This window comes from Actinotignum timonense, assembly GCF_900155575.1.
In the GTDB taxonomy this organism is placed as follows: Bacteria; Actinomycetota; Actinomycetes; order Actinomycetales; family Actinomycetaceae; genus Actinotignum; species Actinotignum timonense.
This window is the reverse complement of record NZ_LT706966.1, coordinates 1-55,854: the sequence shown is the minus strand read 5'-3', so window position 1 is coordinate 55,854 and position 55,854 is coordinate 1. Positions and strand designations below refer to the sequence as shown.

The 55,854-nt window shown below is 61.1% G+C and carries 47 protein-coding genes, 2 rRNA genes and 1 pseudogene; 30 read left to right on the top strand and 20 right to left on the bottom strand.

The features are described 5' to 3' along the window. The first annotated feature begins 142 nt into the window (after positions 1–142). From CZ322_RS00245 to CZ322_RS00230, 4 genes are all read left to right on the top strand, one after another. The gene (locus CZ322_RS00245; protein WP_087069732.1) at positions 143–1,804 is read left to right on the top strand and encodes a hypothetical protein; all 1,662 of its coding nucleotides are present in this window, start codon (positions 143–145) and stop codon (positions 1,802–1,804) included. Between the two features lie 54 nt (positions 1,805–1,858). Continuing rightward, complete coding sequence (locus CZ322_RS00240) at positions 1,859–2,371, top strand: hypothetical protein (protein WP_087069731.1); 513 nt, start codon at positions 1,859–1,861, stop codon at positions 2,369–2,371. A gap of 126 nt (positions 2,372–2,497) precedes the next feature. Next, positions 2,498–3,361: an HAD family hydrolase gene (locus CZ322_RS00235; RefSeq protein WP_101595459.1), complete on the top strand. Its 864-nt coding sequence runs from the start codon at positions 2,498–2,500 to the stop codon at positions 3,359–3,361. A 465-nt stretch (positions 3,362–3,826) separates the two neighbouring features. Next, a complete protein-coding gene (locus tag CZ322_RS00230) occupies positions 3,827–4,522 on the top strand; it encodes a GntR family transcriptional regulator (protein WP_234984393.1) in 696 nt (231 codons plus the stop codon). 90 nt (positions 4,523–4,612) lie between these two features. Here CZ322_RS00230 and CZ322_RS00225 read toward each other — a convergent pair whose 3' ends face one another. Continuing rightward, complete coding sequence (locus CZ322_RS00225) at positions 4,613–4,852, bottom strand: hypothetical protein (protein ID WP_087069728.1); 240 nt, start codon at positions 4,850–4,852, stop codon at positions 4,613–4,615. A gap of 211 nt (positions 4,853–5,063) precedes the next feature. Between CZ322_RS00225 and CZ322_RS00220 the strand changes: the two genes are divergently transcribed. The 12 genes from CZ322_RS00220 to CZ322_RS00165 all read left to right on the top strand — a co-directional run bounded on the left by CZ322_RS00220 (position 5,064) and on the right by CZ322_RS00165 (position 18,119). Further along, the gene (locus CZ322_RS00220; RefSeq protein ID WP_087069727.1) at positions 5,064–5,714 is read left to right on the top strand and encodes a tripartite tricarboxylate transporter TctB family protein; all 651 of its coding nucleotides are present in this window, start codon (positions 5,064–5,066) and stop codon (positions 5,712–5,714) included. Between the two features lie 18 nt (positions 5,715–5,732). Next, the gene (locus CZ322_RS00215; protein WP_087069726.1) at positions 5,733–7,427 is read left to right on the top strand and encodes a tripartite tricarboxylate transporter permease; all 1,695 of its coding nucleotides are present in this window, start codon (positions 5,733–5,735) and stop codon (positions 7,425–7,427) included. 2 nt (positions 7,428–7,429) lie between these two features. Further along, entirely contained in the window at positions 7,430–8,413 is a 984-nt protein-coding gene (locus CZ322_RS00210; RefSeq protein WP_087069725.1) for a tripartite tricarboxylate transporter substrate binding protein, read from the top strand. 65 nt (positions 8,414–8,478) lie between these two features. Continuing rightward, positions 8,479–9,495: a sugar phosphate isomerase/epimerase family protein gene (locus CZ322_RS00205; protein ID WP_087069724.1), complete on the top strand. Its 1,017-nt coding sequence runs from the start codon at positions 8,479–8,481 to the stop codon at positions 9,493–9,495. A 75-nt stretch (positions 9,496–9,570) separates the two neighbouring features. Continuing rightward, positions 9,571–10,563, top strand: coding sequence for a 4-hydroxythreonine-4-phosphate dehydrogenase PdxA (locus CZ322_RS00200; protein WP_087069723.1), 993 nt, complete (start codon positions 9,571–9,573; stop codon positions 10,561–10,563). Between the two features lie 14 nt (positions 10,564–10,577). Next, positions 10,578–11,912: an MFS transporter gene (locus CZ322_RS00195; protein WP_087069722.1), complete on the top strand. Its 1,335-nt coding sequence runs from the start codon at positions 10,578–10,580 to the stop codon at positions 11,910–11,912. 95 nt (positions 11,913–12,007) lie between these two features. Then, a complete protein-coding gene (locus CZ322_RS00190) occupies positions 12,008–12,976 on the top strand; it encodes an amidohydrolase family protein (protein WP_087069721.1) in 969 nt (322 codons plus the stop codon). A gap of 10 nt (positions 12,977–12,986) precedes the next feature. Then, positions 12,987–13,694, top strand: coding sequence for a cyclase family protein (locus CZ322_RS00185; protein ID WP_087069720.1), 708 nt, complete (start codon positions 12,987–12,989; stop codon positions 13,692–13,694). After that, positions 13,695–15,014 (top strand): MFS transporter, encoded by a 1,320-nt coding sequence (locus tag CZ322_RS00180; RefSeq protein ID WP_087069719.1) that lies wholly within the window; start codon positions 13,695–13,697, stop codon positions 15,012–15,014. It begins immediately after the preceding gene. A gap of 2 nt (positions 15,015–15,016) precedes the next feature. Next, complete coding sequence (locus tag CZ322_RS00175; protein WP_087069718.1) at positions 15,017–16,729, top strand: dihydroxyacetone kinase family protein; 1,713 nt, start codon at positions 15,017–15,019, stop codon at positions 16,727–16,729. A gap of 182 nt (positions 16,730–16,911) precedes the next feature. Continuing rightward, on the top strand, positions 16,912–17,376 hold the full coding sequence (locus CZ322_RS00170) for a ribose-5-phosphate isomerase (RefSeq protein WP_087069717.1): 465 nt from the start codon (positions 16,912–16,914) through the stop codon (positions 17,374–17,376). Next, positions 17,376–18,119, top strand: coding sequence for a triose-phosphate isomerase (locus CZ322_RS00165; RefSeq protein ID WP_087069716.1), 744 nt, complete (start codon positions 17,376–17,378; stop codon positions 18,117–18,119). Before CZ322_RS00170 ends, CZ322_RS00165 begins: the two co-directional genes overlap by 1 nt. Positions 18,120–18,343: 224 nt before the next feature. Here CZ322_RS00165 and CZ322_RS00160 read toward each other — a convergent pair whose 3' ends face one another. Then, positions 18,344–18,682 (bottom strand): nucleotidyltransferase family protein, encoded by a 339-nt coding sequence (locus CZ322_RS00160; RefSeq protein WP_087069715.1) that lies wholly within the window; start codon positions 18,680–18,682, stop codon positions 18,344–18,346. Positions 18,683–18,884: 202 nt separating this feature from the next. On the opposite strand from CZ322_RS00160, the gene CZ322_RS00155 reads away from it, so the two are divergent. Both CZ322_RS00155 and CZ322_RS00150 read left to right on the top strand, forming a co-directional pair. Then, positions 18,885–19,109, top strand: coding sequence for a hypothetical protein (locus tag CZ322_RS00155; protein WP_087071109.1), 225 nt, complete (start codon positions 18,885–18,887; stop codon positions 19,107–19,109). Further along, the gene (locus CZ322_RS00150; RefSeq protein ID WP_087069714.1) at positions 19,106–19,360 is read left to right on the top strand and encodes a hypothetical protein; all 255 of its coding nucleotides are present in this window, start codon (positions 19,106–19,108) and stop codon (positions 19,358–19,360) included. Before CZ322_RS00155 ends, CZ322_RS00150 begins: the two co-directional genes overlap by 4 nt. Positions 19,361–19,538: 178 nt before the next feature. Here the strand turns inward: CZ322_RS00150 and CZ322_RS00145 are convergent, their stop codons facing one another. After that, positions 19,539–19,877: a nucleotidyltransferase family protein gene (locus CZ322_RS00145; protein ID WP_087069713.1), complete on the bottom strand. Its 339-nt coding sequence runs from the start codon at positions 19,875–19,877 to the stop codon at positions 19,539–19,541. Positions 19,878–20,008: 131 nt separating this feature from the next. Between CZ322_RS00145 and CZ322_RS00140 the strand changes: the two genes are divergently transcribed. Next, on the top strand, positions 20,009–20,191 hold the full coding sequence (locus tag CZ322_RS00140; protein ID WP_087069712.1) for a helix-turn-helix domain-containing transcriptional regulator: 183 nt from the start codon (positions 20,009–20,011) through the stop codon (positions 20,189–20,191). 148 nt (positions 20,192–20,339) lie between these two features. Here the strand turns inward: CZ322_RS00140 and CZ322_RS00135 are convergent, their stop codons facing one another. Beyond that, on the bottom strand, positions 20,340–21,746 hold the full coding sequence (locus CZ322_RS00135; protein ID WP_087069711.1) for a sugar porter family MFS transporter: 1,407 nt from the start codon (positions 21,744–21,746) through the stop codon (positions 20,340–20,342). After that, a complete protein-coding gene (locus CZ322_RS10350) occupies positions 21,739–23,508 on the bottom strand; it encodes an alpha/beta fold hydrolase (RefSeq protein ID WP_087069710.1) in 1,770 nt (589 codons plus the stop codon). Before CZ322_RS10350 ends, CZ322_RS00135 begins: the two co-directional genes overlap by 8 nt. A gap of 159 nt (positions 23,509–23,667) precedes the next feature. On the opposite strand from CZ322_RS10350, the gene CZ322_RS00125 reads away from it, so the two are divergent. Continuing rightward, entirely contained in the window at positions 23,668–24,342 is a 675-nt protein-coding gene (locus CZ322_RS00125) for a GntR family transcriptional regulator (protein ID WP_159454956.1), read from the top strand. 65 nt (positions 24,343–24,407) lie between these two features. On the opposite strand, the gene CZ322_RS00120 is transcribed toward CZ322_RS00125, so the two are convergent. After that, positions 24,408–25,085, bottom strand: coding sequence for an ArsR/SmtB family transcription factor (locus tag CZ322_RS00120; RefSeq protein WP_087069708.1), 678 nt, complete (start codon positions 25,083–25,085; stop codon positions 24,408–24,410). Positions 25,086–25,210: 125 nt separating this feature from the next. Here CZ322_RS00120 and CZ322_RS00115 point away from each other — a divergent pair, with 125 nt between their 5' ends. After that, complete coding sequence (locus CZ322_RS00115) at positions 25,211–26,650, top strand: MFS transporter (protein WP_159454955.1); 1,440 nt, start codon at positions 25,211–25,213, stop codon at positions 26,648–26,650. A gap of 40 nt (positions 26,651–26,690) precedes the next feature. On the opposite strand, the gene CZ322_RS00110 is transcribed toward CZ322_RS00115, so the two are convergent. Then, a complete protein-coding gene (locus tag CZ322_RS00110) occupies positions 26,691–28,268 on the bottom strand; it encodes an alpha/beta hydrolase domain-containing protein (protein ID WP_101657645.1) in 1,578 nt (525 codons plus the stop codon). Between the two features lie 111 nt (positions 28,269–28,379). Continuing rightward, positions 28,380–29,264, bottom strand: a complete 885-nt coding sequence (locus CZ322_RS00105; RefSeq protein WP_087069705.1) for a helix-turn-helix transcriptional regulator — start codon at positions 29,262–29,264, stop codon at positions 28,380–28,382. A 220-nt stretch (positions 29,265–29,484) separates the two neighbouring features. Here CZ322_RS00105 and CZ322_RS00100 point away from each other — a divergent pair, with 220 nt between their 5' ends. Beyond that, the gene (locus tag CZ322_RS00100; protein ID WP_087069704.1) at positions 29,485–30,927 is read left to right on the top strand and encodes an MFS transporter; all 1,443 of its coding nucleotides are present in this window, start codon (positions 29,485–29,487) and stop codon (positions 30,925–30,927) included. A gap of 334 nt (positions 30,928–31,261) precedes the next feature. On the opposite strand, the pseudogene CZ322_RS00095 reads toward CZ322_RS00100, so the two are convergent. From CZ322_RS00095 to CZ322_RS00080, 4 genes and pseudogenes are all read right to left on the bottom strand, one after another. After that, positions 31,262–31,642 (bottom strand): annotated as a pseudogene (locus tag CZ322_RS00095) (transposase); the annotation flags it as partial. Between the two features lie 88 nt (positions 31,643–31,730). Beyond that, positions 31,731–32,102 carry a hypothetical protein gene (locus CZ322_RS00090; RefSeq protein ID WP_143231790.1) on the bottom strand — a complete coding sequence of 124 codons (372 nt, stop codon included), beginning with the start codon at positions 32,100–32,102 and terminating at the stop codon, positions 31,731–31,733. A gap of 118 nt (positions 32,103–32,220) precedes the next feature. After that, positions 32,221–32,706: a flavodoxin gene (locus CZ322_RS00085; protein WP_087069702.1), complete on the bottom strand. Its 486-nt coding sequence runs from the start codon at positions 32,704–32,706 to the stop codon at positions 32,221–32,223. 120 nt (positions 32,707–32,826) lie between these two features. Next, positions 32,827–33,294, bottom strand: coding sequence for an NAD(P)-dependent oxidoreductase (locus CZ322_RS00080; RefSeq protein WP_087069701.1), 468 nt, complete (start codon positions 33,292–33,294; stop codon positions 32,827–32,829). A gap of 252 nt (positions 33,295–33,546) precedes the next feature. On the opposite strand from CZ322_RS00080, the gene CZ322_RS00075 reads away from it, so the two are divergent. The 4 genes from CZ322_RS00075 to CZ322_RS00060 all read left to right on the top strand — a co-directional run bounded on the left by CZ322_RS00075 (position 33,547) and on the right by CZ322_RS00060 (position 40,399). Beyond that, the gene (locus CZ322_RS00075; protein ID WP_101595776.1) at positions 33,547–34,260 is read left to right on the top strand and encodes a sugar O-acetyltransferase; all 714 of its coding nucleotides are present in this window, start codon (positions 33,547–33,549) and stop codon (positions 34,258–34,260) included. Between the two features lie 32 nt (positions 34,261–34,292). Continuing rightward, a complete protein-coding gene (locus CZ322_RS00070) occupies positions 34,293–36,002 on the top strand; it encodes a formate--tetrahydrofolate ligase (protein ID WP_087069699.1) in 1,710 nt (569 codons plus the stop codon). Positions 36,003–36,107: 105 nt separating this feature from the next. Next, positions 36,108–39,047 carry a pyruvate, phosphate dikinase gene (gene ppdK / locus CZ322_RS00065; protein WP_087069698.1) on the top strand — a complete coding sequence of 980 codons (2,940 nt, stop codon included), beginning with the start codon at positions 36,108–36,110 and terminating at the stop codon, positions 39,045–39,047. Positions 39,048–39,358: 311 nt separating this feature from the next. After that, entirely contained in the window at positions 39,359–40,399 is a 1,041-nt protein-coding gene (locus CZ322_RS00060) for a hypothetical protein (protein ID WP_087069697.1), read from the top strand. Here CZ322_RS00060 and CZ322_RS09785 read toward each other — a convergent pair. Continuing rightward, complete coding sequence (locus tag CZ322_RS09785; RefSeq protein WP_143231789.1) at positions 40,305–41,021, bottom strand: hypothetical protein; 717 nt, start codon at positions 41,019–41,021, stop codon at positions 40,305–40,307. The genes CZ322_RS00060 and CZ322_RS09785 overlap by 95 nt on opposite strands. Before the next feature lie 239 nt (positions 41,022–41,260). Between CZ322_RS09785 and CZ322_RS00055 the strand changes: the two genes are divergently transcribed. Further along, a complete protein-coding gene (locus CZ322_RS00055) occupies positions 41,261–42,112 on the top strand; it encodes an aldo/keto reductase (protein WP_087069696.1) in 852 nt (283 codons plus the stop codon). A gap of 95 nt (positions 42,113–42,207) precedes the next feature. Here the strand turns inward: CZ322_RS00055 and CZ322_RS00050 are convergent, their stop codons facing one another. From CZ322_RS00050 to rhmD, 4 genes are all read right to left on the bottom strand, one after another. Further along, entirely contained in the window at positions 42,208–42,972 is a 765-nt protein-coding gene (locus CZ322_RS00050; protein ID WP_087069695.1) for an IclR family transcriptional regulator, read from the bottom strand. Positions 42,973–43,101: 129 nt separating this feature from the next. Beyond that, a complete protein-coding gene (locus CZ322_RS00045) occupies positions 43,102–43,854 on the bottom strand; it encodes an HpcH/HpaI aldolase family protein (protein ID WP_196800232.1) in 753 nt (250 codons plus the stop codon). Next, on the bottom strand, positions 43,847–45,178 hold the full coding sequence (locus tag CZ322_RS00040; RefSeq protein WP_101657683.1) for an MFS transporter: 1,332 nt from the start codon (positions 45,176–45,178) through the stop codon (positions 43,847–43,849). Before CZ322_RS00040 ends, CZ322_RS00045 begins: the two co-directional genes overlap by 8 nt. Before the next feature lie 135 nt (positions 45,179–45,313). Further along, positions 45,314–46,522, bottom strand: coding sequence for an L-rhamnonate dehydratase (gene rhmD, locus CZ322_RS00035; RefSeq protein WP_016442323.1), 1,209 nt, complete (start codon positions 46,520–46,522; stop codon positions 45,314–45,316). A 423-nt stretch (positions 46,523–46,945) separates the two neighbouring features. Here rhmD and fucO point away from each other — a divergent pair, with 423 nt between their 5' ends. Further along, a complete protein-coding gene (fucO, locus tag CZ322_RS00030) occupies positions 46,946–48,097 on the top strand; it encodes a lactaldehyde reductase (RefSeq protein WP_087069693.1) in 1,152 nt (383 codons plus the stop codon). Between the two features lie 90 nt (positions 48,098–48,187). On the opposite strand, the gene CZ322_RS00025 is transcribed toward fucO, so the two are convergent. The 3 genes from CZ322_RS00025 to CZ322_RS00015 all read right to left on the bottom strand — a co-directional run bounded on the left by CZ322_RS00025 (position 48,188) and on the right by CZ322_RS00015 (position 51,829). Further along, positions 48,188–49,147 (bottom strand): nucleoside hydrolase, encoded by a 960-nt coding sequence (locus CZ322_RS00025; protein WP_087069692.1) that lies wholly within the window; start codon positions 49,145–49,147, stop codon positions 48,188–48,190. 57 nt (positions 49,148–49,204) lie between these two features. Then, a complete protein-coding gene (locus CZ322_RS00020) occupies positions 49,205–50,626 on the bottom strand; it encodes an MFS transporter (RefSeq protein ID WP_087069691.1) in 1,422 nt (473 codons plus the stop codon). Positions 50,627–50,794: 168 nt separating this feature from the next. Continuing rightward, complete coding sequence (locus CZ322_RS00015; RefSeq protein WP_087069690.1) at positions 50,795–51,829, bottom strand: LacI family DNA-binding transcriptional regulator; 1,035 nt, start codon at positions 51,827–51,829, stop codon at positions 50,795–50,797. Between the two features lie 993 nt (positions 51,830–52,822). Here CZ322_RS00015 and CZ322_RS00010 point away from each other — a divergent pair. Together CZ322_RS00010 and CZ322_RS00005 are read left to right on the top strand one after the other, a co-directional pair. Next, a 16S ribosomal RNA gene (locus tag CZ322_RS00010) occupies positions 52,823–54,515 on the top strand. Positions 54,516–54,885: 370 nt separating this feature from the next. Continuing rightward, positions 54,886–55,854 (top strand): 23S ribosomal RNA (locus CZ322_RS00005); the annotation flags it as partial.

The window sequence follows — 55,854 nt, the reverse complement described above, 5'->3', positions numbered from 1 at the left end:
TGGCTTGGCGTAGCGGGCAGCTTGACACGGGGCTGGCCGCGGAACGCACCGTGGGCTGGTAGCGCGCGGGCGGGGATGCGTGGGGGATGCGCGGGCGGCGCATTATCGCTACTCTGGAAAGGCGCCGAAGGAAGGAAGTTTTGTGCCGCATCGTCACCGTCGACCCAGCACCGCCACCACGCCATTCACATTGTCGCGCACCTCCCGCCGCCCGCACCTGGCCTCGTTCGGCCTGCTCACCGTGCTGGCCCTTGTATTAGCGCTCAGCCTCAGTTCATGTAGCGGCGAGCCGAGCGCCGAGGAGCGCGGCCCCATTGCCGTGCATCGCGCACCGCAAGCGGACCTGGTACTCCCCACCGCGGATGCGGAAGGCGCCATTGCCGCCTCCGCCGCGCTTTTTGCCAGTGCCCACGTTGCGGTGCTGAGCGGCCCGGATTCGGTAGAACAGGCCGGTGAGCTGGCCGGGTCGCTGGGCGTGCCGGTTTTCCTGGTGGAGAGCGCGGAAGCGCAGCCTGAAGCGCAGGGTGCGCCCGAAGCGGATCAGCAGCCCGAAGCGCAGGCTGGCGGGAACGCCCTCGCCGCGGAATTTGAGCGGCTCGGCGTGCAGCATACCTTCCTGGTGGGAACCGCGAAGCCGGATTGGTTGAGCGGCGAAGCCGAAGAGTACCCTCCCGCGGAGGGTCAGGAATCCTCGCAGCCCGCAGAATCCTCGCAGCCGGCCGGCACTGCCCAGCCCACTCAGACCGGCCCAACCCACCTCACACCTGCCGATATCCACTACCTGCCGGCCACCGCCACCGCTCCATTCCCCGCGATTACTGATGGCGCGAATCCCGCCACCTTGGCCACGGTGCGCGCGGCAGGTGGCGCCGTCGTCGAATCACATCCTGATCCGCGCGCAAGCAGTGCAACTATCCAGGCGCTCGCGGGAAGTGAGGCGGCGGTGGCCAGTTTCGGCGTCGCCCTTCCGGATCTTTCGTGGCAGTTAGCCGCGGCGCGCAGCGGCACGGAACTACCCGGCGGCGGGCAGTTGGTGCTGGAAGGCAAGCGGTACGTGGCGCTCTACGGTTCGCCGGTCACGGCCGCGCTCGGGGTGCTCGGCGAACAGGGCGTGGAGGAAACCGCGGCGCGCGCCGATGCGCATGCCCAGCCGTACCGCGCGCTCACGGAGGATACGGTGATCCCCGCGATGGAGCTCATCGTGACGGTGGCGGCCGGGCAGCCCGGCGACGATGGCAATTATTCGCACGAATGGGATCCGGATATTTTCGTGCCCTATATTGAGGCGGCCGCGCGCCACGGCCAGTACGTGGTGCTCGATTTCCAGCCCGGGCGTTCCAGCTTCCCTGAGCAGGTCAAACGCTATGAGAAGCTGCTGCGCTACCCGAATGTGGGCATCGCGCTGGACCCGGAATGGCGCCTGGGCCCGGAGGATTTCCCGCTTGAGCGCATCGGTCACGTGGAGATTGCCGAGGTGAACGAGACGGTGCGGTGGCTCGCCGATTTTGTGCGGGAGAATCAGCTGCCGCAGAAAGTCGTGATCCTGCACCAGTTCCAGGTGCAGATGCTGCGCGATGTTGATCAGCTTGACCAGTCGCGTGCCGAAGTCGCGCTGGTCATTCACGCCGACGGCCAAGGCAGCCAGCCCGCCAAGCAGGACACCTGGCGCACCTTGCACAGCCACGCGCCCGCCGGTGTGGCGTGGGGCTGGAAGAACTTTTACGATGAGGACAAACCGATGCTCACGCCGGAGGAAACCTACACCCAGGTGGAGCCGACCCCGGCCTTCGTGAGCTACCAGTAACGCGGGCGGATTCGCGGGCGCGTTCGGCGCGGGTTCAGAAACGAAAGGCAGAAGATGCGGAGCACGAAAATGATGGCCTTAGCCGCGGGAGCGGTGGCCGCGTTCTGCGGCGTGGCGGGCCTGGGTGGATGCAGTGGTGATACGACGACGCCGCCATCGGCCACGCCCCTCCCGGGCGGGCCGGGGGATACCGCGCAGTTCCCGTCTGAGGCTATCGCGCACGGCACCGGAGAAGTGAAGGTGCGCGGCGGGGTCATTATGTCGGGTGGCGTGGCCACCATGTGCGATGTGTTCCTGGAGAGCTACCCGCCGCAATGCGGGGGAGCCCGGGTGACTATCGCCGGCTTGGAAAGCTATTCGCCGCAGGAGCTGGGCTTGGAAACTGTGGACCCGAAAATCGTGACCCGGCCGGGTGAGACCCCCAAGCCGGCCAGCCCGGATCCGGCCTGGGGTGAGCTGGCCCTAACGATTGATATTACGGAGATTGCTGCGGATGGCCAGTCGGCCACCGCGCAGCTGGTGGAAATTCACGGGAAGGACGGGAAGGAAACGATTAGCCACCGGTAGCTGCACCGGGTGTGGGCGTGGCCCGCGCGGGTCGCGGGTGTGTTCGGGCAGGTCGGTTGCCCGGTGCACGGGCCGCGGGCGGTGCAGCCCCTCCCGGAGCGCGCGCGAGTAGCGTACCGTGGAGATATGGCTATTCATGTGGACCTGGAAGCTGAGCTTCCCGCAGACCTTCTCACCATTGACGCGCTGGCCCTCGATTTGGACGGCACCCTGGCGCGCAATGACAAACACGTTTCCGATGCCACGATTGCGGCGCTGGCCCGGCTGCACGCCACCGGCGTCGCGATTATTGTGGCGACCGGCCGGGTATACCCGGCTACCGTCGGGATTTACGAGCGGGCCAATATTGACGGCCCGCTTATCGCGGCGAGCGGCGCGATGGCGGTGGCATCCGTGCGGGAATATGCGCATGGCGCGGCGGGCGCGGCGTCGTACGAACCTATGGATGACGCGCTCTACGCACGCATCCTCGACTTTTGCCGCACGCACGACCTCCAGCTGGTTATTTTCGGGCGCGACCATCTTTTCGCGAAGGAGGACGGTGAAGCGGTGCGGGTGCTGGCCGAGCGCAACGAAGGCGAGCAGCCCATCGTGGCGGATCTGGAGGCGCTGCCGCACGAGGATCGCCTCAAGGCCGCGCTGTTCGCGAACGACGCCGAATATGAACGCATCCGCGCCGACCTCGCGGCCGAATTCCCCAACGCGGCGCGCTCTTATGACGGCACCATCGAAGTGACCAGCCCGGCCACCGATAAATGGGTGGCGCTGCGCACCATCCTCGAGGGGCTGGGCGTTCCGGTGGCGCGCACCGCCGGCATTGGCGATTCCGCCAATGACCTGCCCTGGCTGCGCGAAGTGGGCGTGGCGATCTGCCCGTCCAATTCGGTGGCGGCCGTCAAGGAGATTTCCGCCTATGAGATCGGCTCCAATGATGAGGATGCCGTGGCCGCGCTGTGCAACCGGATCGCGGAGGTGAGGGAGGGGCGCTAACAGGGCAGCCCCCGAGCTGCTAGCTCGGCTGCCGCGCCGTCGTTCCTGTACATAGTGACCTTGACTCAAGTCCCGGAGCCGGCCCGGCGCCCTCGGTATACTATGCCCATACCCCCGCCTCTGTGACGCGAAATGCCGCGTGCCAACGCCGCGGAACGGCGGGCGAAGAGGGTGTTTCTGTCTCTTTTTCACCTCTNCGGCTCCAATGATGAGGATGCCGTGGCCGCGCTGTGCAACCGGATCGCGGAGGTGAGGGAGGGGCGCTAACAGGGCAGCCCCCGAGCTGCTAGCTCGGCTGCCGCGCCGTCGTTCCTGTACATAGTGACCTTGACTCAAGTCCCGGAGCCGGCCCGGCGCCCTCGGTATACTATGCCCATACCCCCGCCTCTGTGACGCGAAATGCCGCGTGCCAACGCCGCGGAACGGCGGGCGAAGAGTGTGTTCATTGGATTCCGAGGAGTCGCCGTGGCCGTCACCGGTTCTCTGCTTAAGCGTCGTCGCTCTGCTTTACGCGACGAGGTGTATTCCACCATTCTCGATATGCTGCTGGGCGGCGTGTTCCAGCCGGAAGAATCCTTAAGTATTGACGGTCTGGCCCGTGATCTTGACGTATCTCCCACCCCGGTGCGTGAAGCCATGGTGGAAATGGAGCATACCGGCTTGGTGGAGCGCCTGGCGCGGCGCGGCTACCGGGTGGCTCCTCCCATCTCTACCGAGCAAATTCGCAAACTTATTGACGTTCGTAAGCTTCTAGAACTCCAGGCGGTGGACTGGGCGTATCCGCACGCCGCGCAGCTCCTTCCGGAATTGCGCCAGGCCCACGCCGAACACGAAGTGGCGTGGCAGAATCTTGAGCATGAAAAAGGGCATCTTGACCTCGCCCATATCCGCCACTATTTCGACGCCGATTGGAACTTCCACCGCGTTATCATTCGCTACGCAAATAATTCTTATCTGGAATCGGCGGTGGATAACCTCGCTTTCCAGGCCCATCGCATTCGCCAAACGGTGGGGGAGGGCAGCTCTGACGGAGCCCAGGCCACCGCGGAGCACCATGCGATTTTGGAGGCTTTCGCTTCGGGCACTCGCGAGGATGCGCTAGCCGCAATGGAAGCCCACCTCAACGGGGTGTTGCGCCGCTCGATTTCCGACGCGGAATAAATGCCTTGCGTGGCGCGGTTCGCGTTCGCCGCGGCATGTGCGGTTCAGATAAATGGGCGACGACGCCGCGCCCATCGACACCTCGCTTACCTAGCCACCACGGCCGGCCCGGCGAATCCGCCGCGCCGCAATCGCGAGGCTGATAAAAATCCATACCGGCCACGCCCAGCAGGTAGCTAAAGCGAGGTAGGTGGTTCGCCGCGCGCTCCGATCCAGCCGCGACTGGGGATCTTGCGCCGCGCGGCGCAATCCGCGGATCAGGTTAACAGCCCAGAGCACCGCCACGCCCAGGTAGATAACAATCCCGACCGTGATGAGAATCTGCCCCATTGCTCCTCCTTCGGCATCGGTGCCCGCAGCCTAGAAAGCTTCACTCCTGTGTGGCTTCGGCACCTCAGGGTACCGCGCGGCCCTTGTCACAGAATCCTATACGATATAGGATATTGGAAACTTAGTAGCGCACGTCACTGTCGATGTTGGTTTCAAAGCCGAAACGTCATCCCTACCACAGAAGTGCACTACCAGAAGGAAAGGTTGCTCGATGAGGAGTACAACGGTGAAGACCGATGGAGACCCTGGGATGCACCCACCCGGCGCGGTTTCTCAGAACACCACGGGTGCCACCACAAGCGCGCCGGTACAAGCTCAACGTTCGGGCGGGAACCGTGATATCGGTGCCCTGGTTTTCCGCCTCGTTATTTTAGGTATCGGCATCTACGTCATCGTGGCGGGATGGAATTACGGACTGTCACAAGATAATGGCGAAGTTGGCGCGGGGCTCATGCCCTTCATTGCCGGTTGCGTTATTGTGCTTGCTTCGATCTGGGATCTTATTCGCTCCAGCATCACCAAGCCGGCACCGGCTGCCAGTCCCGAAGACGACGAATCCGTCCAGCTCATGGAGCAGTACGCGGCCGAAGAAACGCCCGCGGAAGGCGAGCGCACCGAACGCCAGCGCCAGCTCGCGGTGGTCTACGTGTTCCTCGCGATGCTCGGCGCAATTATCCTCACCCGGGTCATCGGCCTGCTGCTGTCTGTCACGCTCATGGTCTTTGTCCTCGTTGTTTTCGTGGAACGGCGTACGTGGTGGAAGGGGCTCCTCGCCGCTATTCTCACCTTCCTCTTCGGCTACGTGGTCTTCTCGGTACTGCTCCAAGTACCGCTTCCCACCGGAATGCTCGACCTGGTGTAAGGGAGGAAAGAACACATCATGATTGAGAATCTTCTGCTCGGTTTCCAAACATCCCTCACCCCGGACAATCTGCTCTGGTGTTTTATTGGGGTACTCCTCGGTACTGTTATCGGGATGCTCCCTGGCCTGGGGGCCACCACGGGCGTGGCAATTCTGTTGCCGCTTACTCTCACGATGGAGCCAGTCACCGCGCTTATTATGCTCGCGGGTATTTACTACGGGTGCCAGTACGGCGGCACGATTGCCGCGGTTCTTATTGCCACCCCGGGGGATGCCAGCGCCGTCGCAACAGTGATAGACGGCTACTCTTTAGCCCGAAAAGGAAAAGCGGGTAAGGCGCTCGCGATTGCGGCCATCGGCTCCTTCTTCGCAGCCATTGTTTCCCTCATCCTGCTCTGCCTGGTAGCAGCCCCTATCGCGCAATTCGCGCTGCGTTTCGGCCCGGCTGAAATGCTCGCCATTATGATCATGGGCCTGCTCACCATCATCTCCTTCTCTGGCGATAACCTCGCCAAGGGACTCATGATGGCCGGCATCGGCCTGGTGCTCTCCACTGTGGGAATGTCCTCGGCCTTCGCGGCTTCGCGCTTCACCTTTGGAAGCGTGAGTTTGCTGGGCGGCATTGATTTCGTCGTCGTTATGATCGGAGTCTTCGCCATCGGAGAGGTTGTCTCCCAGATCGGCGCGGGCACCGCGAAACCCATTCGTGCCCGCATGCGTGACATGGTCATCAAACCCTCCGATATTAAGCAGGCTTTTCCTGCTATTACCCGCGGTACCGGGCTCGGCTTCGTGCTCGGCTGCCTGCCCGGAGCGGGATCTACCCTCGCTTCCCTGGTCGCCTACGGAGCGGAAAAGCAGGTCTCCAAGAACTCTCGCAACTTTGGTAAGGGCGCCATTGAAGGCGTGGCAGCGTCCGAATCGGCAAATAACGCTGCGGCCAATGCGAATTTCGTTCCGACTCTCGCGCTGGGTGTTCCCGGTGGTACGACGACGGCAGTCCTCCTCGGCGCCTTTGTCATGTACGGGATCCAGCCCGGGCCCCTCCTTTTTGAGAACCAACCCACGCTGGTATGGGGCTTGCTGACGTCCTTCTTCATCGGAAACGTCATCCTGCTTATCCTCAACCTGCCCATGGCACCGGTTTTCGCCCAGGTCCTGCGTTTGCCCTACTCCTACCTCTACCCGCTCATCATCTTCTTCTCGATGTTCGGGGCCTTCGCGGTGGAAAATGGCGTTTTCGCGCTCACGGTTCTCTTTGTTGCGGGCTTGGCCGGGTTCTTCATCAAGAAATACAACTATCCGACGGCGCCGCTCATCCTGGGCATGGTGCTCGGGCCCATGGTGGAACGCTATCTGGTGCAGACCTCCGCTTTCAGCCAGGGCGATCTCACCATCGTATTCCGCCAGCCCCTGGCCTTGACGATCCTCGGCATCACCCTGGCCATCATGGTGGTTCCCGGCCTCCTCAAGCGTTTCTCACGTAAATCCAGCCGCAAGTCCGCGGCGGCCGAGGTCCCCGCGGAGGTAACTTCCGCGGAGGAACCCGAACCGCTCGCGGACCTTGCGCGACCCGCTGCCGTGGGGGAGCACGCCGGCTCGGCCGCGCGCGGAACCCGCGCTCTCGACACGACAACCACGCCACCGCCGGCTCTCACGCCCAGCGGTGACATCCCCCAATCCGGATCAACGACGATCAACTCAAAGGAATAACAATGAAAATCTCACGACTCATGAGCGGTATCGCCGCTGTTAGCTGCGCGCTCCTCGCCCTATCCGGCTGTCAGGATAAGGACGGTGGCTCCTCCGCAGGAGGAAGCGATTTCGATCCCGGTGCCCGTATCACCATGGTGGTGCCCATGGCCCCCGGCGGCGGATCGGATATGTCCGGCCGTGCCATCGCCTCCGGTCTGGAGAACGTCACGGGTAAATCCATTTCGGTGGAGAATCGTCAGGGGGCCGGCGGTGCCGTCGGCTACGCCGCATTCCTGGGCGAAGAAGGCGACACCTCCAAGCTCCTCGCCACCGAAACTGCCCTCATTAACCTTCCTCTCACCGAAAATGTGCCCTTTACCTGGCGCAGCTTCACCCCGATTATGAAGGTGGGTCAGGACTCGACGATTATGGTCGTCAAGAAGGGTTCTCCCTACAACTCTTGCCGTGCCGTGGTGGACGCGGCGAAGGCCGGGTCGGTCAAGGTTTCCATCTCCGGTGGCGTGACCGGTAACGATGCTATCCAATTCGGGCTCATCGAAAAGGATCAGGGCGTGCAATTCCAGCGCGTGCCTTACGAATCTGGCGGTGAGGCAGTGACGGCGCTGCTCGGTGGCCACGTTGATGTCGCCCTGGGTAACCCCAGCGAAGTAATGGGCCAGCTGGAAGCCGGCGATCTTGTTCCGCTGTGCGTGATCTCCGATGAGCGCTACCACTACGATGCGCTCAAGGACATCCCCACCACCGTGGAGGAAGGCATTAACGTGACCTTCTCCCAGTTCCGCGGTCTCATCGCTCCGGGTGGAATCAGTGATGAAGCCCGCGAGTACTGGATCGATGCGGCAAAGAAGTACAGCGAAAGCAAGGACTTCACCAGCTACATGGAAACCAACTTCATGCAGATCGATCCTCTCTTCGGCGATGATTTCGTCAAGTATCTCGAAGAGTACGAAGCAGATCTCAAGAAGGGACTCGGGCAGAGCTAAGGCTCGCTAGCAATAAGCGAATAGGCGCCGGCCCCGGAGACGGGGCCGGCGAAAGGAGTGATGAGGTGTATACGGCGGATACCTGGCCAATTGCAGCCAAGATGAATTTCGGATCCCGCACGGAAACAGGGGAGGATATAGCCACAGCGCCGTTGAGCGTATGGGAAGACCAGCTTCTGCAAGTCAAAGAACTCGGCTTCAGCGCTATTGACCCGATGGATGACTGGGTTCCCCTCGTTGATCTACCCGAAGAACGTTTCGCGTCCTTCCGGGATATGTGCCGGGATCTCGACCTCAGCATTCCAGCTATTTCCGTGGGTAGGCGTTCCGTCGTTGATGTTCGCAACGGAGATACCAATCTTGCCTTCGTACACGATCTCATTGACCGTGGGCATGAGCTCGGGGCACAGGTTATCAATATCGGCTTTATGGAAGCCCTCACCCCGGCGCAGGAAAAGGCGCTGTGGTTCTGGTTGGCCCCCGGGCACGTATGCGATCCGCAGCTGCGCCCGCTCGCAATAGAGCGGGTGCGGGAACTAGCCCGGCACGCCGGGCAATACGGGATGCAGATCAGCCTGGAAATGTACGAGGACACCTACGTGGGAACCCACGATGGCGCGGTGAGCTTCGTGCGCGATATTGACCGTGACAACGTAGGGCTCAATCCGGATATCGGTAATCTCATCCGCCTCCACCGGCCTATGCCCAGCTACCAGGAGATGTTCGATGCAGTTCTTCCTTACGCCAATTACTGGCATATCAAGAATTACATTCGCGATGAGGACCCAGAAACCGGTACCTATATGTCCGCACCAGTTCCCCTGGAAAGCGGACTTATTAACTATCGCGCCGTGATCCGGCAGGGCTTGCGGGGCGGATTCACCGGAGCGTTCATGGTGGAACACTACGGCTCGGACTGGCTGGGTGTGGGCGCGACCAACGCACGCTATATCCGCCAGGTGCTCCGCTCCGCCTTGCGCACCATTGATCCCTTCGCCGCTGATGGAGATTCCGTTCGCTCCGCTACGTCCCCCGCTGGCGGGTCCAGCGGCGGCGAAGCCGCTGCGGCGTCGTCGTACTAATTCTCGAACCTTTTCGCCTCAGTTACCTGTCCGTCCTCGGCCGCACTCGCGGCCACACCTACAAAGGAGAAAACAATGACTACCGTTCCCAATCTCGCTATGACTATCGGTGATCCTTCGGGTATCGGCCCGGAACTGGCCATGAAGCTGTGCGCTGATGAAGAAAACCGCGCAAAGGCCAATATTAAGCTGCTCGCTTCGGCTACCGAAGTGGAGAAATATTGCGCCGAACTTTCCCTGAGCTTCCCCTATTCGGAAGAAGCGAAGCCCGGTGAGGTGCAGATCGTGGGATCCGAACTGCAAGATCAGCCCGTCAAGCGCGGAGAACATTCCGTGGAAGGCGGCCGGCGCGTGAAATCTGATCTCCTCAAGGCTATCGGTATGTACAAGGAAGGCAAGGCAGACGCCATTATCTTCCTCCCTCTCAATAAAGCCGCACTCCACGAAGCCGGTATGCACGAAGAAGACGAGCTGCGCTGGTTCGCCAAGGAACTCAACTACGACGGCTTCACCTCCGAACTTAATTTCATTCCCGGACTCACCACCTCGCGTGTGACCTCGCATTGCGGCATCTCGCAGGTAGCCGCCCGCATTAACGCCCGGGCGGTACGCGATGCCATTAATCTGCTCAACGATGTTATTAAGGGCATCGGGGTGGAAGAACCGCGTATTGCGGTATGCGCGCTCAACCCGCACGGGGGAGAATCCGGGCAGTTCGGCCGCGAAGAAATCGACCATATCGCCCCGGGCGTGGAACTTGCGCAGTTCGACGGCGTTAATGTGCAGGGTCCCTTCCCGCCGGACACCACCTTCATGCGTGCCCAGAAGGGGAATTTCGACGGCGTTGTTACGATGTACCACGACCAAGGCCAGATCGCACTCAAGACCATTGGCTTCGATAAGGGCGTGACAGTTCAGGGCGGTTTGCCGGTTCCGCTGGCTACCCCGGCGCACGGTACCGCCTACGAAATCGTGGGCCAGGGCATCGCCTCCATCGGGCCCTCCCAGCGAGCCTTCGATATTGCTACCTCCCTCGGTATCAAGACCGCGGAAGCGGCCCAGGCATAGGAAGCCGGTTCACCATGTCCGTTCACAAGCACGCAGTGAGCCACCCGAAGAAGGGGAAAAAATCGAAGATTCGCATCGAAGTCTTCATGATTTTATGGCTCATTATTCTGCTCAATTACATCGACCGCACCACCCTGTCCATCGCCCTGCCCTTTATCGATAAGGAACTGGGCATCGATGAGGATATGCAGGGGTGGATCCTTTCCACCTTCTTCTGGACCTACCTCATTTTCCAGGTTCCCGGTGGCTGGCTCCTCGATAAATTCGGGCCGCGCCGCGTGATCGGTGCAGCCGGGGCGCTCTGGGGTGGAACCCAGATGGTTATCGGTTTTATCCACACCGGTTTGGGCTTCGGGGTCTCCCGCCTGCTCCTCGGCGCATTGGAAGCTCCGTGTGCGCCTTCGGGCTCCAAGCTCAACTCATCGTGGTTGCCTTCCGGGGAACGCGCCCGCGGTGCCACCTTCGTGGATATGGCCGGAGCCTTCGGATCCGCCGTGGGTGGCATTATGGTCACCGCCATTATTGGCTTCTTCGGATCCTGGCGCTGGGCCTTCTATATCACCGGCGGGATCACGGTTATCGTCGCGATTATCTACTACATCTGGGTACGTGACACTCCGGAAGAACACCCGCGGGTGAGCGCGGAAGAACTCGAACATATCCGCGAAGGTGAGGTAGGCCAGGAAGGCGCCGAACTCACCGCGGAAGAAAAGGCCAAGCTCCCGCGCATCGTGGACTACGCGCGTTCCACCTCCTGGTGGGCGTTCTGGTTTGGGCGCCTGGGCTGGGCCACCGTATGGTGGGGACTCATCTCCTGGACCCCGTCCTACCTCTCGCGCGCTCGCGATTTCGATCTGGCCGGCCTGGGCTGGGGCACCTTCTTCATGTTCATGATGGGCGTGGTGGGCCAGCTGGTAGCCGGGTGGCTCGCGGACTGGGGGCGGCGCACCTTCAACGATTACAACAAGGTTATGAAGGCGCTGCTGGTCGGCTCCGCCCTCGGCATGGCGGTATGCGTGGCAGCTATCCCCTTCGCGCCCTCCGGAATGACCGCCCTCTTCCTGCTCTCAGGTGCCGTGTTCTTCACGAACTTCGGTGGGCTGTACTGGGCGATCCCGGCCTGGCTCGCCCCGAAGAGCCAGGTGGGCACGGTGGGTTCCGTCATGAATATGGCCTCGTCCCTGGGCGGCGCGCTCGCCCCCATCATCATGGGCTACGCGATCAAGGCAGCCGGGGGCTCCTTCACCGGAGCGTTCGTATTCCTCGCCTGCGCGGCAGGACTGTACATGATCGGTTCCGCCCTCATTAATTTCAATCGTCCCTTGGCGCAGCGACGGGTCACCGCATAAGCGCGCCTCATAGCGACGAATTTTTGGGTGCGGTGGTGCCACTGCGGCATGTGCCACCGCGATGGCGCCACCGCACCCGGACCAAGGAGGAAACAATGGAGTTATACACAGGTCCAGTCATTGACGCGCACCATCACTTCTGGGAGCCGCATCTGGGATACCAGCCCTGGCTGCGCCCCGATGCGCATATTCCTTTCCGCTACGGCAATTACGATCCGATCAAAGTTGATTTCTTGCCGGCGGATCTCACCGATTTAGCCGCGAGTATTAACCTCAACCTCGTCGGTTCGGTAACGATGGAAACCGAATGGGAACTGGATGATCCAGTTGGCGAAATGCGCTATACCCAAAATATTGCAGATCGCTTCGGACTCCCCAACGCCGGGGTAGGGCACGCGATTCTCAAAGATCCGCAGGTGCAGGGCACCCTCGAAGAATTAGCGGAGATTCCCATTGTGCGCGGGGTTCGTAATAAGCCCGGGCAATCCGATTCGCCGGCCAGCGCGGAAAGCAACCCGAGCCTGCTCACTGACCCGCAGTGGCAGAAAGGCTACGCCGCGCTACGTACCGTTGGATTGAGTTTCGACCTGCAAGTGGCCTGGTGGCATATGACCGAGGCGAAAACCGTTCTGGATGAGAACCCGGATATTCCCCTCATTATCAACCACTCCGGACTCCCCGCGGATCGCCACCCGGAAATGATCGCCGGCTGGGCGCGCGCCCTGGAATTCATGGCGCAATATCCGCAGGTCTCCATCAAGATTTCCGGGATCGGGCTGAAAGACCAGCCCTGGACCGTGGAAAATAACCGTCCCATCGTGGAAAGAATCACCGAGATTTTCGGAACCGAACGCATTATGTTCGCCTCGAATTTCCCGGTCGATTCCATCGCCGGAAGCTTCGCCGATATTTGGAATGGCTTCCGTGAGATCACAAGCGGATGGTCTCAGGCGGAACAACGAGCCGCCTACGCAGAGAACGCGGTGCGGATCTACCGCCTCCCGTCGGATCTGCTCAACACAACATCGGAAGCCGTGCGCACCGCCGCGCACGTCGAAAAATAGGACAACTACCATGGGATTTTTCGATCACTATCGCGTCGTCGATCTGTCGATGCTTATTGAGCCGCATTGGCGTTTCGCTCCGGAGTTCGCCTTCAAGGAACTTCCGAAACCGGAATTTACCTTCCGTTCCACCGTTCTCAAAGATTACGGTGCCCATAATTTCTCCCATTGCGATGCGCCCCAGCACGTTGATCGGGCCCTGGAAACCATCGAGATGCTCCCCATCGAGCGTTTCTGCGGGGAAGCCAGCCTGATCGACGTTGCGGATTTGGGCGATAACGCTGCACTTTCCCGCGAAGTTCTTGAGGCCCGGGCCGGCGCGGTACGCGCCGGCGACGTCGTACTTATCCGCAGCAACCAGGCGCTGCGCCACCCCACAACCGAGCCAGAATTCTGGACCATGTCCCCGTGGATTACGAAGTCCGGCGCGGAATACCTCCTCGAGCTGGAGGCCAAGGCAATCGCTTTTGATTTCCCGCAGGACCGGGCGATCCGTGAACCGTACCTCACGGATTTCGAGCATCACGAACCCATCGAAGACTGGGCCTGCCATACCGTGCTGCTACCCAAGGGAATCCTGCAAATCGAATACCTGGCCGGGCTGGAACAGCTTAGCCAGGAGCGCTTCCTCTTCTTCGCGGCACCTTTGAAAATCAAGGGTGCAGATGGCGGCCCTGCACGCGTCTACGCGCTCAAAACAATCGCCGAGGAGGCATAAATGACAACCCCGGTCCACGTTCCCACGTCAGCGCGGCGCCGCTGGAAAATTCTCATCCCCGTCATTATCACGATCTACATCATCGCGTATATCGACCGTGTCAATATTGGCTTCGGCATGGAAGGCATCCGGGAAAGCCTCAATATGGATGCTTCCCAGGCTGGGTTCGCCGCGGGAATCTTCTTCATCGGGTACCTGGTACTCCAGGTCCCGGGCGGCTACCTGGCGCAAAAGTGGAGTGCCCGGAAAGTTGTTTTTGTGCTGATGATCGGGTGGGGAGTCTGCGCGATTCTGGCCGGTTTCGTCCACTCGTATACGCAGCTACTCATTGCGCGCTTTACGCTCGGGGTTTTCGAGGGCGGGGTGCAGCCAGCACTTATGGTCCTCATTTCCCGGTGGTTCTCCAAGGCAGAACGCGGGCGGGCCTTCTCGCTGTTCATCATGCACAATCCCATCGCCACGATCATCACCGGTCCCTTCGCCGGCCTTATTCTCATGTACGGGAACTGGCGCGAACTCTTCATTATTCAGGGGGCGCTGCCGCTGGTTATCGGCGTGGGACTGTGGTGGTACTTCGCGGCCGATAATCCGGATACAGCCCGGTGGATCGACCAGGATGAAAAGGACGAGATCCGCGCCCTGCAAATCATCGACGGCAACGAAAAGCCGGTGGAATCGGATTGGCGCCTCGCGGTGCGCAATCCCTTCACCTGGTACCTGGCTTTCCTGGGGATGTTTGTGTGGTTGGGCTTCTACGGGCTCCAGATTTGGTTGCCCACCCTCCTCAAGCAGTCCTTCCACGGTTCGCTCACGGTGGGTCTGGTTTCTGCGATCCCGCCCGTCTGCGCCGGTATTGCTATCTGGTTCAACGGCAAGGGCGCGGATCGCGACCAGCGCTACTGCACCCGCGTGGGTATTCCGCTCATCCTCGGCGGTATTATCTTGGCGCTTTCTTCCTTCGTGACGGCGGACCAGCGGTGGTTGGTGGTGGTTGCGCTCGCGGCGGCAACCGCCTGCCAGCTCTCCTTCTTCGCCCCGTACTGGACGATCAACTCCCTGCTGCTGCCCCCGGCGGCGGTGGGTGCCGGCTTCGGTATCATTAACGGTATCGGGAACCTCGGCGGAATGCTCGGCCCGTACCTCGGCGGATGGCTGCAAGATCTCACGAACGGAAATATGTTCGCTACCACGGTGTTCTTCGGGGTATCGGTCGCCGTTGCCGGGCTCATGGCTTTCGGCCTATCCGGTGCGGTGCGAGCAAAAATCGCTGAGGATCGCGCCCGCCAGAGTGCAATCCTCAAAGATCAACCAACGGAGTAACAATGACGTTTATCTACAACGATCCCAAACAATTCCCCGCTGAAGCCCTCGCGGGTTTCATCGCCGCCAATGAGCGGTACGTGGAAGCGGTGCACGGCGGTGTCGTCCGTTCTACTACCTCCCCGGAGGGCGAAGTCGCCCTGGTGATCGGGGGCGGCTCGGGGCATTACCCGGCCTTCCCCGGCTGGGTCGGCCCGGGCATGGCGCACGGCTGCGTATGCGGGAACGTTTTTGCGTCCCCCTCGCAGTCCCAGGTCACCGCGGTATCCCAGGCTGCCGATAACGGCGGCGGCGTACTTCTCATGTACGGCAATTACGCCGGGGACGTCCTCCACTTCGGGAAAGCCGCCAGCATCATGCGTGCAGACGGCCTGGACGTGCGCGAAGTACAGATTTCTGACGACGTCGCATCGGGCACCCCGGACAAACACCGCGACCGCCGGGGCATCGCGGGCGACCTCTTCGTCGTGAAAGTAACCGGCGGGGCGATTGCCGCCGGGTACAACTTGGACGAAGCCGAACGCATCGGCTGGCACGCCAACGATTCCACCCGCACCCTCGGGGTGGCCTTCACCGGCTGCACCCTCCCGGGAGCAGGCGAACCACTCTTTACCGTGCCGGATGGGAAGTTTGCCCTCGGCTTGGGTATTCACGGTGAGCCCGGGATTTCTGAACACGAGCACGCCACCGCGGACGAGCTGGCGGCCCTGTTGGTAGACGGCGTGCTTGCCGAAGAACCCGAACGCCGCGAGGGCGGTTACAACGGGCGCGTGACCGTGATCGTCAACGGACTGGGCGGAGTGAAGTATGAAGAAATGTTCGTGCTCTACCACGCCGTTTCCACCCTCCTGGCCGAGCGCGGCTTGGAGGTCGTGGCACCGGTGGTGGGCGAACAGGTGACCTCACTCGATATGGCCGGGGTTTCCCTCACGGTGGCTTTCCTCGATGAAGAGCTGGAGAAGTTCTGGCTAGCCGGAGCGGATACCCCCGCTTTCCGCACCGGAAATGTGGAGAACCAGCAGCGCCGCGAACGCCCCGTTGCTGAAGCACACGCGGTAGAACTCAGTGCCGGCGCGCCGGAATCGGCAGCGCAAGCGGAACGCATCGCTACCGTTTTCACCGCCTTTGCCGATGCTGCTATCGCGGCGGAAGCGGATCTGGGCAAGCTGGATTCCATCGCCGGAGATGGCGACCACGGCCAGGGTATGACCCTCGGCTCGGTGGCCGCGCGCGATGCAGTGCGCCGGGCGCTCAGTGCCAAGGCTGGGGCAGCCAGCTTGGTGGACGCCGCCGGTAAGGCCTGGTCCGAAGGCGCGGGCGGAACTTCGGGCGCGCTCTGGGGAGATGCCATCTGTCAGGCCGCCACCCACCTTGATGATGGCGCGGCGGTTTCGGCCGAAACATTGGGCGCAGCCGTGGTCGATGCGGCGCGGAATGTGGCGCGGGACGGTGGCGCCATCGTCGGAGATAAAACGATGGTGGACGCAACCGAACCTTTTGCCGATGCGCTGGAAAAGGAACTCGCCGGGGGCGCTGGCCTCAAGGAAGCCTGGACCCGTGCGGCTGAAGTAGCCCGCGAGGCCGCTGAGGCCACCGCGGAACTGGCCGCACGCAAGGGTCGGGCCAAGACCCACGGCGATGCGTCACTTGGGCACCCGGATCCGGGCGCGGTGTCCTTCGCCCTGCTCATGGCCGCCGCAGCGGAGGCGCTCTGAGGCCAATCTGCACGAACCGCGCAAGAAGGTGGAATAAAACGGTGAAAATACACCAAAATATGGCTTTTTGCGCGGTTCGTGTGGTGGAATAGCAGCGGGCGCCCGCCACGTCACTGTCGCGCGGCTTTGCAAGAATGTACCAACCCGTATACATGTCGAGAAAAGAAAACAAAGGAGTAGATATGGGATTTCGTGTGGTGGTGCTCGGCGATTCGGCCGGGTACGGATACAAGGACCTCATCAAGGCTGACCTGGAGAAAGATGACCGGATTGACGAAGTGATCGACCTGGGCCTGCATGAAGGGGAATCCGCGCTGTATCCCAATCTCGCCACCGCGGGCGCGGAAATGATCGCGCGTGGCGAAGCTGATCGTGGGATTTTCATCTGCGGGACCGGGATGGGTGTGGCGATGTCCGCCAATAAGGTCAAGGGAATTCGTGCCTCGACCGCGCATGATTCGTTCTCAGTAGAACGCCTGGTGCTCTCAAATAACGCGCAGGTGCTGTGCCTGGGGCAGCGAGTGATTGGCGCGGAGCTCGCACGGCGGCTGGCGAAGGAATTCTTCAATTATGAATTCGACCCGAGCTCGCACTCCAAGGCCAATGTGGACGCGATCTGCGCCTATGACGGCTCGCTGGAGGAATAATGCTCTGGGTTGGAACCAGCTGGAAAATGAACGGTACTCGCGCTTTTGCGCGGGAGTACGCCCGTACCCTCGCCGGCCTCGATGCGGCTGGTTTGGGCGATATCCAGCCTTTTATTATCCCGTCGTTTACCGCCATCGACGTGGCGGCTAGCGAGCTGGAGGGAACCGGGATCCTGGTAGGCGCGCAAAACGCCGCCTGGGAGGATGCCGGGGCGTGGACCGGCGAAGTGTCGATTCCACAGGCCATGGACGCCGGGGCCACCATCATCGAAATGGGGCATTCCGAGCGGCGCGAATACTTCGGGGAAATAGATCGGACCGTGAATCTCAAGGTCAAAGCCGCGCTGCGCCACGGGGTTATTCCGCTGGTGTGCTTCGGCGAGCCGGCCGAGGTATTCGAGGCGGGGGAGACCCTTCCCTTCATCACCGCGCAGATCGACGCAGCTCTGGAAGGCGTGGAGGATACTTCCCGGGTGCTCCTTGCTTACGAGCCGATCTGGGCAATTGGGGAACACGGTCGGCCGCCGCGGCGCGAGGACCTGGTGCGCACTTTCGCCGCGCTCGCGGAGCGTTACGGGGACCGCGTGGAGGCTATTCTTTACGGCGGCTCCGTCAATCACGAAAACAACCAGGACATCCTGGGAATCCCGGGCGTGGGCGGCCTCTTTATCGGGCGCTCGGCGTGGACCGCGGAAGGATATATCCGCAACCTCGAGCTCGCCGCGGAAGCGCTGCGGGGGTAGCTGATTTTATCCGGGTGGGCGGGTATTCGGTGGACCGAACGTTTTCGGTCGGCTGAAGATTTTCGGGGAACCGAGCTTTGCTACAGGTAGCGGCAGTTCCGCACGTTTAGTACGACGGCGGAGCTGCCGCTTCTGGCTGGGGTGCTGGGTTGGCGGCATGGTCTCCCGGATGTCTTCTTTTCGAACTATTGGAAAAATTCCAATAGTTGCCGCGTTGAGATCTTTCACGCTTCAGAAGGCTCCACCAATATCGCTTCGGAACGAGCGCAATCGGCAACGTATCCCTCGGATTTGATCGACATGATGTCAACAGGTTTCCCAAGCAGTTCGCTCAGTTTGATTTCTAATTCGATGAGATCGAAGTAGCTGGCACCGGGCAGGAACTCCACCAAAAGGTCGTAATCAGATTTGGTAGTTGCTTCATCGCGGGCTACCGAACCGAAGACCCAGAAGCGGCCGGTGCCGCAATGCGCTCTGATCGCATCACGAATTGTTCCTTCGGAATCAAGAAGCTGCGCCAGCGACGGAACATGTGTTGAATCAAGCGAAGTGGGCGTAGGCATGTGTCTACTCTACTTTTGAATTTGTGACGGGGCTGCCGCTCCTGGCACTGTAGGTTTACTTAGACGACTGTGAAATTCAGTAACTCATGAGCCGTAGTCCGGTTTCGGCGGGGAACAACGTTCCTCAACAGTACAATTAGGCATTCTTCCCCTTTGGTAAATTCTATTGACGCTTGGGCGGTTGGCAATTATTGTTGACAGCATGGAGATTGAGAGCAGCGCCTACCGGCACGGTATAACAGCCGAGGATATTCGGCACGCCGTGCGTAATGCGGTGAAAATGCATTACATGGACGGTTATACGCTGCTCATCGGTCCTGGCCAGTCCGGGCAATTGCTCGAATTATGTGTTAGTGGAGATGAACGCATCTTCCACGCTATGAAAGCTCGTAAAAAGTTCCTACGAATGAAAGGTGATCTCTCATGACCCGTTCTCTTGAAGAGATGCTCGATGAGGTAGAAAACGCGAACGGCGGCGAGGGGCCGGACCCTATTTATACCGTTGATGACCCCTATCTCACGCAGATAGCGGTGGCTCAGATGGAGCTACGCGCAGCTAACAAGCGGCTAGATGCCGCAGTCGCCAAGGCTCGCGCCGCTGGCAAGACATGGCAATCCATCGGGGATGTATTGGGCATGACCCGCCAGGGCGCTAACCAGCGCTTCCTCGCTGCCTAAGTGTACTGCTCGGGGGTGATTAAACAACTGTTCGCGGAAGGTTATATTCGCAATCTCGATCTTGCCGCGGAAGTTTTGCGGGATCGGTAGCGGGGGGCGGCTAGCTGGCTTTTTAGGTGACAGGATTTTGGCTTGGCGAACTACTCGAAAAATTCGAGTAGTTGTCTCTTCGAGAGTTTTACGCCTCCGAAGATTCTACCGCTACCGCTTCGGCACGTGCGTAATCGGCAACGTAGCCCTTCGAGCGACTCGACATGACGTCGACTGGGGTTTCAAGTAGCTCGCTTAGTTTCATTTCTAATGCTACGAGGTCAAAATAGCTGGCATCGGGCAGGAACTCCACCAGGAGGTCGTAATCCGACTCGCTGGTTGCCTCGCCGCGGGCTACCGAACCGAAAACCCAGAACCGCCCGGTTCCTTGATGTGCCTTTATCAGTTCGCGAATCGCATCATTGGCAGCCCGAAGCTGTGCCAGTGACGGGACCTGTGCTGAACCTGATGAGACGGTGGTGGCCATGTGTCTATTTTACTTTTGCGGCGGAGGATGTACAGCTCCTCTGTTCTCGAAATATGCTTGGTGGGTAATCGGAACCGCCTCAATATTGGAAAAGCAAAGAGGATTGCGGCAGATAATATTCAGGAGCAACCATGGCAGTGAAAATCACCCGTTGGGACGCCAGTGACTACCTGGAAACCTGGGAAGATATTGCGGCTTATCTCAACGCGGTACTGGAAGAAAGCGACCCGAAACTTCTTGAAGTGGCTCTCAAAGACGTGGTGCGAGCGCTCGCTCGACGCACGCCAGCCCCCGCTTCGCCCGAGGAAGAATAACGACGGCGAAGCGGCGATAGTGAACATTGAGGATTCGCCATCGCCGCCTCGCGAATTTTCTGCCGCACAGATTTCGTACCTTCTGGATTCTCCGCCGCCTGGATTATCGGGTGCCTTGAAGGTACTGCAGCGCAACCGCTGCAGCCCCCTACCGCGTACTAAATTCCATCTCCTCGAGTTCGCGGCCCTTCGTCTCCGGGATGTAGCGCACCACCAGCCAGATGAGCAGTGCGCCCACCACCGCGTAGGAGAAGTACGTACCGGCCAGCCCCAGGGATTGGGCGAATACCGGGAACAGCAGCGTCACCAGGGTGCCGCCAATCCAGTTGCCCGCCGTCGCCAAACCGAGGCCCGCGGTGCGGATGAGGTTCGGGAAAATCTCCCCGAGGAAGACCCACAGCACCACGCCCCAGGTTCCGCAGAAAATGATGTACACGAGGTGCACGCTCACCAGCGCAATCGCCGCCCACGCACCGGGAAGCTGGAGTGCGCCGTTGGCATCCACCGTGCCCTGCATGAACGCAATTCCGGACGTGATCATCGTGATGAACATGCCAATCGCGCCCCAGAGCAGCAGCGGCCGGCGCCCTACCCGGTCAATTAAGAGCATGCCCACCACGGTCATGCCGATGCCGATCATTGAGGTAACGACCGGGATAAATACTGCCAGGTTGCCGGTGTAGCCCACCGTCTCCCACAGCTGGGTGGCGTACAGCAAAATGTTATTAATGCCGGCCATCTGGATGAGGAAAGCGAAGGCGAGGGCCACCCACACCACCGGATGCAGGAAGTACTTCGGGTGGCGCAAATCGCGCAACCGCGGCTGATGCCCGCGCAGGCTTCGTTTGATTTCCTCCACGCGTTCGGCCGGATTCGCGTCCGCTCCGGTAGAAGTCAGAATCTTAACGGCTTCCGTCTCACGCCCCACAGAAACCAGGTAGCGCGGCGATTCGGGCAGCCGCAGCGCCAGCACCCCGTAAATAACCGCTGGCACGAGCTCGCTCATGAACATCCAACGCCAGGTCTCCAGCCCGAACCACAAAATATCGTCTGCCGAACCGGAAATTTTCACAAGGATGAAATTAGAAATAAAGGCACCGAAAATACCGATACCGATGGCCAGCTGTTGCAGGGTGCCCAGCCGCCCGCGTTTATCCGCGGGTGCGATCTCTGCGATATACGCGGGAGCGACGACGGCGCTCACACCCACGCCCAGCCCGCCGAGCAAACGCCAGCCCACCAGCTGCCAGGCCCCGAAAGACAGCCCGGACATCAGTGCCGAAATGGACAGCAGGATCGCGGCCGTGACCATGACTCGGATACGCCCGTATTTATTGGAGAATTGCCCGGCGAACCAGGCGCCGATGGCTGCGCCCAGATTCACCACCGATACCACCACTCCCGTCATGAGGGAGCTGAGGTCGAACCCGGTCACGTTCCCTGATACCGACCCGATAGCACCATTAATAACGGCGACGTCGAAGCCAAAGAGGAAACCTCCGAGCGCAGCGGCGATGGCTACCTGAAGGAGCCGCGAAGAAGTCGCCTTACTCATTGTTCTGCCTTTCTATTGTGGAGGTGGAAAGTTCGTGGGTGGAAAGTTGCGATGTGGGACGCGGTTTCGCGAAAGCGGCCGCGATAAATTCACTCATTCGAGTCCGGACTTGTGTCCACACGTCCGTACCCGGAGCGCTGAGCATGCCGTGGAAGGTCCCCGGATACATATGCAGCTCCACGGCCGCGCCGGCATCCATAAGGTCGCGCGCCCAGTCCAGGCCCTCGTCGCGCAGTGGATCCACCGGATTGACCACAAGAAACATGGGCAAGCCCGTATACGGCCCGCTACCGGCGCGAATCGGCTCGGCACGGTACCCCGAATCGCCGACGTACGCGCTCCACGCCGCGGCCGCCGCCTCCCGCGTCCACACCGGCCCGTCGCGATAGGTCCGGTAGGAAAGCGTATCGAGGCGCGGGCTCACGCACGGTTCTAGGGCGACGACGCCGCACAATCCCGCCAGTTCCTCTGGCGGCGCGAAGCGCAGCACCTGATCGGCCAAGCCTGCTCCGGCTGAATCGCCGAAGATCAGCACGGGCGCATCCGGGAAAACCCGCGCAATAAACTTCAGCGCCGCGCGGCAATCATCTACTGCCGCTGGGAAAGGATGCTCGGGAGCCAGTCGATAATCGGGAACTACCACGGTTGCCCCGCTCATTTGGGCGATCTCCGCATTGCGTGCATCGTCATAGCGGGCGCGGCCCGCCACGTAACCGCCGCCGTGCAAGGACAGGACCACGCGGGGCTGCGGCGTCGTCGTGCTGTCGGGATGGAAAATACGCAGCTCTAAGCCGTTTTCCACCACGATCTCACGGCGAATGCCCGCGGGAAGTTCTGGCTCCGCGCCCAGCAGCGCTTCGCCTTCCGCGCGCATCGCCGGGGTATCCCAAGTGGTTTGCTCGGGCACGCCGGCGAGCAGCGGCGTGAGCTGCGGATCCAGGTAGGGCTGCGGGCGCACCTGCGCTTTCGCGCACTCGGCGAGGAAGGGATCCGCCGCGGCGTAGAACGCGCTCTCCTGATCGCGGCGGACCGTATGGGTGGAGTGCGGGATAAGCACCCCGCGCAGTTGCGGGTTGCGGTGTTCGGCCAGGGCTTCAATGCCGGTGGTGCCGAAGAGCACGTCGTCGGCGTCGCCGGTCACGAGGAGAGTGGGCATGCGCAACTGGCTGAGCACCTCGCGCCCGGGGCGGCCCACCACGCCGGTGGCAATAAAATCGAGGTCCACTTCGGTTTTGCCCTGCGCCCAGCCGGCATATTCGGAGGGCGTCCAGGTGGTGTAGGACTCGCGCAGCGAAGCGATGGCTTCGGGGAGGTATTCGCGGACCCGCTCCTGAGTTTTACCCAGGCTTTCCGCGGCTTCACGGTAGGTCTGGACCTGCTCGGGAGTGAGGAGGGCTGGATCCTCAAGCACCAGCCCGGCGATGAGCGTGGGATGCGCGGCGGCGATATGCGCGGCAACCGCGCCGCCTAGGGAATGGCCCATGAGGAGGACCTGGCGCGAGGGCGTCCCGGCAGCCGCGCGCACCACCACATCCGCCGCGGTCGCCACGAGGGCGGCGAAAGGATCGGCCAGATCATCCTTGGCGAAACGCGCCGAGAGTCCGTGACCGAGCAGGTCGCACAGGACCACCCGGTAATCGCGCCCGTAATGCGCGGCGAGGCTGTGCAGCGAGGCCGCGCAGTCGGTCACCCCGTGAAATGCCACGATGGTGCCCTCGATGGGAGCCCCGGAAACTGAATACGATAACGCGGAATGCCTCATTGCGCTCCTTTGCTAGAAGATGTCCGCACGGCGGGGCGGAAGCGCCCCGGTCGGCTAGGCGAGTTGCCCGACCGAATAACCCTAGGGTAATAAACATCACCCTAGGCCGTCTAGGGTGCGGGCGCCTTTCGTGGTGAGATCTAGGTAATAATAATGGTCATGAAGCCGAAATATGCAGCCGTGTACGAAAGTCTCCTCGCGACCATTGCAACGCTGCAGCCCGGTGCAAAACTCGATAGCGAACTGGAGCTTTCGCGCAAAATGGACGTGGCCCCCATGACGGTGCGCCGCGCCCTCACCCTGCTTGCTCAAGAAGGGCGGACCGTCGGCATTCCGGGGAAGGGCACTTTTGTGGCGGCCCCGCCCCCGGAAAAAACGCGCGAACCGCTACCTAGCCTCGAGGATCATCTGCGCACTCGACTCGATACCGAGCTCATCGGCTGCGCTTTGCAGCGGGCTAGCTCTGCCCAACGCGAAGCTTTCGGCTTGGATGCCGGTGAATTTGTGTACCTTATCCGCCAGCTGCGCACCGGGCCCGGCGTGCGCGGCGTCGAAGAAACCCACATCGATGCCAAACATTTCCCCGACCTGCTCTCCGAGGATCTCAGCCGCCCGGTCCGAGATTGCCTCGAAAATGCCTACGGTTACCATTTAACGACGACGCAGCTCACGCTCGCGCACGGCACCGCCAGCGCGGATGATGCCGAAGTGCTTGAAGTGGAGCCGGGGAGTGGGGTGCTCTGCCTATCCTGGGTGAGCGGCGACGATAATGGGAAAACCCTGCTGCGCACCCGCGGGGTTTTCGCCGGCGAACTGCGGCTGGAGGCGTATTAGGTTTCGCGGGTTCGCTAGGGAAAGTTTCCGCGCTGTGATGTCCCCCCGCTATGGCTTGAGGTTGGCTACGAATCTTTGTGGGGGCTGCGCGGAATAATGGCCTGCAGGGTGACGAAAGGCGTGGCGTCATCTGTGGCATCTTTCGTATCGTCACCCGTGCTGGCGCCTTCTTGACCGTTCGCCGCGGCGGCCTCATTATCCACCCGGTATTCCTCCACGAGCTCGTACATTTTCTTGGAAAGGTCGGCAGCTTGCTCGCGGGTGAGCAGAACTTCCGCCGGGTGCAAGCTGGTGAACAGTGGCCGTTCCTCCGGGTGATCGGTGCGGGCGGTCATCGCGGCCAGCCACAATGAGGTGGCCCACTCTAGAATCGCGGTGCCGGCCGCGGTCACGCTTTTGGAATACTCCGGATTGGGCAGGCTGGAATCAGTGGCCATGCGCGGGGACGTGAGCGTCCACACCCGATCCCGCTTATCGCGCGCCTGGGTGGGATCCTCGCGAATCAAGCCGCCGCGAGCCAGAATCCGCAGGTGGTAACTCATGGAATTGGCGGGTAGGTCCAGTTCTTCGGCCAGGTCGGCGGCGCGCGCGTGGCCTAGGCGGCTCAGCGTGTGAAGTAAACTTAAACGAACCGGGTGAGAAAGCGCCCGCAGCTGTTCGCGGTTGAGGCGAGTCGCCGTTTCTGTTGTGGTGGTCCCCGGTGCGGTGCTACTCGATTCGGGGGTGCCGTCAGATGAAGCCATGGGTTCATTGTAGCTGGAGTGCCCGGTTCTCCCATATTCGCAACAACTATTGCGCAATATATGTTGCGCAATTATAGTGGGAGGTAGAAGCCAGGGAAATGGCCAAGAATAGGCAAGGAGAAAGCATGTCAAGCACGGCAGATGCGCCAGTCACAGTAACGGATCAGGTGACCGCCGAAAATCAGGTGGCCGGTTCGGAGCGTGAGCCGGCCACCATCTGGGCTTCGCGTGAATACCGCGCCTGGTTTGCCGGCGATCTCCTCCAAGACCTGGGCGCCGGCATCGCTATGTTCGCCTTCCCGCTGGTCTGCCTGGCCGTCACCGGCTCCCCGGTCCACGCCGGAACCGTAGGCTTTTTCCAAGGGGCGGGCACCCTGCTGGGCATCCTTCCCGGGGGAGTCCTGGCCGACCGCCACAACCGGCGCGCTCTGCGCCTGGTTTCCTCCGGCCTGGGTGTGCTCGCGCAGGTGGCGCTGGTGGTGCTGCTCCTCACCGGCACGGCGAACGTGGCGAACCTCGCCGCACTCGCCTTCCTGGACCGCTTGCGCAATTCGCTGCTTTCCCCGGCCTCTAATTCCATGCTCAAACAGGTGGTACCCGGGCGCTTGCTGCCCAACGCCGTGGCTGCAAATCAGGGGCGCGACGCCGCTATTACCCTGGCCACCGGCCCGGCAGGCGGGGCACTGCTCGCTATCCACCTCTACGTTCCTGCCCTCGCGCAAATCATTGGGCAGTTGGCGAGTATGGTGGCCACGCTGCGCATGCGTGGGGATTACCGGCCCGGGCGCCGCGAGGGCTCAGAAAGCGCCACTCAATCCGGCGGTGCCGAGCGCTCTTGCGATTCCAAGCGTGCTAAAAGCGCCGCCCGCTCCGGGGATTCGCCAAAGTCGAAGCGTTCCGGCCGCCTCTCCCCGGCGCTCGCGGAATTCAACGAATCACTGCGCTGGATGTGGAATCGCACCGTGGTGCGCGTGCTCCTTATCTGCGCCTGCCTGCTCAACTTGGGGTGGGCCGGCATGATGATGAGCGTCACCCTCGGCCTTGCCAGCCGCGGAGTCGCGCCCGCACTCATCGGCCTGCTCGCCACCGCGCTCGGTTGCGGAGCGCTTGCAGGGGCAGTGGTCGCCGCCAAAGTGGTTGCCCGCGTGCCTTCCGGAGTGCTGATCGTGGCGGGATTCCTCCTGTGCGCCGGCGTCGTCGCCCTTGTGCCTTTCCTGCCCGGCCTGGGGTGGATCGGCGCGATGTACGCCCTGATGGGTCTCATCATTCCCGCCGTCAACGCCGCGGTCCTGGGCCTCGTCACTCTCATGACGCCCAACGAGCTCATGGGGCGCGTGGGTTCGGTCAGCCAGTTCTTCTCCTCCGGCGCGGCCGCTTTCGCGCCCGCGCTCGCGGGCTGGGGCATCGGCACTCTGGGCTGGGAACTCACCCAGAGTGCCTTCGCCCTTCCCACCGCGCTCGCGGCCTTTGCTATGTTGGCGTCTGCGCAGGTCAGGCGCATTCCGGCCTCGCCGCAGTGGGAGACTTACCTGGAAGAAACCGGTGCTTTGAGTGCGCGGGATTAAGGGCGACGCCGCACCTCACGCACCGGGAGCTCAGGCGAAATTACCGACCTTGTGGTGAACTCAGCGGAGCCGGCGCCCCGTTCACCGCGCGCTCCCACAGCTCACGCTCCACGGCGTGGAGTAAACGCCTGCCCACGGGCTCAAGGTAACCGGTCGCTTCCAGCGCGTCATCGACCTCATCGCAGGCGGCCTGGTAGTCCTCAAAAGAAGCGAAACGCCCCAGAATCGACTCGCGCGAGTGCAGCGCCATGAGGCCGTAGACGGGATTCTCCGGCGCTCCCGGAAGGAAGTCCGCAATAGGATGCGCCAGGAGCCCTAATTCAATCCCGCCCGAAAGTAGGCCGGAACTATCCTTCACCCACCGGTCGCCCTCAGCATCAAACCAGGTAGAAGGCGCCGCCGGCACGCCTTCCGCTGCCCACTTCTCCACCGCGGCCATGGCCCCGGTAATAATGGGCTCAATGGGGAGCACACTCAGCGCCTCCAAGAATGCGGTATCCATCTGGCGCGGGCGCCGCTTCGCCTTGACCACTTCCGAATTTTGCGGAATCACCCGTGAACGAGCATCGGAATGCTGGGAGCGCCGCACGTGCCAATGCCGGCGCAGCGGTCCGTCCCCCAAGCGCAGGCACTCGGGGCTCGCTCCAAAGAGGCTCACATCGGCCTCCGAAGAAGTGCTGACCACCGGCATATCAAGCTGGGCCGGCTCCACCAGGTGGAATACAAAAGCCCCGTGGCGCTTCGCGCCGGTTCCGGTCCCGCCCAAGGCCAAGGTGCGCAGAATCCGGGGCGGAACCCCGGTCCCGTGCTGGTTAATCGCCTTGACGTACACCGATCCAACCCCGGGAGCGTAACCATTGAAGGGATGCGCCCCGCTTGCCAGCCGCAGCACATCGTGGAAATACGTGAGGTACGTATTGGCGTACACCGAGGATTGTGACTGCCCCATGAGGAAAACGTGCCCCGCCCTCGCAGGACTGCTCGGCGAGTGCAACCACGCGGACACCTGCGCAATCACATCCCAGGCCAAGCCTTCTTCACATTCGTCAAGCTGCATAAACGGATTCCAGCCCGGCTCCGTCGCATCAATCTGACGCGGCTTTCCGCCCCAGCTCAGCTTCCCGTAACGCTCCGGATCAAAGGTCTGCAAGGCGGAAATCTGGATGGGCTTGGCCGTCACGGATACGTAGGTATGCCGCCTGCTCATCACATAATCCCAGGCCCGCCGCCAATCATCTTCAATGTCATACCCTTGCGAGGCATTCGAAATAGAAACCCACGCCGTGCCTGAACCTCCCTCTGCCGGGCGCCGCACCAGCACACGCGTGCAATACGGGATTCCTTCTTTTTCTACGACGACGCAGGCCGCCGGCTGGGCGCCGTCGGCCTTTTCCCCGCGGCCACCACGGTCCGCACCGTTTACATCCGGCTCTGACGCAAAAGCGTAAACATTCACGCTACCGGAAAGGAAATACTCCTCCTCCACGTAACCGTAAGCGGCTAAATCTAGCGGTTCGCGCGCGAAACGCATACTCGAAAATGGGTGGCTGGTATCGGTTACGGGGATCGGGCCCGCGGCATCGGGAACCGGTACGGTCAGTGCTAGTGCGTTCATCATTTCTCCCTCGAAATTCTCTCCGACTGCGGTCAATCGTCAGCCTAAGTGCCCGGCTTGTGCGCGGCTTGGCATAGTGGGGGTGAAAAGAGGTTCCGCACCCGGCCCCGGGGACTAGTCCCTCAACATTTTCGGTCCGAACCCGTACTGAGCGGCCGCATCCAGGAGCTCCACCGCGTTGTGCACCCCGAATTTACGCATGAGGCTGCGGCGATGGCTGCGCACTGTATTGATCGAAATATGTAAGGCGGCAGCCGCCTCGGAATTGGTGAGCCCCTGGGCAATTTGCGTGAGTACGTCCTTCTCTCGGAGTGTAAGCGCAGGGGCATGCCTCGATTCGGTTCGCGGTGGGGTATGTTCAGAGGCGGAATTCTCCGGTGTTTCCGCGGTGATCTGAGTGGGGGTGCTTGGAAGCACGTCCCATACCTCCGCTAAACCATCGGAGTTGAGAATGGTTGCCTGGGGCGCGGCGCGTAGAAGCAAGGCGACCAGCGTGGAGAGCTGGGAAATCCGCGTGCGATCCGTCGCGGAGAAAGCCCCCGCGCGCGAATGGGATTCCAACCATAGGGTGCCCTGCAATTCCTGCCCGATGATGCAGGGTTGGATAACCGCGGAGGCGTGCGTAGCCGCGGAAGCAAAGCGGAATAACGGGCTCATCCGCTCGTAAGCCAGGGAAGAATCCGCGGGGAAAGAATAGAGTTCGGCTACCTCGGCCGGGGTGCGAGCCCAGTACTGTTCGCGCCGCCCGAGGGTCCTCCCGAAAGGCGAATTCTCCTCCACCACGAGGGTGGAATTGTAGTGGGGGAAGCCGTAAACCCCCAGAACCGCAAAAGCGTTCTGGCGCGGCAAAAAGGCGTAAAAATAAATGTAATCCGCATTCGGCGCCACGTCCGCTAGTAGGGCAACCACGTAACGTGCAATGGTGCGCCGATCCGTAGCCGCGTGGAGCGCCTGGATAGCATCCGTCAAACGCTGTGAGAATTGTAGATTCGTTCGCATTCCACATCACCATCCGCCAGGCGAATATTGGGTATTCGCCCCGTGAGCAGGGACTAGTCTACTCGTCTGAAAGTAGGGCAGGAGGGACCTTGATTCACCCCGATGACAGCGCCGCGCCGCGCGAGCAGCTCATTACGCTATCGCATGGGCGTAAAGGAACGCTCAGGAATAACCGCATATAACGGATGCGAAGCAGCTCCGTTGCGTGAAAGGATAACCAATGACGGACCCACACACGGTAACGGGTACCAGACCGATACCGCCGTCGGATAACAATGTCGTATCAACAGCAGCCAGCGGGGCGACGGGTGGGGAAGTGAGCCTGGAGAAATCCGCCAAGAAAGCCGCAAAATCTGGTTTTTGGGGCGCGGTTGCCGAATACTACGACTTCGGGCTGTACGGAACCGCATCCGCAGTCATCTTCCCCTCGGTCTTCTTCGGAGGCGGCGAAGATCCAACCCTGGCCAATATTGCTTCGCTCGCCTCATTCGGTGTTGCGTATTTGGCGCGGCCTCTCGGCGCTATCGTGCTCGGCCACCTCGGCGACGCGTGGGGGAGGAAGAAGACGCTTCTCCTCACTCTCGGGCTCATGGGCTTCGCAACCCTGGTTATCGGCTTCTTGCCTTCCTATGATTCGGTTGGTCCCGCCGCGGGTGTTATTTTGATTGTGATGCGGTTGATCCAGGGCTTCTCCGCGGGCGGTGAGCAAGCCGGATCCACGGCGATGACTTCTGAACTTGCCCCGCCGGAGAAACGCGGACGCCTCGTTGCTTTCACCATGCACGGGCTCCTTATCGGTATGTTGCTCGGCATCGCCGCTTTTATCCCGGTATCCAAGGATGAGGAATTCCTCCTCGGTGGGGGCTGGCGTATTCCTTACTTCGTTGCTATCCCGCTGGTGCTCTACGCCCTGTGGGTACGCATCAAGGCGGATGAACCGCGCGACGTATACGAAGCGCTCGCCCGCAACGAGGGCGCAGCGGCGCAGCACCCGGTCCAGAAAACTGCTGAAGCTACTACTAATAAGGGGAGCCTCGGCGACCTCTTCAAGAACCACTGGCGCCAAGTCATTCGCGTCATGGCGATGGGCCAGTACGCGATTACCGGTGCGCTACTCACGAACTACATGCTCAACTACGGAACCACCTACTGGGGGTGGGAGCGTTCCACTTTGCTGGCGCTCGCGACCCTAGCTATGGGAATCGGTGTTCCTATCCAACCGGTGTGGGCCGCGCTTTCGGATAAGATCGGGCGCCGGCCGGTGTACCTCATGTCAATGTTCAGCCTCGTGGTGCTGTTCCCGGCGATCTTCTGGGCAATTCAGCTCAAGAACGTGCCGCTGCTCGTTGTGCTGCTCTTCATTATCGGCTTGACCTTGGCCGGTGGAAATGTGGTGCAAGCGCCGATGTACAGCGAGATGTTCCCGACCCGCCTGCGCATGACGGGCTACGCGGTATCCACCCAGCTCGGCAATATTATCGTGGGCTTCACCCCGATGATCGCCGCCATAATCGTACGGCCCGGCGCTTTCGGCTGGCTGCCGGTGCTGACCTTCACCACCATCATGATGGGGCTTGGGATTCTCTCGTGCCTGTCCACGCCGGAAACCATGGGCAAGGTTATTACCGCTGATCTGGAGCAGGAAGTAAGAGCGGAAGCCTAAACGCGTTCGTAACGCACGTGATGGCGAAAGGCTTTTGAGTAAAAACAGACACCGCCGTCCGGTCCGAAGACCGGGCAGCGGTGCCTGCTTTTGGGCTAATAGACAAATGGTGGGTCTTATACCCGGACTTTCCCTTGCTATACCAACGAAAAGTCAGCCTTATTGAGGTCGAGCACCTCAATAAGCTGGCTTCCTTGACATGCGCTGCGTGACATGCCTCGACGGAAAACTCGTTCTGTCCGGGCTGCCACGCGCCACAGTCCCGGGGTAGGCAGAGGTGTCAGAATGCGCTTTCTGGGCCGTGTAGGCGCCATAGTGACGCTTCTATATGTTGTCAAGAGGCAAGTACGGTTTCCTCGGCACGCATATGCCTGGTCAAGAGGCGATACACCCGCCGGGCCAGGTAGCGTTTAAGCACACGTATAACCTCGCGTTTCGTTTTCCCCTCACCAAGGCGCTTTTCCACATACGCCCGGGTTTCCTCATCCGACCTCATACGCACTAACACCGCCATATGTAAAGCATAATTCAACGCCCGATCCCCACCCCGACTAAGCCGATAACGTACCGTGTTACCCGAACACGCCGGAATCGGACACACACCCGCTAGGGAAGCGAAAGCCGCCTCACTACGAACACGCCCAGCATGGGAAAACGAGACAATGATCTGCCCGGCAGCAAAAGGCCCTATTCCCGGTAAATCAAGTANTGCTTTATGGTTGGTCCGCGCAGTGGCCGCATGCGGTTTCCGTGCCGTCCTTTATTTTGAACGACGCCGCCGCGCCTGCCGCCCCGCGCGCACCTTAGCGATTCTTGGCATATTCCACAGACGCCTCATTCGCGGCCCACAGGCGTTCCGTAGTGACCATGAGCATGACCGGTTCCATGAGCGCAGTTGCTTCCACATCACTGCTTTTCCCGGAGCCGGCGGGCGGTAGATCCCAGATGGTGGTCGCTCCTCTCGGCAGAGTTTCGACTTCTTTTGTCATCGCAGCCTGCACGCACATTTCCTTCCGCAGCTGCGGATCAACCGGGAAAGATTCTCGATAAACCTCTTTTAGGCCCGCACCGACATCGGGAACGTTATAGCTCAAGGTGGCGGTGTCGCCTTCCGCAAACTCAACCGTCCAGGAAACCCCGTAGGGGTCGGGCAGATTGAGGTGGGAAAGTGTCACCGTTCCTGTGCAAGCTACCAGTTCATCGAAGCCGGGACGCGGTTCCCGGGAACATGCCGCGAGGGTTCCGAGGGTGCCGAGCGTTCCGATAAGCGCAGCGACGGCTCCCGTGGTTCTACTATGCATCAGCCCATGTGCGGATGTCTTCTTCGGTCAGGCCATCGTGGAAACGCAATCCTTTCGCCCACGCAATATCCGGGAAAGTGGAACGTAAGTATTCTTCCGCTTCGTCCATCGGTGAGCTTCCGGAGGTGCAGAAGGGGTGAACCCGCGCGTTCCCCAAATCATGCGAGCCTAAGAAGCTATCCACCACTTTTGGCGGGATACCCCACCAGATCGGGAAACCAAGGAACACCTCTGTTGCGCCGCCCAAATCTACCGGTGCTGCGAGTTTCGGGGCCGGGAGCTTACCGTGCTGTTCTAGATTCGCCCGGCTATCCTCGACCTGCCAATCTAAATCCGCATCCGTATACGGCTGAGCTGCCGTTATCCGTTCTACATCGCCGCCAATAATGCCCTGCAAGTGCTGTGCTGCTTTCTCGGTAATGCCAGTTTCAGAAAAATAAATAATCATTGTTCCTCCCGTCTCTCGCCACTGTGACATGAGCCATTTAAAATCTACACCTGGGTGAGAGCTCAAAATAGGGCCGCGCCCGAGAATCCCAGGCGCGGCCCTTATTCACGATTGTGGAGGTGCGCTCCTTACTCCACTTCTCTACTACCTCTACTTATCCCCAACCACCACACGCTGGCGGATATGCGCGGTCAGCGGCCCGCGTTCGATTTCCTCAATCACGGCCACCGCCAACTCCGCGGAGGTCACCTCCGGGGAAACGTATGTCCATTTAGCAATGCGGGCGCTTTCCACCGCCGCCGGGACCTTCCCGTCCCCGCTATCGAGCACGATGAGCCGAGTCGGCAGCCCGGAAACCAGGTCAATAAGATGGCTCGCGGCGCGTTCGGGGAAGTCCGCCCCGGCATCCGCGCTGGGCGTGAGCGCGTCCACCATGGCGTCAAAACCGGCAATATCCCCGCGTTCAATTTCGAAAACGTCGCGGCGCAGCGAAACCGGCGCCTCCGTTTCATTTTCCGAGCGCGTCACGGCAATAACTTCGTGCCGGCGCGAAACTGCTTCCTGGGTAATGAGCTTCCCGGCCGCACCGTTCGCTCCAATAATTGCAATGCGCATCATTCATCCTTTCTGATGTGGGCCGTTGCTGCGGCCCGCTGCTGGTGAGGTCTTATCAAGGCGATTGCGGTGGCGGGTGCCCGGCCGCGTAGTTGGGAGCCCGCCGAGGGGCGAAGCGGCAGCATGCCAGCTGGGCCACGATGTCCAGCCGGCCACCGCCGGGGTTGAAAACCTGGGAAACGCACCACCGCATCCCTTCCGAGGGTGAACAAGAGTTCACCATAGATGGTAGCTCAGATATGCCAGAATGAACCCATGACCGAATCGAATCAGCCCGCGCCGGAATCCGCTCCTAAGGCCGCCGCGCAGCCCGCGCCGAATCCCGTGCCCGATGCGCCGCAACCCTCTCCCACCTGGGAACGCATGGTCGCCGGAAAAATGTACATCGCGGACGACCCCTACCTCGCCAAAGTCCGCCGCGAGGGCCTCACCGTCCAGCACGAGCTCAACGCCACCAACCCCTCCGATAACGAAACGATCCGCACCATCGCCGCCCGCTTCTTCGGTTCCTTCGACCCGAGCGCCACCGTGGTCCCGCCCGTCCATTGCGATTACGGCGCGAATGTCCATATCGGCCCGGAAGTTTTCATCAACTCCGGCGCGATTCTGCTCGACGTCGCCCCCATCACCCTGGGTCGCCGCGTCCTCATCGGCCCGCGAGTCACCATCACCACCGCCGGCCACCCGGTTCCCCCGCGCCTGCGCGCCGAAACCGACCTCGAATTCGGCACCGCGATCACCATCGGCGATAACGTGTGGATCGGCGCCTCCGCCACCATCGGCCCGGGCGTCACCATCGGCGAAAATTCCATCGTGGGCGCCGGCGCCGTCGTTATGCGCGACGTCCCCGCGAACTGCATTGTGGTCGGGGTCCCGGCCCGCGTGCTCCGGTATTTTAATAACGACGACGACGCCCGCGGCCAAGCGCTCCTCGACGCCTACGTTGCTGACATGGGCCCGCTTAGCTAAGGGACCTGAGCCGGCGGTATAAAATACAGCGTATGTCTATTGATCTTCCCCTCATTGATGCCGCCCTCGCGGCGGGTGTGCCGGCCGATGCGGTTATCCCCTTCGGTCGGGATCGGGCGAAGATCGATTACCGCTGGGTAGAAAGCCTCGCTGCGCAACCGGGTACGCCCGGCCGGCAGGGTGCCGAGCTCGCACAGCCCGAAACCGGCTCCGCACAACCCGAAACCAACCCCGCCCGCCCCGGCCGCCTCGTGCTGGTGACCGCTATGTCGCCCACCCCGGCCGGGGAAGGAAAAACCACCACTTCCATCGGCCTGGCCGACGGCCTGCGTTACCTCGGCCAGCGTGCGGTGCTGGCCCTGCGCGAACCTTCGCTCGGGCCAGTCTTTGGGCTCAAGGGCGGGGCCATTGGCGGGGGCCGTGCCACCCTCACCCCGGCGGACTCCATTAACCTGCACTTCAACGGGGATTTTGCCGCTATCGCCGCCGCCCACAACCTGCTGGCCGCCATGACGGATAACGCGGTGTATTTCGATACCCACGATATTGACCCGGCCACGGTGAGCGTGCGCCGCGTGATCGACATGAACGACCGGGCCCTGCGCGCCATCCTCCTCAGCCCCAGCGGGCGCTTGGATAGCGCCGGCCCGGGCGCGGGCACCCACTCCAATCCCGGCGCGCACGCCACCCGCGCCACCGGCTTCGATATTGTTCCCGCCAGCGAAGTCATGGCAGCCTTCTGCCTGGCCTCCTCCTTCGCGGACCTGCGCGAGCGCCTCGATTCCATGGAAGTGGCCCGCACCCGCGCCGGCAAGCCGGTCACCGCCAAAGACCTGGGAGCTACCGGCGCTATGCTCGCCCTGCTCGCCGAAGCTTTTTCTCCGAACCTGGTCGCCACCCGGGAAGGAACCCTCGCCCTGGTGCACGGCGGGCCTTTCGCCAATATCGCCCACGGCTGCAATTCCGTGATGGCCACCCGCGCCGCGCTCGCGATGGGGGAGATCGCGGTCACCGAAGCGGGCTTCGGGGCCGACCTGGGCGCCGAAAAGTTCATTGACATTATGTGCCGGACCTCCGGGCTGCGCCCCGACGCCGTCGTTTTCGTGATCACCTTGCGCGCGCTGCGCTATCACGGGGGTATCGCGAACGCCGCCCGGCATATCGATAATTTGCGGGCGGTGTGGGGGCAGTCCGTCGTCGTCGCCCTTAATCGTTTTGATACGGATACCGCAGCCGATATCGCAAACGTGCGCACGCAATTCGCGGAGTTGGGCGTGCCCGTGGCTGTTTCCGAGCATTTCGCGCGCGGTGGGGAAGGTGCGGCGCCACTGGCCGAAGCCGTCCTGCGCGCCCTCGAAACGCCCTCCCGCACCACGTTCACGTACCCGGATAGCGCGAGCCTTGCCGAGAAAATCACCGCGGTGGTGCGGCGCGTCTACGGGGGCGCGAGCGTGACCTTCGCGCAAGAAGCGCGCGAGCAACTGCGTGACCTGGAAGAACGCGGCTACGGCCGCTATCCCGTGTGCATCGCGAAAACCCCGGCCTCCTTCACCACCGATCCGAAACGCCTGGGCGCCCCCAGCGATTTCGACGTGCCGGTACGCGAGGTGCATCTCTCCGCGGGGGGCCGGTTCGTCGTGGTGATGGCCGGGAGCGTCATGCTGATGCCGGGCCTGCCCGAAGAACCATCCGCGCTGGCCATTGACGTGGACGGCGCCGGAAATGTGCGCGGTATTCACTAAAAATCCCTCTCGATCACGCCGCCCCAAAGTGTTACCCTGGACACGTGAGCGGCGAAGGGGCCGCTCCGCGCACTTATGCGCGTGTGAATCCCCACGGAGGACGATATGACAAAGTTCGTATACGCATTTACCGAGGGCAACAAGGACATGAAGGACCTGCTCGGCGGCAAGGGAGCTAACCTGGCTGAGATGGTCCACATGGATTTGCCTGTCCCACCCGGTTTCACCATCACCACCGAAGCCTGCCGCTACTACCTGAGTAACGGGCAGGAACCCGAAGAACTCGAAGCGGAGGTGACGCGCCACCTAGAAGCCGTGGAAGAGCAGATGGGCAAGAAACTTGGCGATCCGGAGGATCCGCTGCTGCTCTCGGTGCGTTCGGGCGCGAAGTTCTCCATGCCCGGCATGATGGAAACCGTGCTCAATATTGGCCTCAATGATGAATCGGTCAAGGGCCTGGCGGCGCAATCCGGCAACGAACGTTTCGCCTGGGATTCCTACCGGCGCCTCATCCAAATGTTCGCCCGGACCGTGCTCGATATCGACGGAGATTTCTTCTCAGATGCCCTGCACGCCCTCCAAAAGGCAAAAGGTTACAGCGGCGATCTTGATATGACGACGGCGGACCTGCAAGAGCTGGTCGAACAATTCAAGGGAATCGTGCGGCGCGCCACCGGGTATCCCTTCCCGCAGAACCCGCGCCGGCAAATGAACCTCGCGATCACTGCGGTGTTCCGCTCCTGGAACACCGAACGTGCCCGCATCTACCGCCGGCGCGAACACATCCCGGATGACCTGGGTACCGCCGTCAATATTTGCACGATGGTCTTCGGCAATATGGGGGAGAAGTCCGGCACCGGGGTGGCCTTCACCCGCGATCCTTCCACCGGGCATTCCGGGGTGTACGGCGACTACCTGGTCAATGCCCAGGGTGAAGACGTAGTGGCCGGTATCCGCAATACCCTCTCCCTCAAGGATCTTGAGCAGCTGGATCCGGTTTCCTACAACGAGCTCATGGACATCATGAAGCGCCTGGAAAACCACTACCGGGACCTGTGCGATATTGAGTTCACCATCCAGGAAGGCAAGCTGTGGATGCTGCAAACCCGCGTGGGGAAGCGCACCGCCGCCGCGGCCTTCCGGGTGGCCACCCAGCTGGTAGACGAAGGGCTCATCAGCGCGGAAGAAGCGATCACCCGCACCACCGGCGAACAGCTCACCTCGCTGCTCTTTCCGCAGTTCCAGCGCGATGCGCAGCGCACCCTCATCACCAAGGCCATGGCGGCCTCCCCGGGTGCGGCCGTGGGCGAAGTGGTGTTCAGTAACGAGCAGGCGGAGGCACGCGCCGCGGAAGGCGCCAAGGTGATTCTGGTGCGCCGCGAAACCAACCCGGATGACCTGCCCGGCATGGTGGTGGCCGCCGGCGTGCTCACCGCGCGCGGCGGGAAAACTTCGCACGCCGCGGTGGTGGCCCGCGGGATGGGCCGCACCTGCGTGGTGGGCGCGGAGGATCTGCTTGTGGAAGAAAAGGCCGGCACGGTCTTCATCAAGTCCACCGGGCAGACGCTGCGCGCCGGGGATGTGATCTCCATTGACGGCACCACCGGGGAAGTGTTCTTCGGGGCGGTGCCGGTGGAAGATTCCCCGGTCATGATCTATGTTTCCCAGGGCCTGGAAGCCGCGCTGGAAGCCGCCGGCGATGATGTGGACACCTGCGAACTGGTGCGTTCCGTGGATCGCATCCTCACCCAGGCGGATAAGTCGGCGCGCATGCACGTGCGAGCCAACGCCGATAATCCGGAAGATGCCGCGCGCGCTCGCGAATTCGGGGCGCAGGGGATCGGCCTGTGCCGCACCGAGCATATGTTCTTGGGCGAGCGGCGCGAACTCATCGAGCACGTGATCCTCGCGGCCACCCCGGAGTTGCAGGAGGCCGCCCTGGGTGCGCTCATGCCGCTCCAGCGCGGTGACTTCGAAGGTATTTTCGAGGCGATGGACGGGCTGCCGGTAGTGGTGCGCCTCATCGACCCGCCGCTGCACGAATTCCTCCCGGATATGACGAAGCTGGCGGTTGAGGTAGCCACCATGGAAGCCCGCGGCCAGCAGGTGCCCGAACACACCCGCACCCTGCTGCGGGCGGCAACCGAACGCCACGAAGATAACCCCATGCTGGGCCTGCGCGGGGTGCGCCTGTCCATCCAGATCCCCGGTTTCGTGGATCTCCAGGTGCGGGCGGTGGCCGAAGCCGCGGTGGCCTGCCGCAAGCGTGGCCTGGATCCGCATCCGGAAATCATGATCCCGCTCATCNAGGTGCCCGAACACACCCGCACCCTGCTGCGGGCGGCAACCGAACGCCACGAAGATAACCCGATGCTGGGCCTGCGCGGGGTGCGCCTGTCCATCCAGATCCCCGGTTTCGTGGATCTCCAGGTGCGGGCGGTGGCCGAAGCCGCGGTGGCCTGCCGCAAGCGTGGCCTGGATCCGCATCCGGAAATCATGATCCCGCTCATCGGTTCGGATAAGGAATTCCGCCTGGTTGCGGACCGCGCCCGCAAGATCATCGCCGATGTGGAACGCGAATCCGGCTACGACCTGGACATCGCGATCGGCAATATGATCGAGCTGCCACGCGCGGCGATTATCGCGGAGAAGATCGCCGAAGATTCCGAATTCTTCTCCTTCGGCACCAATGACCTGACTCAGACCACGTGGGGCTTCTCGCGGGACGACGTCGAACACGAATTCATTCCGACCTATATGGCGGAAGGGATCTTTGACACCTCGCCCTTCGAGACCATCGACCGCGAAGGCGTGGGCGAGCTGGTGCGCATGGGTACCGAACGCGGCCGGAAGGGCAACCCGAACCTCACCGTGGGCATCTGCGGCGAGCACGGCGGTGATCCCGCCTCGGTGCACTTCTTCGACTCCGTCGGTTTGGATTACGTGTCCTGCTCCCCGTTCCGGGTGCCGGTGGCACGCCTGGAGGCCGGGCGCGCGGCCGTTATGGCCAAGGGGCAGGAGTCCGGAGCCGGCGCGACGGCGTAGCGCTTGCGTATTGCGCGTAGCCGCGTAATCGCTAGCTAGGCACGCAAATGCTGGCTAAACACGGCTAGCACTGCACAGCGGCCGGGCGGGAACCGAGCTCTTCACGGAGCTGGTTTCCACCCGGCCGCTCGGCATCTGGTGGCGTAGCCGCACCGGGCCACCGGGGCCGTTCGGGCACGGTGGCGCAAGCACCCGGAGACGCGGGCGCCGTCGTACAAGAAAGCGCGGTGCAGTCAATTCTCAGGTACCTCGCCTAGGATAGGCTTGGGTAGGCAGGTTGGTGCGGTAAGCAGTATCGGAGATGGTATCTCGTGGGCGTTTTCTCATTACGTGGCGGGCAATTTCATCGCGCGGCGCCTCCCGCGGATCTTCCGGAAGAAACCCGCGCCTCCGTTGCCGAAGCGCTGCGTGCCCAGATTGCGGAGTTCCTCGATTTCCCGGCCTTCCAGGTAGCGTGGACGCGCCCGGAAGGGGAGCGCGGCACCGCTTCTCTGGTTGCTTTGGATGCCACCGGGAACATTATTAGCGTCGATATTATTGATATTCTCGACGGCGCAGCGCTCCTCGCGGCCCTCGCTCGTTCCGCTCAGCACGCCACTTTAGACCGGCGCGAAATTACCCGGCTTTTCCCGGGCGGGCCTCACGATTTTTCCTCCGCCTGGCAGGAGTTTACCGCCGTCAATCCGCCCATTCCGGAACCGGCCCCGCGCCTGAGCATCTTTGCTTTTGCTATCGATCCGGATATTACCGATGCCGTGCGGGCCCTGGCCGGAGCCGGGGTGCAGGTCTGGCAGGTGACCATCCTGGAGCGGGCGGCTGGGATTTTGCTTTCTGTGGACGAAGTCCGCCTCCAGCGCGCCACCGCACTCGGGCCGGCAGCCGGGGTGCCGGTGCTGGATGTGGCGGCGGAAGCGGGCGAAGCTGCTGAAGCGGAGGCAACCGAAAAGGCTGAAGCGGTTGAAGTAACCGAGGTGGTTGAGGCGGCGCCCGCAGCGGCAGCGGAAGCAAGCGAGGCAGCCGAAGCGGCTGAAGCTGTCGAGACGGACTCTGCCGCCGAAGCTGAGCCCCTAGCCGAAACACCCGAAGCGCCGGAAGCTGTTGCGGAGCGGCCGCGGCGGCGCGGAAGCCGGGCCGCCCAGCCGGGTACCGAGAGCGCTGCACGCAGCCGCAATATTTGGCAGGAAATTCGCGGCCGCCGCGCCGCGCATACCTCCGCTGCGGCCACTACATCCGTGCACAGCTCGGCGCACCGCGCCGCTAATCCTGCACAGCTTGAGGGCGTTCATCGGAGCGATCATCAGGCTGATCATCAGGCTGCCCCGCGGCGTCGGGCTCGGCGCGCGGCGGAATAAAGTTCACGCGGTGCGGCCGGAATTCGAAGCCGCCCGGCTTGACCGTAATAATCGGACTGGTGTCCTCCGGTAAACCAAGCCGCTTGCGGCGCTCCTCCGCTCTGCGCCGAGCTTTCTCCCGCCGCTCGATACGCGCCTCGATGGCTATTTCCTCAAGCGCTTTCTTTGCCTTCAGGGTGGCTTCTCTCTCCTCCGCTGTGGTCAAGCCGGATTGCCATTCCCGTAATCCGAACACCTCGATAAGTACGACCGCGGTAGCCACACCGCCACAGATGAGTGCCTGCCGGGAGTCCCACGTCAGTGCCAGCGTGACAAGAAAATAGACCCCTGCGAAGAATACAATCCGGCACAGCGGAGGAAGCCATCCTCCCGGGTGGGGGTGATGGAACCTTTGCTGTTGCCACAGGTGAGGGATAGTCGAAAGGAATTCAACAGCCACGGTGCTGAGCACAACAATGAGCAGCAGAGCGAAAAAATTCACCTGATGAGGGAGGAACAACCGGCTCAACGCCAGAGCAATCACAATACCTATCGCGGTCAGCGTGCCGGCAATGAGGTGCCCGCTCCACGACTGGCGGAAAGGCACCGGCGTCCAATCCGGATCCGGAGAAACACGAACCATGGCTATCCCTTCACTCGACGCATGTGCAAAGTGTACGTGGCTGACAGTTTTTCGCGCCTTTAATGTTCCTGACGCACACTTTGCGGCCCGAACGGCTCGAACGGCTCGGGTGGCTCGGGTGGCTCGAACGGCTCGGGTGGCTCGAACGGCTCGGGTGGCTCAGATCCGCGGTTGCTTTGCGGCTCGGGCCGCCTCGTGGCACGCTGGAGCGTAGAACAACCACGAGAGGAACGATATCCATGCACAACATCACCTTGGCGAACGGCGATACCGTGCCGGCCCTCGGGCTGGGCACCTGGTTCCTCGGCGATAACCCGGCGAGCCGGCAGGAAGAAATCGCGGCGCTGCGCTGCGGAATCGAAGGCGGGGCGCACCTCATCGACACCGCGGAAATGTACGGCAGCGGGCGCTCGGAAGAACTCGTGGGCGAAGCAATCACGCCCTTCCCGCGCGAATCGCTCTACCTCATCACCAAAGTGCTGCCCTCCAACGCCTCGCGCCACCGCATGGAGGCCGCGCTCGACGCCAGCCTCGAGCGCCTCGGCACCGACTACGTTGATATGTACCTCTACCACTGGCGCGGCGGCACCCCGCTGGCCGAAACCGTGGCGGAGCTCGAGCGCCTGCGCGGCAGCGGGAAAATCCGCAGCTGGGGCGTCTCTAATTTCGACGTGGAAGATATGCAGGAGCTGGCCGCGGTGCCCGGCGGCGCCAACTGCCAGGCCAACGAGGTGCTCTACCACCTCGGCTCGCGCGGAATCGAAGTGGAGCTGCGCGGCCTCATGGAGCGCCGCGGCGTGGCCCTCATCGCCTACTGCCCGCTCGTCCAAGCCGGGACCCTCCGCAACGGCCTGGTCACCAACCCGGCCCTCACCGAGGTCGCCCGCGAACTGGGCATCAGCCCTTTCCAGGTGCTGCTCGCCTGGGTACTGGCGCAGGGCAACGCCATCGCGATTCCGCGCACCGGCAAACTCACACATATGCGGGAAAACTTGGAGGCCGCGCGCCTCGAGCTGAGCGCCGACCAGCTCGCGCGCCTGGACGCCGCCTTCCCGGCCCCGCGCTTCCGAGTCCCCCTCGATGTGGAATAGCCTCGCTCCAGGTGGTACGACGGCGCCGCGGCGCGCCCGCGCGCCGCGGGGACGCGTCGTCGTCGTGCTTAAAAGCCACGCACGGTAACCCGCAGCTACACCGCGCCGTAACCGATCTGGCGGGAAATCTCCGCGGCGGTTGCCGTAACCGCCGCCGCTAGTTCCCGCATCCGCGCCTTCCCCATATAAATAACCGCGCTGGAGACGCTAATCGAGGCCGCAATATTTCCGGAGGCATTGCGGATCGGCGCGGCCACGCAGCGAATTCCCGGCTCGCTGATCTCCCAATCCTCCGAATAGCCATTGCGGGAGTATTTTTCCATCGCGGCGGTGAATTCCTCCAGGGTTTCCGGCGGGGGAGTATCCCGCACCCGCTCGCGATCCGCCCGGTAGAGGCTCTCCCAGCGCTCAGGGCTGTCAAGAATGAGGGAACGGCCCAGCCCGGTGCGGGTGATGGGTCGGCGGGTGCCCACCTGGGAGCGCACCTCAATACCGCGATGCCCGGGGAATTTGAGGAGGTAGAGGGCTTCGCCTTCCAGCTCGGTGCCCAGGTGCACGGTGTCGAGGGTGTCCTCGGAAAGCTGGGAGAGCAACGGGGAGGCGATCCCGACCAAAGAAATATTATCGAGAGCCTGGAAACCCAGTTCAATGAGGGAAGCCCCCAGGAAATACGTGCCGGTTTCATCGGTGCGTAGGAAGCGTTCCTGGCGCAGGGCCTGGAGGAGCCGGTGCGCCTTCGAGCGGCTCAGGCCGGTTGCTGCGGTGACCTCGCTGAGGTTCCGAGCCCCTGTGGCGACGGCACGGAGAACAAGAAGACCGTGGCGGAGTGTCTGCGTGCCAGGGATATCTTCGGATGTCATATACAAACGGTACCAGGTTCCCAATAGTTGGGAACCTGGTACCGGAGCTGGGTCGGAGGGGTAATTCGGTACGCGGGCACGCGGGCACATGAGTACGCGGGTGCGTGAGCACGCGGGTACGCGGGGTAATTACCGCTCCGGGAATTTCGCGGCGAGTGCCTCCACCAGCAGAGTGGAATCCGCCGTGGTCGCGATGAAATTCGCGCCCGCGGCAATATACTGTTCGGCTACCGCATCATCGAAAGCGAGGGAGCCGGCCACCAGCCCGGCCGCCCGGATTTTTGCCAGCGCATCGCACACAATCGCATGCAATTCCTCCGCGGGCGGATTGCCCAGCGAAGCCCCCAGATCGGCCGGCCCGATGAAGAAACCATCGGGCCCCTCCACCTCAAGCAGCTCATCCAGGTGGGAGAGCGCCTCTCGGGATTCGATTTGCAGCAGCACGAACAGCTCCGCTTCGGCTTCCTCCATATAGGAGGTGTAGCGGCCCCAATTCCCGGCGCGCGCCACCGATGCTCCCACCCCGCGGATCCCGCGCGGGGCGTAGCGCACCGCACGCATGGCCGCGCGGGCCTGTTCCGGGGTATCCACCATGGGCAGCAGCAGGTTCTGCGCCCCCAGATCCAGCACCTGTTTAATATGCGCCGGGGTGGTTTCCACCGGTCGCACAATGAGGGGCATGGGATACCCGGAGGCCGCCCGCAGCTGATCCAGCAGGGAGGCCACCGTGTAGGGCGCGTGTTCGCCGTCGAATAGCAGCCAATCAGCACCCGAACCGGCGCAGATTTCCGCCGACGTGGCCGAAGCCATCGTCATCCAGATTCCACGGCGCGCCCGCTGCGGGGAGGCCGCAAACTCTGCTTTGAACTGGTTTTTAGGCAACGTCGCTTTCAATACCAACGTCCTTTCGATTCTTGAGAGCGACGATAATGAAGGAACCGAGGATTGCCACCGCTGCAACCGCCCAGAGTCCCGCCACGCTCGACTGGTGGGTATCAAAGAGTTCGTTGAACCATACTCGCAGATTCGGTGCCACAAAACCACCAACCGCACCCCAGGTATTGATGAAACCAATACCTGCGGCTAGGGCGGCCCCGGCCAGCAGATTCGTGGGCATCGTCCAGAAGAGCGGCTGGCAGGCAATCACGCCGGTGGCCACGATGCACAGCGCCGCGATCGCGAGAATCGGGGTGGCGTGCGCCGAAAGCCCGAGGGCCAGCCCGGCGGCCAGCAGCAGCCCGGCCGACCAGATCCGCTGCCGATCCGGGGTGGTGGCGTTCTTGGAGAACCACCAGGTACCGATAAGGGAGACCACCCACGGAATGGCGACGACGAGGGACACCTTGAAGCCCACCGATTCGCCCAGCAGGCGCGCCACCTGTGTGGGGATATAGAAGACGACGCCGTACACCGCCACCTGGATGGCGAAGTAAGCCATGGCGAGCGTCCACACCCGGGCATTCGTGAAGGCATCCTTGAGGGTGGACTTCACCCCGGAACCGGAATCTTCACCTTCCACCGCTTCGGCCAGGACAATTCGCTCGTCCGGAGTCAGGAACTTGGCAGAGCGCGGTCCGTCGTCGAAATAGAAGAAAGCGAGGCACCCAACAACCGCGGCGAGCAGGCCCTCAATGAGGAACATCCAGAACCACCCCGGAAAACCGAGGAAGCCGTGCATCTGCAAGAGCGCACCGGAAAGCGGCGAACCGAGCGCCAGGGCGAGGGGCGCCCCCAGGTAGAAGAGGCCCATCACATAAGCGCGCGGTTTCGCGGGGAAGAAAATGGAGGCGAGGTAGATCATGCCGGGGAAGAAGCCGGCCTCCACCACGCCCAGCAGCAGGCGAACGGTGAGGAATTTCGCCGGGGTATCGGCAAAAGCCATGCAGGCGGATACCAGACCCCAGGCCACCGCGATGGAACCGATCCATTTCTGCGCCCCGATTTTGCGCATCATGAGATTCGCGGGGGCGCCGAGGAAAGCGTAGAGCACGAAGAAGATTCCCGCGCCGAGCGCGAAGGTGGCTTCACCGATGCCGGTGTCCAGCATGTACTCCTGCTGGGCGTACCCGATATTGGAACGGTCCAGGAAGGCGAGCACGTAGAGCAACATCATGAAGGGAACAAGGCGACGACGTGCCTTGCGCACCGCGATATTCAGGGTTGCTTCGCGGGCGGCGGTACCGGGAGATGGCGAAGAGGCTGTCATAATTTCTCCTTTTCGTATGCGTGGATGCGCGAGTCCGCGTGACTAGCGGCTGCGCAAAGATTGCGGCATCCGCGCCGGCCGCCTGACTAGCGTGACCGGCGCGGATGGCGTGACCGGCGTGACCGGCGGCCGGATTTAGTGCGTATAGGGGCGTTCCAGCGCGATATCGCGATTGAGTTCGACGCCGAATCCGGGCTTCGTCAGGGTTTCCTTGGAGATGCGGCCATTTTCGGGGACCGGTTCGCCCAGGAGGATGGGGTCGAATTGCGGGCGGATAGTATCCGCCTTCGGGCTGGTCATGAGGAACTCGCTGAACGGCGTATTCGTGAAGGTAATAACGGCGTGGTGCGAGTACACGGAGGAGCCGTGCGGGACCACCAGCTGGCCGCGCGACTTCGCGATGGCTGCGATCTCGAGGAGGGTGGTAATACCGCCGCACCAGCCCACGTCCGGCTGCATAATATCGATGCCGGTTTCGGAGAGAGTGCGGAAAGCGGCGAGGTTGCCGTGGTGTTCGCCGGTGGAGACCATCACGCCGGCCGGGACCTGGCGCTTGAGCTCGGCGTAATTATCGTATTGCGCGGCCGGGAAGGATTCCTCGATCCACTTGAGGTTGTAGGGAGCGCAGGCGTGGGCAAGCTTGACGGCGTAATTAACGTCCTGGCTCATCCAGCAATCCCACATGAGCCAGAAGTCCGGGCCCACCTTCTCGCGCATATCCTTGATGCGCTCCACTTCGCGGCGGATGCCGGCATCGCCATCGTGCGGGCCCCACTGGGTAGGCATTTTCCCGCCGATGAAGCCCATTTCCTTGGCCAGGTCCGGGCGCGAACCGGTGGCGTAGAACTTGATTTCATCGCGAACCGCCCCGCCCAGCAGCGAGTACACCGGCTGGCCGAGCACCTTCCCGAAGAGATCCCACAGGGCCAGGTCCACGCAGGAGATGGTATTCATAACCACGCCGCCGCCACCGGAGTAATAGTGCGTGGAGTTGATCATCTGGTCGTGGATGAGCTTGATATCATCCACGCGCTTGCCTTCGATAAAGCGGCTGAGGTGGTTTTCCACGATGAAGCAGCCGATTTCGCCGGCCGTGGAGATGGCGAAGCCGGTGGTGCCGTCGCTGGCCTCCACTTCTACCACCAAGGTGCCCAGCACATTGATTCCGAAGGACTGGCGGGATTGTTCGTATTCCTTGTACTTGGACATCGGGGTGGCGATATGGTCATCGATCCAGTGCCCGCCGCCCTGGTCGTGATAGTCGCCGCCGCCCTGGCCCTTATTCTTGGCGGTGGCGCCGCCCATGAAGAAGGCGCGCACGTGCTTGATAGTTGGCAATGACATGAGATGCTCCTTTGCGTCTATGTGTGAGTGCTATGTGATTGTTGAGAGGGTGTTGCGGGGTAGCTGCGCCGTCGTTCCGCGTGCGTGACCGCAAGCAGTCGTTCCGTACGCGATACCGTGCGGCCGTTCCGCGTGTGCGAAAACGCGCCGCGCGCATCTCCACCGCAACGCATCCAATCCCATTTAGTGGGATGGAATGTTAATAGTTGGGATTCTGACACGGCCAGTCTAAAATGAAAGCCGGGGAGAGTAAAGCCTTCCCGGCCCGGCAGCTCGCGGATTGGGCGGGAAAATATCGCCATGGCCCCGGCGATCTTTCCGCGTCGGGCCTTACGTCATAGGGCGGGGGTCAAAAAAATGGAACAATGTTCCATGTCAGGAAAGTGGCGCAGTTGCTACGAATATTCGACATAAGGAGTTGCCATGGTTAATCGCATGATCCTCAACCAAACCTCGTACTTCGGGCGCGGTGCGCTCGACCAGCTGGTCCCCGAGCTGCATCGCCGCGGCTTCAAGAAAGTCCTCATCATCACCGACAAGGGCGTGCGCCAGGCCGGGACCGTGGACCTAGTGACGAAGCGTTTGGATGAGGCCGATTTTGCTTACGAGATTTTCGACGACGTCGTTCCGAACCCGCCCGTCGAAAATGTGAAGGCCGGCGTGCAGGCACTCAAGGATTCCGGCGCGGATGTGCTCATCGGCCTGGGCGGCGGGTCCCCGCAGGACACCGCGAAGGCCATCGGCATTATCGGTGCGAACCCCGAATTCTCCGATGTTCTTTCCCTCGAGGGCGTGGCGGACACCAAGAACCCCTCCGTGCCGATTATCGGTATTCCCACCACCGCCGGTACCGCTTCGGAAACCACCATTAACTACGTGATTACCGATACCGAGAAGCACCGCAAGTTTGTGTGCGTGGACGAACACGATATTCCGGTGCTCGCCATTGTGGATCCGGATCTTATGGACGGCATGCCGCGCTCCCTCAAGGTGGCGACCGGGCTCGATGCCCTCACCCACGCCATCGAAGGCTACATCACCCCGGGTGCCTGGGAGCTTTCGGACGCGGTTCACCTCAAGGCGATCCAGATGATCGCGAAGAACCTGCGCAAGGCTGCCGACGGTGATACCGACGCCGTGGAGCAGATGGGTTACGCCTCCTACATCGCGGGCATGGGCTACTCCAATGTGGGCCTGGGCCTGGTGCACGGCATGGCGCACCCGCTCGGTGGGCGTTACGACGCGCCGCACGGCGTGGCCAACGGTATCCTGTTGCCGGCCGTCATGAAGTTCAACGCCGAGTACACCGGTGAAAAGTACCGCGATATTGCGCATGCCTTCGGCATGAAGGATTCGTACGACGTCGCGCTAGAAGACGCGCGTACCTACGCGGTGGACGCGGTCAAGCAGCTGGTTGAGGACCTGGGTAACCCCACCACGATCTCCGCGGTGGGCGTGGACGAATCCGGCCTCGACGCCCTGGCCGAGGACGCCTTCAACGACGTGTGCACCCCGGGCAACCCCCGCAAGGCCACCAAGGAAGACATCCGCGCGCTCTACGCCTCCTTGCTCTAAGAGGTAGTGCAGCCTGGCTGTAAATGAATAAGTGGCGCCGCGCTTACCCTACGTGGGAAAACGCGGCGCCACCCTATATTTACAGCCGATTTAAGCGCTGAGGCGCTCCGTCAGATGATCGGGGAATGACTTCTCCACTTCCAGAACCACACGGATGTGGCCACCAGGAGTATCCTGCCATCCATTACGCGGTTTCAAGCGCAGATCGAAAAGCGATTGCCCGCGCCCGGGACCATCGGTGATGTCCACCTCGGCCTCCACCACCGGCCAGATGGTTGGCTTGATTGCCCCGACAGCCACAGCGGCTGCAAGCGGATCGTGGAGAGCCGAGCAGCGGCGGCCGTATTCCGGAAGGTAGAAGTTGAAGTAAACGTCGAGTGCTTCTCCGACAATTTGAGCTTCGCGTTTAGGTGAAGCAAGGAGACGTGCGCGATGTTCCTCTTCGAGAATATTGGCGAGAGTGACATCAAGGGGTACCCACACCTGCTCCCAGGGAGCGGCCATAACAGTCTGGGCTGCTTCCGGATCGTTGAAAACATTGGCCTCCGCAACAACGGACGCGTTGCCAACTTCGCGAGCGGCACCGCCCATCAAGACCACTCGCTTGACTCGGGTAGCCAGTTCCGGATCCTTCTGAAGCGCGAGGGCAAGATTGGTCGAGGGACCTACCGCGACAACTTCTAGCTCACCGGCATATTCGTGTGATAGCCGGAGCAGCATATCTGATGCGCTTTCCGCTTCGGGGCGCCGCTGCGCGGTGGGCAGCTCAACATTTCCGATTCCATTATCGCCGTGAATGTGGGTGGGAACCCAGGTGTACTTTGACGTGAGGAAATCGTGAGAGCCCACGGCAACCGGGACATCGGTGCGGCCCATTGCCTCGAGAATGCTCAGTGTATTTTCGGCGGCTTGCTCGCAATTTGTATTACCTGAAACCGTGCCTACGCCGACAAGAGAAATCTCAGGTGCTTTTGCCAGGTACACCAGAGCCATCGAATCGTCGATGCCGGTGTCACAATCAAAATACAGCGGGCGTATTGTGGATGTCATTTTGTTCTCCTTTACTGTTGGAACCAGTCAGCACCGTCGCTGACTGCGAGCTTTGGGCTAAATCTTCTGGCCTTCGCGCGGCTTGAGGATGCACGCGGTTACGAGGGCAAGAACGGCAATTCCGAGGGAAACGATGAGCGCCGTACGGTAACCCGCGAAAGTTCCGATAAACGGAGCCACGAGACCGATACCGAGGCTGGCGCCCACGCCGAATGCTGCGCCGTTGAGTCCGGGTAGGGATCCGGGAGCTTCCGGCGGGGCCAGCAGAACGCCCAGGCCGTTGATCGTTGTGAGGATCATGCCGTTGTAGCTGATTCCCAGGACGGCAATGAACGCAAAGACTGCCCATTGGTTATCGAGGCAGAGCCAGATCCCTCCGATGGAAATGATGGAGATGATCAAACCGCCCCGCAGAACCTGCAGCCAGCCAATCTTGCTCGCGAGCCAACCCGACAGAGGAGCAGCGGCAAGACCAATCATCGCCGGCGGTGTGAGGAAGAGCAGCGCGGCCTTACCCGCATCGAGGCCGAAGCCAACTTCGGGGTTCTGGCTGAACATGGCAACGGTGAAGTTGATAACCGCGAAAACGGAGGACAGGGACAGCAGCGTCGTGGCAATGAGCGGCCAGCAGTGACGCGAAGCAAGATGCTCAATAGCGAAGAGGGGAGAATCGACCTTGCGCTCGACGAAGTAGAAACCGATGAAGCAGATGACCGTCCCTGCGAGGAAGCCGAGGCTAATCGGCGCGAACCAACCGTCGGAACCGCCGTAGTTCACGTAGTAGGTCAGGAAAATGAGTCCGAGGGACAGGGTTGCGCCACCCCACCAATCCATCTTTCCGGTGGCCGCATCATTCGCGTGCTGGGAAATGCCGCGTCCCGTGAGGATGATGGCAACGAGGACGAGTGCTGCGATCACGATGAAAATGGAGCGGAATCCGAAAGCGTTGGTCAGGAGACCACCGAACCAGCCGTCGAGGCCGCCAACGCCGCCGTTGACAGCCGTGATGATACCCATCATGGTGCCGAAGGTCTTGGCAGAAACCGATTCGCTCAGAATCATGTAGGTCAGCTGGAATACGGCGCCGGAAACGCCCTGGATAACGCGCCCCACCATGAAAATGGGGAATGACGGAGCGAAGACGCAGACCAGTGTTCCGATGAACAAAATAATGAGGACGTAAATGAGCATCCTCTTACGCCCGACGAAGTCACTCCAACGGGTCAAGATAATTCCGGCGACGGCGCCAGCCAAGAAGAAGAGACTCGAAACGAGTGAAACCGTGGATTCATCGATCACGAAGTCGCGCCCGATAGCGGGCAGGGCCGGTGTCACCATGCTCGCATTGAGCTGATAGGACAGCACTGCGACGATCAGGGTAAACATGAGACCCGCGAGGGCGAGGCCCCTGTATTTGTCTTCACGTTCGACCGGTTGCGCTGCCGACTGTGGCGCGTCCGTTTTATTTGTTGATGTCATGACATCTCCTGTTCTGCTGCGGCGTTGCCGCAAAACGGGGCAGTTGGTACTGCCTGAGAGCGGCTACATTGCCGCTAATGTGGTGCGTTTCGGGTGCTCCAAAGCGCGGGGAAAGTATGTTGGTCGTAAGTAGGTAAGGGGAATCTTTCGTGGACATGTGTGCGTGGATTAATGAAGCGAGTCCCCCTTTCGGTTTTCTTTCATATCTGGAGGGGCATAGCGCAGCGAATCGCGTTTGATGAACACTGTCGGGAGATAGGTATCCGGCGCTGTTTTTCCCGCGATGCAATCAACGAGTGCATCGGCGGCGATTCGTCCCATTCCTTCGATATCTTGCGCAATGACAGATACGGACGGGGAAATGAAACGGAAGTACTCGTAATCGTCGAAAACGATAAGCGAGAGATCGGGGCCGATTGCTTGGTTGCTTGAGGCGCAGTGCTCAAGGACTCCGGTTCCGAGCTGCCCGTTAGCTGCCAGAATCGCTGTTACTCCACGTTTTAGGAGCGCTTGTGTCCCTATTTTCCCGGCATCTCTGCTAAAGTTTCCCCACTCAACGAAGTGCGTGGTGCCTGGAAGGCCGTGCTCGTTAAGGGCCTCCAAAAATGCTGCGTAACGGTCACGCGCAATTGGTAGTGATTGGGGTCCTCCGAGGTAACCGATGCACGTATGACCGTGCGAGGCGAGGTTCTGCACCGCCTCCGTCATTCCGGGTTCCGGACGCGAGGAAATCACGGGAACCGAAAGCTGTTTGAGGGGGCGGTCGATAAGGACAAGAGGAATATCGGCCTCGATGACTTGCCGAATGACGGTATCGTCTTCACTCTGCGGAGAAATAACAATTCCATCCACGCGCTGCGCCATGATTTGAGCGAGGAAGTCATTTTCTTGCGCGTGATCTTCACCTGCGCTACCGATAAGGACGGTCGAGCCTTTCGCGCGCATCGCAGTCTCAAACCAATACGTCAGTTCTGTGAAGAATGGATTGCGAATATCGGGGACGAGAAGAGCAACGGTACCCGTGGTCTTTGAGCGAAGAGAAGCAGCGTTGCGGTTGGGGCGGTAATTGAGGCTCGAAGCAGCTTCGAGAACCCGCTGCCGAGTCTGAGAAGATACCGAACCGTTTCCGGAAAGCGCGCGAGATGCAGTGCCCAAACCGACCTTGGCGGCTCGAGCAACATCTTGGATCGTAACGTCGCGCATATGTATCTGCCTCACTGCAGGGTTGTAAAACTACTTTGTTTATGGAAACGTTTCCGCTCCTTATTGGGAAACATAACGAGCGCGTTGAAATTTGTCAATAACTCTTTTTGAAACGTGACACGGCACATCGCACGGGGTGGACAAGTGGTGCGGCAGTGCACATGGTGACGTCGGGCTTTGCGGGCGTGAGCCTTCGGTGCGGATGCGCGACTCGGCGGTAACGATGGCTACCGCGTGGAGCCTTCGGCAATCGTGCATTTCCTTAAGCGGAGCTGAGCGCCCCTTCTTTCGGAGTTGAGCGCAAGGGTGTGTGGTTCGGAATGGTCAAGGGGACGATGAGCCGGTGCGCTTTTAGTGGGACTTATTCGTCGGTTTTGCTTGAACGTGTTGAGTGTTTTGGGGTTGTGTGGCCCGATTTATGCTTGGTTTGCTAAGTATCTTCCGTGGGTTTGGGGCGTGTTTTTGTAGGTTTTCTGGGTGTTTGGGCTGGGTGTGGTGGGTGTCTCTCTGGTTTGATTTGCGTCTAGCGGGTCGGGCTTGTAAGCTTGTTATCCGTCGCCGAGAGCCCGGTAAGGGCCCGGAGCGGCAAACAAAACCCTGTGAGTGGCCAAGGCCATGAAGGTTCGGTTTGATTACCGGGCCGGGTGGTGGTAGGCTAACGGGGTTGCTTTTCTTGAGCGTGAATGATTCTCTCCGGGCCAGCCAGTCAATGGTTATTGGTGGCTGGTGTGGGGTGTGGATATGGTGTTTGGATGCTTAATAGCGTGTCTGACTAATATATTTTTTACGTGAAAATTTTTGTTCACACGACCTAGTCTTTCTAGTAGAAAGACAGTGTTGTGTGGGTGTGTGCAAGGACAGTTAGCACTCTAATGGATAGTGGCTAGATGCCGTGTTTTTATGTGGTGTTTGGTTTGTCTGTTGGTGGTGTGTTTTTGTTCTTGTTATTTTGTTTTTTGTTGAGCTAGATGTTGTCTTGCTCTCTTACGGTTTTTTGTGGAGAGTTTGATCCTGGCTCAGGACGAACGCTGGCGGCGTGCTTAACACATGCAAGTCGAACGATGAAGCCTAGCAATCTTTGGTTGTTGGGTGGATTAGTGGCGAACGGGTGAGTAATACGTGGGTAACCTGCCCTCCTTTTTGGGATAAGCCTTGGAAACGGGGTCTAATACCGAATATTCTGGCGCTCTCGCATGGGGGTGTTGGGAAAGCTTTTGTGTGAAGGGGGATGGGCTCGCGGCCTATCAGCTTGTTGGTGGGGTGATGGCCTACCAAGGCGGTGACGGGTAGCCGGCCTGAGAGGGTGACCGGCCACATTGGGACTGAGATACGGCCCAGACTCCTACGGGAGGCAGCAGTGGGGGATATTGCACAATGGGCGAAAGCCTGATGCAGCGACGCCGCGTGGGGGATGAAGGCTTTCGGGTTGTAAACCTCTTTCGCTATCGAACAAGGCCCGCTTAGGGTGGGTTGAGGGTAGGTGGAGAAGAAGCGCCGGCTAACTACGTGCCAGCAGCCGCGGTAATACGTAGGGCGCGAGCGTTGTCCGGAATTATTGGGCGTAAAGGGCTTGTAGGCGGCTTGTTGCGCCTGCTGTGAAAACGCGGGGCTTAACTTCGCGCGTGCAGTGGGTACGGGCAGGCTTGAGTGTGGTAGAGGTGACTGGAATTCCAGGTGTAGCGGTGGAATGCGCAGATATCTGGAGGAACACCGATGGCGAAGGCAGGTCACTGGGCCATTACTGACGCTGAGGAGCGAAAGCATGGGTAGCGAACAGGATTAGATACCCTGGTAGTCCATGCTGTAAACGTTGGGAACTAGGTGTGGGGGGCCTTTCCAGGTTTTCTGCGCCGTAGCTAACGCATTAAGTTCCCCGCCTGGGGAGTACGGCCGCAAGGCTAAAACTCAAAGGAATTGACGGGGGCCCGCACAAGCGGCGGAGCATGCGGATTAATTCGATGCAACGCGAAGAACCTTACCAAGGCTTGACATACACCGCGGGATCGCAGAGATGTGGTTGCATTTGGTTGGTGGTGTACAGGTGGTGCATGGTTGTCGTCAGCTCGTGTCGTGAGATGTTGGGTTAAGTCCCGCAACGAGCGCAACCCTTGTCTCGTGTTGCCAGCATGTTGTGGTGGGGACTCACGAGAGACTGCCGGGGTTAACTCGGAGGAAGGTGGGGATGACGTCAAATCATCATGCCCCTTATGTCTTGGGCTTCACGCATGCTACAATGGCCGGTACAGAGGGTTGCGATATCGTGAGGTGGAGCGAATCCCTTAAAGCTGGTCTCAGTTCGGATCGGGGTCTGCAACTCGACCTCGTGAAGTCGGAGTCGCTAGTAATCGCGGATCAGCATTGCCGCGGTGAATACGTTCCCGGGCCTTGTACACACCGCCCGTCACGTCAAGGTGGAGCGAATCCCTTAAAGCTGGTCTCAGTTCGGATCGGGGTCTGCAACTCGACCTCGTGAAGTCGGAGTCGCTAGTAATCGCGGATCAGCATTGCCGCGGTGAATACGTTCCCGGGCCTTGTACACACCGCCCGTCACGTCACGAAAGTTGGTAACACCCGTAGCTCGTGGCCTAACCTTTTTTGGGGGGAGCGGTCGAAGGTGGGGCTGGCGATTGGGACGAAGTCGTAACAAGGTAGCCGTACCGGAAGGTGCGGCTGGATCACCTCCTTTCTAAGGATTGTTTAGCGAGAAACGTTGTATCGGTAGGCTATTGGGGTTTACTGGTTTTTGTTTTGTTTCTTGTTTGGGACGCGTAAAAAGGGTTTGTGTGAGTGGTGGTGGTTGTTCATTGTTACTCGCATGATGATATTGGTTGGGCGGGCTGTTAGGCATTCGGACACTGTCCGATATACCACCCGCGGTTAGTGAGCAGGCCTGTTGGTTTGTTTTCTGGTTGTGGTGTTGGTGTGGTGGTTGGTTGTCGCATAGTGAGCGTGAGCATCTTTATAACAAGCATGTGTGAAGCGTTTTGTTTTGTGTGTGTTTGTTGTGTGATTTTGCGTAATGTAAACGATTTTGTTTTGAGTTTCTTGTTTATTGTTTTTTGGTGTTGTAGGGCGTTTGGTGGATGCCTTGGTGCGTATGGGCCGAAGAAGGACGTTGTAGCCTGCGATATGCCTCGGGGAATTGGCTAGCGAGTGGTGATCCGAGGGTGTCCGAATGGGGGAACCTAGCCTGGGTTATGCCGGGTTGCTGCCAGCTGAATTGATAGGTTGGTGGTGGGAACGTGGGGAAGTGAAACATCTTAGTACCTGCTGGAAAAGATATTTTGTGAGTAGTGGCGAGCGAAAGCGAAGGAGCCTAAACCTTGTGTGTGTGATACTTGTCGGGGGTTGCACATGGGGTGTTGTGGGGTGTTGTCTTCTCGTTTCCGACAGGACGGGGCGTAGTGATAAATCAGGGATGTAGGTGAAGGGTTTGGGAAGGCCTGCCGTAGACCGTGATAGCCGGGTAGCTGAAATGTTTCTGACTGCGTGATGACATGCCCGAGTAGCACGGGGCTCGTGGAATCTCGTGTGAATCTGCCAAGACCACTTGGTAAGGCTAAATACCCGTCGTGACCGATAGTGAATTTAGTACCGTGAGGGAATGGTGAAAAGTACCCCGGGAGGGGAGTGAAATAGTGCCTGAAACCAGGCGCCTACAAACTGTCAGAGCCACATTTCAATGGTGGTGATGGCGTGCCTATTGAAGAATGAGCCTGCGAGTTAGGATGTGTGGCGAGGTTAACCCGTGTGGGGTAGTCGTAGCGAAAGCGAGTCTGAAGAGGGCGTTTTTAGTTGCATGTTCTAGACCCGAAGCGGGGTGATCTACCCATGGCCAGGGTGAGGCACGTGTAAGAGCGTGTGGAGGCCCGAACCCACCAGGGTTGAAAACCTGGGGGATGAGTTGTGGGTAGGGGTGAAAGGCCAATCAAACTCCGTGATAGCTGGTTCTCCCCGAAATGCATTTAGGTGCAGCGTTGCGTGGTTCTTTGTGGGGGTAGAGCTACTGGTTGGCTGATGGGCCT

Coding starts and splice junctions, on each gene's coding strand:
- CZ322_RS00025 (WP_087069692.1), bottom strand. CDS start 49,147: ATGACATCCACAATACGCCCGCTGTATTTTGATTGTGACACCGGCATC.
- CZ322_RS00135 (WP_087069711.1), bottom strand. CDS start 21,746: ATGAGTAAGGCGACTTCTTCGCGGCTCCTTCAGGTAGCCATCGCCGCT.
- CZ322_RS00140 (WP_087069712.1), top strand. CDS start 20,009: ATGGCAGTGAAAATCACCCGTTGGGACGCCAGTGACTACCTGGAAACC.
- CZ322_RS00200 (WP_087069723.1), top strand. CDS start 9,571: ATGACTACCGTTCCCAATCTCGCTATGACTATCGGTGATCCTTCGGGT.
- CZ322_RS00115 (WP_159454955.1), top strand. CDS start 25,211: ATGTCAAGCACGGCAGATGCGCCAGTCACAGTAACGGATCAGGTGACC.
- CZ322_RS00225 (WP_087069728.1), bottom strand. CDS start 4,852: ATGGGGCAGATTCTCATCACGGTCGGGATTGTTATCTACCTGGGCGTG.
- CZ322_RS00195 (WP_087069722.1), top strand. CDS start 10,578: ATGTCCGTTCACAAGCACGCAGTGAGCCACCCGAAGAAGGGGAAAAAA.
- CZ322_RS00165 (WP_087069716.1), top strand. CDS start 17,376: ATGCTCTGGGTTGGAACCAGCTGGAAAATGAACGGTACTCGCGCTTTT.
- fucO (WP_087069693.1), top strand. CDS start 46,946: ATGGTTAATCGCATGATCCTCAACCAAACCTCGTACTTCGGGCGCGGT.
- CZ322_RS00125 (WP_159454956.1), top strand. CDS start 23,668: ATGAAGCCGAAATATGCAGCCGTGTACGAAAGTCTCCTCGCGACCATT.
- CZ322_RS00150 (WP_087069714.1), top strand. CDS start 19,106: ATGACCCGTTCTCTTGAAGAGATGCTCGATGAGGTAGAAAACGCGAAC.
- CZ322_RS00080 (WP_087069701.1), bottom strand. CDS start 33,294: ATGATGCGCATTGCAATTATTGGAGCGAACGGTGCGGCCGGGAAGCTC.
- CZ322_RS00190 (WP_087069721.1), top strand. CDS start 12,008: ATGGAGTTATACACAGGTCCAGTCATTGACGCGCACCATCACTTCTGG.
- CZ322_RS00120 (WP_087069708.1), bottom strand. CDS start 25,085: ATGGCTTCATCTGACGGCACCCCCGAATCGAGTAGCACCGCACCGGGG.
- CZ322_RS00215 (WP_087069726.1), top strand. CDS start 5,733: ATGATTGAGAATCTTCTGCTCGGTTTCCAAACATCCCTCACCCCGGAC.
- CZ322_RS00180 (WP_087069719.1), top strand. CDS start 13,695: ATGACAACCCCGGTCCACGTTCCCACGTCAGCGCGGCGCCGCTGGAAA.
- CZ322_RS00075 (WP_101595776.1), top strand. CDS start 33,547: ATGACCGAATCGAATCAGCCCGCGCCGGAATCCGCTCCTAAGGCCGCC.
- CZ322_RS00100 (WP_087069704.1), top strand. CDS start 29,485: ATGACGGACCCACACACGGTAACGGGTACCAGACCGATACCGCCGTCG.
- CZ322_RS00235 (WP_101595459.1), top strand. CDS start 2,498: ATGGCTATTCATGTGGACCTGGAAGCTGAGCTTCCCGCAGACCTTCTC.
- CZ322_RS00085 (WP_087069702.1), bottom strand. CDS start 32,706: ATGTCACAGTGGCGAGAGACGGGAGGAACAATGATTATTTATTTTTCT.
- CZ322_RS00050 (WP_087069695.1), bottom strand. CDS start 42,972: ATGACATCCGAAGATATCCCTGGCACGCAGACACTCCGCCACGGTCTT.
- CZ322_RS00105 (WP_087069705.1), bottom strand. CDS start 29,264: ATGCGAACGAATCTACAATTCTCACAGCGTTTGACGGATGCTATCCAG.
- CZ322_RS10350 (WP_087069710.1), bottom strand. CDS start 23,508: ATGAGGCATTCCGCGTTATCGTATTCAGTTTCCGGGGCTCCCATCGAG.
- CZ322_RS00185 (WP_087069720.1), top strand. CDS start 12,987: ATGGGATTTTTCGATCACTATCGCGTCGTCGATCTGTCGATGCTTATT.
- CZ322_RS00110 (WP_101657645.1), bottom strand. CDS start 28,268: ATGATGAACGCACTAGCACTGACCGTACCGGTTCCCGATGCCGCGGGC.
- CZ322_RS00055 (WP_087069696.1), top strand. CDS start 41,261: ATGCACAACATCACCTTGGCGAACGGCGATACCGTGCCGGCCCTCGGG.
- CZ322_RS00240 (WP_087069731.1), top strand. CDS start 1,859: ATGCGGAGCACGAAAATGATGGCCTTAGCCGCGGGAGCGGTGGCCGCG.
- CZ322_RS00015 (WP_087069690.1), bottom strand. CDS start 51,829: ATGCGCGACGTTACGATCCAAGATGTTGCTCGAGCCGCCAAGGTCGGT.
- CZ322_RS00040 (WP_101657683.1), bottom strand. CDS start 45,178: ATGACAGCCTCTTCGCCATCTCCCGGTACCGCCGCCCGCGAAGCAACC.
- CZ322_RS00170 (WP_087069717.1), top strand. CDS start 16,912: ATGGGATTTCGTGTGGTGGTGCTCGGCGATTCGGCCGGGTACGGATAC.
- CZ322_RS09785 (WP_143231789.1), bottom strand. CDS start 41,021: ATGGTTCGTGTTTCTCCGGATCCGGATTGGACGCCGGTGCCTTTCCGC.
- CZ322_RS00160 (WP_087069715.1), bottom strand. CDS start 18,682: ATGCCTACGCCCACTTCGCTTGATTCAACACATGTTCCGTCGCTGGCG.
- CZ322_RS00175 (WP_087069718.1), top strand. CDS start 15,017: ATGACGTTTATCTACAACGATCCCAAACAATTCCCCGCTGAAGCCCTC.
- rhmD (WP_016442323.1), bottom strand. CDS start 46,522: ATGTCATTGCCAACTATCAAGCACGTGCGCGCCTTCTTCATGGGCGGC.
- CZ322_RS00145 (WP_087069713.1), bottom strand. CDS start 19,877: ATGGCCACCACCGTCTCATCAGGTTCAGCACAGGTCCCGTCACTGGCA.
- CZ322_RS00210 (WP_087069725.1), top strand. CDS start 7,430: ATGAAAATCTCACGACTCATGAGCGGTATCGCCGCTGTTAGCTGCGCG.
- CZ322_RS00220 (WP_087069727.1), top strand. CDS start 5,064: ATGAGGAGTACAACGGTGAAGACCGATGGAGACCCTGGGATGCACCCA.
- CZ322_RS00020 (WP_087069691.1), bottom strand. CDS start 50,626: ATGACATCAACAAATAAAACGGACGCGCCACAGTCGGCAGCGCAACCG.
- CZ322_RS00070 (WP_087069699.1), top strand. CDS start 34,293: ATGTCTATTGATCTTCCCCTCATTGATGCCGCCCTCGCGGCGGGTGTG.
- CZ322_RS00155 (WP_087071109.1), top strand. CDS start 18,885: ATGGAGATTGAGAGCAGCGCCTACCGGCACGGTATAACAGCCGAGGAT.